Here is a 57,671-nt window from a genome sequence, read left to right as displayed (position 1 = left end):
GTGGCCTGGCAAGGTCATGACCGAGATCGCGCCTGCAGGCCCGTTCTGGGAAGCCGAGCCGGAACACCAGGATTACCTGGAACGCCTCCCGAACGGCTACACCTGCCACTTCGTGCGGCCCGACTGGAAGCTGCCGCAGCGGCCCTGATCCGATTGCATCGCATCCGCGTGGTCAACTGGCGCTTCCCTCCATGCTTCCCATCTTCCACCCTTCATACGATGCGATCGTCGTCGGCAGCGGTCCCGGCGGCGCCAGCACGGCGCGCACGCTGGCCCGCTCCGGCCTGCGCGTGCTGGTGCTGGAACAGGGCGGAGCTGACCCGTTAAAAGGAACCCTGGGCCAGATGGCTGCCATGGCGGCGGTTCCCGGCAAGGGAGCCTACCTGCACCGCGACGCTTCCCTGCTGGTGGCCGGCATCACTGCGGGCGGCAGCTCGGCGATTAACTTTGCGACCGCCGCCGCGCCGCCGCAGGCGCTATTTGCCCGCCATGGCATCGATCTCGAACCGGCCCTGGCCCAATTGCGCGCCGAACTGCCGATGGCGCCCTTGCCCGATAAACTGATCGGCCCGATGGCCGCGCGCATGATGACGGCCGCGCATTCCCTCTCGCTCGACTGGCGCAAACTCGACAAGATGATCCGTCCCGAATCCTGCCGCAGCGGCTGCTGGCGCTGCGTGTACGGCTGCCCTTTTGGCGCCAAGTGGACGGCGCGCGATTTTCTCGATGACGCCTGCCGCCACGGCGCGCAACTGGTCGAGCGCGCCCGCGTGCTGCGCATCGTGGTGGCGGAAGGCCGCGCGGCTGGTGTCGAGGTGGAAGTCGGCGGCACGGTGCGCACCCTGGCGGCGCCGATCGTCGTGCTCGCCGGCGGCGGCCTGGGCAGCCCACGCCTGCTGCACCGCTCGGGTCTGGGACCGCGCGAATCGCCCTTCTTCAGCGATCCGGTGGTGGCGGTGATGGGCAGCGTGGACGACATCGACGGCGGGGCCGAAGTGCCGATGGCCGGTGGCCTGCACCTGCATGACGAGGGCGTGGCACTGGCCGATTTGACCTTGCCGCGACCGATGTACCAGGCTTTTGCGCTGCAGGTCGGCCGCATCGACCGTTTATTTGCGCACCGCCGCACCCTGTCGATGATGGTCAAGATCCGCGACGAGATCGGCGGCCGCATCGGGCCGCGCTGGGCCGACAAGACGCTGCAGGAGGGCGACCGGCGCAAGTTGACACACGGTGTCGGGATGGCGCAGGCGATCTTGCGCGAAGCGGGGGCGCATCACATCTTTACATCATGGCATTTCGCGGCGCACCCGGGCGGCAGCGTGCGCATCGGGGAGGGCGTGGATGCGAATTTGCAGACGAAGACGCCGGGGCTGTTCGTGTGCGATGCGTCGGTGATTCCGGAGCCGTGGGGCTTGCCGCCGACGGTGACCTTGCTGTGCCTGGGCAAACGGCTTGGGGCATTGTTGGCCAGTGACCTGACAAAAGCCCGCGCCACTGCCAGTGGTTGAAGGTGCGTTCGACCTTACTCAAGCACCGTGGTTCAATAATGCGGCGGGCGCTCGTTCACCGGGTTCTGCCGCCCGACCTCGCGCATCGTGCGCAGGTGCTCGGCCAGCTGCTGCACCATGGCTTCGAGCTGGTCGATGCGGCGCGCCTGCTGGTAGACGGTCTGGTTCAGCGAGTCGACCAGGTCTTCCTGGTGCGCCAGCTTGATTTCGATATCGACAAAACGGTCTTCGTGTTCCACGGCGGTTCCTGGCATGTTTTCTGGATTGGGCGGCATTATGACATCAGCTTGCCCGCGTCCGGCTTCGGCGTATTCAACAGCGCCTTTAAACTCGCCAGCCGGTCTTTCGGGCTGATCACCTCGGATTCAAACGGCACCGCAATGCCTTCGTCGAGCGCCATCTCCTTGATGAAGCGCGACGGATCGCAGTGCACCAGTTCGCCCGCGCGCTTTCGCTTCTTGCACCAGGTAAGGTGCAGCGTGCGCTGGGCGCGCGTGATGCCGACATACATCAGGCGCCGCTCTTCCTGGATGCGCGCGGCGATCTTTTCGATCGGGTCGTCCGGGTCGCCCTTGTGCGGCAAGATCCCCTCTTCCACGCCGACCAGGTAGACGTGCGGATACTCCAGGCCCTTCGAGGCGTGCAGGGTCGACATGCGCACCGCGTCCGGTTCCTCGTCCTTACCCTCGAGCATGGACATCAGGGCCACCATTTGCGTCAGTTCCAGTAAATTCTTTTCTTCGCCGGTGCCGTCGCGCCCGCCGTTGCCGCGTTCCTTCAGCCAGTTGGTGAACTCCATCACGTTCTGCCATTTACCTTGCGCCGCGCGGTCGTCGAAATTCTCGTACAGGTAGTGCTCGTAATTGATCTCTTTCATCATATCGTCGAGCACCGCGGCCGCGTTTTCTCCACTGCCCGAAGGCCCCGGACGGCTGGCGCGCGATTCCATCTCATTAATAAAATGGCAGAAATCACGCAGCGGATGCAACTGGCGGTCCGCCAGCTTGCCCTCGATCCCGCCTTTTAATGCCGCTTCAAATAAAGAGCAATTCCACTGCTTTGAAAATTCGCCCAGCACCTCCAGGGTCGCCATGCCGACGCCGCGCTTCGGTGTCGTGATCGCGCGAATAAACGCCGGGTCGTCGCCCTCGTTCGCGATCAGGCGCAGATAGGCGATGATGTCCTTGATCTCGGCTTTGTCGAAAAAGCTCTGGCCGCCGGAAATCGTGTACGGAATGCGTTCCTTGCGCAGCGCCTGCTCGATGATGCGCGCCTGGTGGTTGCCCCGGTACAGGATGGCGAAATCCGTCCACTTGTTCTTGCGCTGAAAATGGTCCGACGAAATCATGATCGCGATCTGGTCGGCTTCCTGCTCGTCGCTTTGCATCCCGAGCACCTTGATCGGCTCGCCCAGGCCGTGTTCGGACCAGAGCGATTTTTCGAAGAGCTTCGGGTTGTTGCCGATCACCGCATTCGCCGCCTGCAGGATGCGCGTGGTCGAGCGGTAGTTCTGTTCGAGTTTAATCACGCGCAGGTCCGGGAAATCGGTCTGCAGCGTCTTGATATTTTCGACCGAGGCGCCGCGCCAGGCGTAAATTGCCTGGTCGTCGTCGCCGACCGCCGTGAACATCGGCTTTTTACCGATGCCCGTCACCAGCAATTTGACCAGCTCGTACTGGCAGGTATTCGTGTCCTGGTACTCGTCCATCAGTAAATAGCGCAGCTTGCGCTGCCAGCGGTCGCGGATCGGGTCGTTGTTCCGGAACAGTTCCACCGGCAGGCGGATCAGGTCGTCGAAGTCGACCGCCTGGTAGGCGGACAGCGTCGCGACATAGCTGCGGTAGATGCGGCCGGCCTGGGCTTCGTCCTCGTCTTTCGCGGCCTCAATTGCCGCGTCCGGATCGATCAGGCCGTTCTTCCATAGCGAAATGGCATTCTGGATGCGCCGGATTTCCTGTTTATCGGTCGTCAGGCCGAGGTCCGAGACGATGGTATAGCAGTCGTCGCTGTCCATGATCGAAAACCGGTCTTTCAAACCGACGCCGGCCGCTTCCTGGCGCAGGATTTTCACGCCCAGCGAGTGGAAGGTCGAGACCGTCAATTGCTTGGCCTGCTTCGGCTGTTTCAACAGCTTGGCGATGCGCTCCTGCATCTCGAGCGCGGCCTTGTTGGTAAAAGTCAGGGCGGCGATCGTGCGCGGATCGTAGCCGCGGTCTTCGATCATGTAGGCGATCTTTTGCGTGATCACCCGCGTCTTGCCCGAGCCGGCGCCGGCCAACACCAGGCAGGGGCCGTCGAGATAAAGCGCGGCTTCGCTTTGCGGCCCGTTCAGGCCGAACTTTGGTGCATTGGACATGGGAACTATTCTTGAAGGCAGCCGAACATTGTAACGAAGCGAAGTCGAAGGGAGATGCGCCCCGCGCTACAATGTTCAGCATGAAAAAATTGCTTATTCTGTTACTGGCATGCGCCCTGGCCGGTCCGGCGCTGGCGCGTCCGCTGCTGGTCGCCGCGGCCAGCGATCTCGGCTATTGTATCGACGAACTCGTTGCCGCGTACCGGAAAACGGCACCCGACGTCGAGCCGAAGGTCTCGCTTGGCGCATCCGGCAACTTTTATGCACAAATTCGCAACGGTGCGCCGTTCGAGGTGTTTTTGTCGGCGGATATGGACTATCCGCGCCAGCTGGGCAAGCTCGGCGTGGCTGACGGGGCGACCTTGATGCCCTACGCCATCGGCCGCATCGCGCTGTGGTCGCTCGACCCGCAGATCGATCCTGCACGCGGCCTGGCCGCCCTGGTCGCCGACGCGCGCGTAAAACGGGTCGCCATCGCCAACCCGGTCACCGCCCCGTATGGCCGCGCGGCCAAGGCGGCATTGGTGCGCGATGGCTTGTGGGACAAGGTTCAACCGAAACTCGTGATTGGCGAAAACATCGCCCAGACGGCGCAATTCGTCCAGACCGGCAATGCGCAAGTCGGCATCGTTTCGTTCGCCACCCTGCACGCGACCAAATTGAAAGGGGTCGGGCGCCATGCGCTCGTGCCCTTGAGCGGCCTGGCGCCGATCGAGCAAGGGGTGATCGTCACCAAAGCCGGCACCGGCAACCCGCATGCGGCCGGCTTCGTGCGCTTCCTGGCATCGAACGAGGCACGGGCGATCCTGGCGCGCAACGGTTTTAGTGTGCCCCCGGGCGCGGCCGAATGACGGAGTGGCACTTCCCCTCCGAGCTGTGGAACGCCATCGGCCTGACGCTGCAGCTTGCCGCCGTCACCTCGGTCGTGCTGCTGGTGCTCGGCATTCCGCTGGCAAATTGGCTCAACAACAGCAAGATGCGCGGCATCATTTTTATCGAGACCCTGGTCAGCCTGCCGATCGTGCTGCCGCCCACCGTGATCGGCTTCTATTTGCTGATGCTGATGGCGCCGCAGCAGCCGGTGGGCGCGGCCTGGATGTCGGTGTTCGGCCATCCCTTGCCGTTTTCCTTCGCCGGCCTGGTGGCGGGTTCCGTCCTGTACAGCCTGCCGTTCGCGGTGCAACCTTTCCAGGCGGCGTTTCGCGGGGTCGGACGCGACCTGGTGCAGTCGGCGCTGGCGCTCGGTTTAACGAAGCGCCAGACCTTCTGGGCGATCGTGCTGCCGCTCTCGAAACATGGAATTCTCACCGGCGTCTCGCTCAGCTTTGCGCACACGATGGGAGAATTCGGCGTCGTGCTGATGTTAGGGGGGAATATCCCGGGGCAGACCCGGGTGGCCTCGATCGCGCTCTACGATGAAGCGCAGAAGTTGAATTATGGGACAGCGCACGCATATGCATCGGTATTGCTGGCGATCTCTTTCGCCATCCTGATTGGCATTGCCTTCCTGCAGCGCCGGCAGAACGCGATTTTGCTGTCGAATTGAGCGCCACCCGCGTCGACACCATATCGGCTACCATCGCCCCCACCCTTATTACGAGCACCACACAATGAAATTTGAACACCTGATTGAAGTAAACGACCCGCTCAACCCGCTGATGGACACGCTGACCCGCGAACAGGTCTGGCGCGGCCTGGTGATCCGCGCCGAGTCGCCGAAGCTGTTTATTCCACACCTCGACGAATGCGACATCAGCGCGCGCGAAGCCGGCAGTTTCAAACGCCGCCTGCGCTATGGCGACCTGGTCGTCGAGGACACGGTCCTGCTCACCCCGCTGCACGAAGTGCGCTATGAAGTCCCGGCCCAGGGCGACATCAGCGCTTCCAGGCTCACCATGACGATCGAAGCGCCCTCGGAACACATGCTGTACGTGCGCTTCAGTTACGACGACGGCATGGGCGAGTCGACCGACGGTGCGACCAAGATGTACGAGGAATTCAAGAAGTCCGCTTACCAGGAAGCCGATATCGACACGATGCGCATCGTGCGCCAGATGGCAGAGCAGGGGAACCTGGACGCGAGTTATCTGAATTGATTCTACCGGCGCAAGTGGATATGTTTGCGCCGGTCATTGCCGACCCTTAGGTCCCCGGCTCCGAATCGGCCGCATCCGTGTGATTCGTCCCCTTCGCCAGCTTCGCCGCCAGGTCGCGCAGCGCGGTGCGCACGCCCTCTTCGATCACGGGGTGATAGAAGGGCATGTCGAGCATCTGCGGCACCGTCATATGCGCCTGCACCGCCCAGGCCAGCAAATGCGCGATGTGTTCGCAGCGCGGCCCGATCATCTCGGCGCCCAAAAAGCGGCACGAGCCATACTCGGCATACACCCGCAGCATCCCCTTGTTCTGCAACATGACGCGGCTGCGGCCCTGGTTCTCGAACGAGACCTGGCCGATCGCGAATTTTGGCCTCCCGCCCTCGCACAGCGCCTTGTAACTTTTACCAAGGGTGGCGATGTTCGGTTCAGTGAATGCGATGCCCAAAGGCGTACGCCGCAGGCCCGGGCGCACGTCCGGATAGCGGCCCGCGTTTTCACCGGCGATCTTGCCGTGGTCGGCCGCTTCCGCCAGCAGCGGCAGCTCGTTATTTGCATCGCCCGCGATAAAAATGTGGCTGGTCCCGCACTGCATGGTGCGGCTGTCGAAGTCGGGGACGCCATGCGGCCCCAGCGTCAACCCCGTCTGTTCCAGCCCCATGCCGTGCACGTTCGGCGTGCGGCCGGTTGCCAGCAGCACGTACTGGAACGATGCGCTCGTTTCCTTCCCGAGCGCGTCGCGCGTGATCAGGAGCACGGTATCTCCCTGCTGTTCGGCGCGCACGACTTCGGTCTGGAAGCGCAGGTCGAGTTCCCCGCTCAGCGTGCGCCGCGCTGCGCCCAGCACCTCCGGGTCGCTGAGCTGGGCGACGCTGCCGCCGCGCGCGAAGAGGCTGACTTTGACACCCAGGCGCGTCAGCGCCTGGCCCAGTTCCAGGCCGATCACGCCGGTGCCGATCACCGCCACCGAGGCGGGTAAATCGTCCCAATAAAACACGTCGTCGCTGGTAACGATGCCCGGCCCCACATCCGTCAGTTGCGGCAGGATCACCGGCGTCGAACCGGTGGCGATCACGATGCGCGCCGCTTCGATCTCGGTATGGTCGTCGACTTGTAAAGTGTGCGGGCTGGTGAAGCGGGCATGGCCGCGGATGCGGTCTTCGATCGGAAAACTCTCGACGCTTTCCAGCACGAAGCCCACAAAACGGTCGCGTTCACCCCGCACGCGTGCCATGACCGCACGTCCATCGATGCGTTTCTCGCCCGGATGCACGCCAAAGCCCGGCGCGACGTCGAACATGTGCGCCGCGTCAGCGGCGGCGATCAACAGTTTGCTCGGCATGCAGCCGACCCGGGCGCAGGTGGTGCCGTAGGGACCGCTTTCGATGACGACCGTGCGCGCGCCCTGGGCAACGGCCGCGCGGTAGGCCGACATGCCGGCCGTGCCGGTGCCGATAATGGCGACGTCGACTTTTCGTTTGTTCATGCTTGTTCTCCGTAATAGCTACTGCGACGATACGCCGTTTCAAACTTAAATGTCGAGCGGGTCCACTTCCAGCGACCAGCGCACCCGGCTTTTCAGCGCGCGCAGCAGGGATAACCATTCCTTCAAAAACGCCTGCAGGGCTGGACGCGAGGGCGACTCGACCAGCAGCTGGGCGCGGTCGACATTGTGGACCCGGGTCATCGTCATCGGGATCGGATCGTTGATGGTCACCGTATCAAACGGCAGGATGTCGCGCGCTTCTTCCAGGAAGGCGATCGCGGTGGCCAGTTCCGGCGCCTCGGCACGCAGCAGCGCCTGGTACATGTAGGGCGGCAGCGCAGCCTGGTGACGTTCCTCGAGCAGGTTCATGGCGAAGCGGTCGTAGTCGTGCCGCACCACGGCCGAATACAGCGGATGCTGGGCGTAGCGGGTCTGGATCAGCACCTCGGAGGGGAGACCGGCACGCCCGGCGCGGCCCGCCACCTGCATCAGCTGCGCGAACAGGCGCTCGCTGGCCCGGTAATCCTGCGAGAACAGGGCCGTGTCCGGGTTCAGGATGCCAACGAGGGTGAGCCTTTTGAAATCGTGGCCCTTGGCGACCATTTGCGTGCCGATCAGGATGTCGACTTCGCCGCGGTGCACGGTATCGAAGGCTTCCTGGGCGCTGCCCTTTTTTCTCGTGGAATCGGCATCGATGCGCAGGATGCGCGCCTCCGGGAACATGGCCGTGAGTCCCTCTTCGAAGCGCTGGGTGCCGCGTCCGAGCGGCTGCAGGTCGACGTTGCCGCAGGTCGGGCAATGGCGCGGGATGCGCAGCTCGAGGCTGCAGTGGTGGCAGCGCAGCCGGTGCTCGGGTTTATGCAGCACCATGAACGAGGTGCAGCGCGTGCAGTTGCTGATCCAGCCGCAGGCCTCGCAGGTGATCACGGGCGCATAGCCACGCCGGTTCAGGAACAGCAGCGACTGTTCGCCGCGCTCCAGGCGCTGACGCAATGCGCCCAACAGGCCGGCGGTGAGGCCGTCCTTCGGCTTGTCGCGTTCCATGTCGAGCAGGCGCACGGTCGGCAGCACGGCGTCGCGTACGGCGCGTTCGCGCAATTCGAGCTTGCGGTAGCGGCCAGTGAAGGCGTGGTGCCAGCTTTCCAGGGAGGGCGTGGCCGAACCGAGCACGATCGGAATGCTTAACTGGCGCGCGCGCCAGACGGCCAGGTCGCGCGCCGAATAGCGCAGGCCTTCCTGCTGCTTGTAGGAGGGGTCGTGCTCTTCGTCGATGACGATCAATTGCAGGTGCGGCAGCGAGGCCAGGATCGCCAGGCGCGTGCCGAGCACGATGCGCGCCTGGCCCTGGTGCGCAGCCAACCAGTGCAGCATGCGCTCGCCTTCGGACAGGCTGCTGTGCAGGGTCGCCAGCATCAGGCCCGGGAAGCGCGCGCGGATATTCCCCTCGAGCTGGGGCGTGAGGTTGATCTCGGGGACCAGGATCAGGATCTGCGCCTGCGGGTCGCGCGCCAATATCTGGGCGCAGGCCTGCAAATACACTTCGGTCTTGCCGCTGCCGGTCACGCCATACAGCAGCAAAGGCGTAAAACCGAGCGCGCCGCCGATGGCATCGGCCGCTTCCTGCTGCTCCGGGTTCAGCGGCGGCATGCCGATTGGCGCCGGATCGCCCGGCGGCGCCAGCTTCGCCATTTTTTTCAGTGCGCGATCGAGCGCCACGGTGGTCGGCACCCTCACATTTTTCGGCACGCCGGGCAGCGCCACTTCGCCCAGCGGACGCTGGTAGTAATCGGCCGCGAAGCCGGCCAGCGCCAGCCATTGCGGCGACAGGGGCGACAGCTGCTCGCGCACGGCGATCGCGTTCTTCAGTTTATCGGGCGGCACCTCGGTCTCGTGCGCGATCTCGACGATCAGCCCGACGACTTCGCGGCGCCCGAAACTGACCAGCGCCAACTGGCCGACCTGGGGCGTGCTGCCCTCCTCATGCGGCCAGCCATAATCGAACACGCTGTTGAGCGGTGTATCGAGTGCAATTCGAAGGATGCAGTGCGCCAATGTCCGACCTTGTATAAAAGCTGTGGAAAACTTTGTGGAGAATGATCCGCTTGACCACTGAAGAAGTTTACGTTAAGGCAAATGATGTACGGATCAGCCGCAAACAAGGCGAAATAAATCGTTTATATTCAATGACTTGCAAATAACGAAGTAGTCCACAGCAACTCGCTTCCCACATTGCAAGGATTGTGTATAACTACGTTTTTTCTTCTCGTAAATGCTCAGGCCGCGTGGATATTTAAACAAGACTCTGCAATGCCGCGCCTAAGTACCCGTAAACAATGAAAATTTTATCGCTGAGCTGGGCAGCCTGTGCATAACTTTGTGAACAAGACTTGGGAAACTGCGGTTTCTATGCTGAAAGCATAAATTCCAGGTATTCATGTATGCCAGGATTCAAAGATAAACCCGAGCAATTTCAAACACTTATGATTTCCCCGGGACCAGTGCACATGTCCACAGGTTCAAATTCCGCTGTTCCGCAACATGTGTACAAGTGTGAGATTGCAAGCACATTTCATGCGTGTGCCCGGCATCAGATATGCGGCGCTGCAACATTTTTAATCAGCGTGTGCGCTGGTCGCGGCTGAAGTTGTGCACCGCTTCCACCATCGCGGTCACCGACTCGGGCGGCGTGAATTGCGAGATCCCGTGGCCGAGGTTGAACACGTGGCCGGAGCCTTCCGACGGCGCGCCGTAGGCAGTGAGCGAGCGTTCGACTTCAACACGGATCTGCTCGGGCGAGGCGAACAGGATCGCCGGATCGAGGTTGCCCTGCAGGGCGACGCGCTCGCCCACCAGCGCACGCGCGCGGCCCAGGTTCACGGTCCAGTCGAGACCGAGCGCATCGGCGCCGCAATTGGCCATCTCGTCGAGCCAGATGCCGCCGCCCTTGGTAAAGACGATGGCCGGGATGCGCACGCCATCCTTCTCGCGCTGGAGCTGTGCCAGCACGCGTTCCATGTAGCGCAGCGAAAATTCCTGGTAGGCGCCGTCGGCCAGTGCCCCGCCCCAGGAATCGAAGATCATGACGGCCTGGGCGCCAGCGTCGATTTGCGCGTTCAGGTACTGGGCGACGGCGGTGGCGTTGATGTCGAGGATGCGGTGCATCAGGTCCGGACGCCCGTACAGCATCTTTTTGATCGTGTGGAACTCGCGCGAGCCCTGGCCCTCGACCATGTAGCAGGCCAGCGTCCACGGGCTGCCGGAAAAGCCGATCAGCGGCACGCGGCCATTGATCTCGGTGCGAATTTGCGTGACCGCCTTGAAGACATAGTCGAGCGATTCCATATCGGGCACGTTCAAGGCCATCACTTGCGCTTCAGTGCGCAGCGGACGCTCGAACTTCGGGCCTTCGCCGTCGGCGAAATACAGGCCCAGGCCCATCGCATCGGGCACCGTCAGGATGTCCGAGAACAGGATCGAGGCATCCAGCGCAAAGCGGTCGAGCGGCTGCAGCGTCACTTCGGTGGCGTAGTCCGGATTCTTTGCCAGGCCCAGGAACGAACCGGCGCGCGCACGCGTGGCGCGGTATTCCGGCAGGTAGCGCCCCGCCTGCCGCATCAGCCATACGGGCGTGTACTCGGTCGGCTGGCGCAGCAGCGCGCGCAGGAAAGTGTCGTTCTTGAGCGGAGCAAATTGTGGCATGGCTGACAATAAAGGACGTCGGAGGACGGCTATTATCGCATTCCTTGCCTTTCCACTGCGGCAGGCCCGCGAACGCCGTCCATCGGCGTGGACTCATATAATGTGGTTCCAACGTTGATAAGCCATACGATGCCACCATGACTGAGTCGCCCCGCAAGCAGGCCGCCGCGAGCGGTACCTGGATTTCCCCGATCAGCGCCGCCGTGGTTGCGGCCGGCGCCGTGCCGCTGTCGCAGATCGCACTCGACGGGCCTGACGTGCTGTGGCTGGCCGGCCGCGCCAGCGAAGCGGGCCGCACCACGCTGCAGCGCCTGCGCGCAGGCGCGGCCGCCGAACTCACGGGGGCCCCGTTCAATGTACGCACCCGCGTGCACGAGTATGGCGGCGGCGCGTATGCCGCCGATGGCGGCACGGTCTGGTTCTCGCATTTCGCCGACAACCATCTTTATCGAGCCGAGGACGGTGGCGCACCCGTCATGCTGACGAAAGAGGCAGCCGTGCGCTATGCCGACTTCGTGCCGGACCGCGCGCGCAGCCGCCTGGTCGCGGTGCGCGAAGATCATTTGGCGGGCGAAGCCTATCCGGTCAATACCATCTGCGCGGTCGGCTTCGACGGCAGCGAGACCGTCCTCGTCGACGGCAACGACTTTTATGCGGCGCCGCGCCTGTCCCCGGATGGGCGCCAGCTGGCCTGGCTGTGCTGGGACCACCCGCGCATGCCGTGGCAGGGCACCGAACTGTGGGTCGCCGATGTCAACCCCGACGGCAGCCTGGTCGACGGACGCCTGATCGCGGGCGGCATGGATGAATCGATCTGCCAGCCGGAATGGTCGCCCGGCGGCCTGCTGCATTTCGTGTCGGACCGCAGCGGCTGGTGGAATTTGTACCGCTTCGAGGCCGGCGTCGTGCATCCTCTGTGCCCGCGCGACGCCGAATTCGGCGGGCCGCAGTGGAACTTCGGCGGCTCTATGTACGGGTTCCGCTCGGACGACGAAATCATCTGCACCTATATCGAGGACGGCATCAGCCGCCTGGGCCGCCTGTCGACGCGCGGCTGCGCCTTGACCCCGATCGAGACGCCGTACCAGGAGATCAAGGAAGTGCGTGTCTCGCCGGAGCTGGTCGCCGTGCTGGCCGGTTCGCCGACCATCGCACTGGAAATCGCCCTGATCGACCCGGAGAATGGAAAACGCACCGTATTGGTGCAATCAATCGACGATTTACCAGGCGAAGGTTATCTGTCGGTCCCGCAGAGCATCCGCTATCCGAGCATGAAGGGACGCACGGCCTACGCGTTTTATTACGCGCCGGCGAATGACGACTTCGAACTTCCCTCCGGCGAGCTGCCGCCCCTCATCGTCATCGGCCACGGCGGCCCGACCAGCATGGCGGCCAGCACCCTGAAACTGGCGACCCAGTTCTGGACCAGCCGCGGCTTCGCCGTGCTCGACGTGAACTATGGCGGCAGTTCGGGCTTCGGGCGCCTCTACCGCGACCTGCTCAAGGGCCAGTGGGGCGTCATCGACGTCGAGGATTGCGTGGCCGGCGCGCGCCACCTGGCCGCGCAGGGGCTGGTCGATGCGGACCGCCTCCTGATCCGCGGCAGCAGCGCCGGCGGCCTGACGACCCTGTGCGCGCTCACTTTCCACGACGTGTTCAAGGCCGGCGCCAGCTATTACGGCGTGTCCGACCTGGCCGGCCTGGACGCCGATTCGCACAAGTTCGAATCGCACTACAACGAATACCTGATCGCGCCAAAGGCGCAAGCCCAGGCCGTGTACCGCGAGCGCTCGCCGATCCACCACACCGATGCCTTGAAACGCCCGATGATTTTCTTCCAGGGCCTGGACGACAAGGTCGTGCCGCCGCAGCAGTCGGAAACGATGGTCGATGCCCTGCGCGCACGCGGCGTTCCGGTGGCCTACCTCACGCTCGAGGGCGAAGGACACGGCTTCAGGAAGGCCGACAGCGTGGTGCGTACTTTGGAAGCGGAGCTGGCGTTTTATTTGCGCGTGTTCGGCATTGCGCTGCCTGAAGGCTTGCCGCAGCTGGAGATCGAGAACCTGGCTGCATGAACGAGGCATCCCTGCTCCACCACTTCGAGCACTGCTCGTCGGTCCCGAAGACCATCCTCGCCGTGCTGGCGCTGGCGGGCGAGCCGCTCGGGCGCACGCGCCTGGGCGAGCAACTCGACGCGCTCAGCGTGCTCGATTCGGACCAGCATCTTGCCGACTGCCTGGCCATCCTGCAACAGCACGGCCTGACCAGCATGGTGACCGGGCGCGGCACCATCATCAAACCGGACATCGCGTGGCCTGCGATGGACTTCCTGCTCCGTAGCGGCCGCTTCGGCGAAATGCGCGAGATCTACGAAGTGTTCAACCCGCTGCGGCGCGACTGGCAGGGCATTCCGGTGCTGCGCAGTTACCGCCAGGGCGTGGCGCTACTGCGCATGGCGCTGATCGGTGGCGACGGTCCGAAATCGATTGCGCCGCTGCTGAATGCCTGCCTGCGCTGCCACGAAGCGGCGTATCTGCACCCGCTGGTCGAGATTTGCGCGCACCCGTTCGAACCAGGCCTGATCGAGCGTATCAACCCGGCACTGCGCGACGAAGTGTTGACGGTGCTGATCAACCACGTCCAGCGCGAGCCGGCCATGGCGCCGGCGGTGCGCGCCTATGCCGAAGCGCAGGTGGCGCAGGGCGGCGCATCGATGGCGTTGCGGATCGCCCTGGCCGAACACCTGATCCTGTGCGGCCGCCTGGACGACGCGGGAACGCTGCTGCAGGACCTCGACGATTCGGCCGCGCTGTTCTACCGCAGCGTGCTGCTGCTCCTGCGCGACCACATCGACGAAGCACTGAGCGGCTTCGACGCGGCCTTGAAGCTGCTGCGGCGCGAGACCGGCAAGCGAAAGGCCGTGTTCGGGGGCATCGGCGGCCACCTGTACGTGGCGGCGCTGCTGCGGCGCGCCGATGCGAAACACGGGAAGGCCGTCGAGAGCTATCTCGACAGCGCCACGCGCGCCGTGCAGAGCCACGACACGGCCGTCTATCAACAATTGAGCATGTTGCGCCAGATCCGCGGCGGCACGGTCGACGCCGAAGTGCTGCCGTCGCGGAACTGGGAAACGGCGCTGCAGCCAGTACTGTTCCGCGCCCTGCTGCACTGGTGGCTCGGGATGCCGCAATTGTCCAGCCAGCGCGCCCGGCTGGAAGAAGCGCTGGCCCAGGCGGAAAGCGCCGGCTTCGATTTCCTGAGCAGCCAGCTGGCAGGCCTGCTCGGCCAGTTGGGCGGCATTCGTCACGAGCAGCGCGCCATCGCCCTGCGCCAGCAGCATCGCTTCACTGACATGACCCACTGGTTCGAGCGCGAGCAGCCCTGGGAGCGTCAATTAAATGCGCTGATCAACCTGCAGCCGGCCGTGAACGTCGAGGTGGTCAAGGAGTCGCGCCTGGTCTGGCTGATCCGCTACGACGAGCACCTGGGCGTGCAGGAGCTCGAACCGCGCGAACAGAAGCGCGACGCGCAGGGCGCCTGGAGCCGCGGCCGTCCGATGGGCTTGAAACGCCTGACGGAAGACGCGGGCACGCTCGACTTCCTGAGCGCGCAGGATGTATTGGCGGTATCCTCCATCGGCGCTTCTCGCCAGTACTACGGCAGCGGCCTGCGCTACGAATTCGATCTCGACAAAGCTTTATCGGCGCTGATCGGCCACCCGCTGCTGTTCTGGTTCGATGCGCCCGGCACCCGGGTCGAACTGCTGCCGGGCGAGCCGGAACTGCTGGTAAAAGCGGCGCGCGAACACGTGACGATCTCGCTGCGTCCGCCCGTGCATGAGAACAGTGGCGACGTGGTCGTGTCGCGCGAGACGCCGACCCGCCTGCGCGTGGTGCGCGTGCGCGACGAGCACCGCCGCATCGGGGCGATCGTCGGCGAAGCCTTGGTCGTGCCGCTCGAGGCCGAGGTGCGCGTGCTGCAAGCGATCGGCGCGATTTCCTCGATCGTCACGGTGCAGTCGGACATCGGCGCCAGCGCCGCCGACATCGAACGAATCGCCGCCGATGCGCGCCTGCACGTGCACCTGCTGCCCTACCAGCACGGCCTGCGCATGCGCATCCTGGTGCGTCCGCTGCCCAATACCGGCGCCTATTACGCGCCCGGCAGCGGCGCCGAGCGCGTGCTCGCCGATTTCAACGGCATTCGCACCGAAGCCAAGCGCGACCTGAACGCCGAGCGCGAAGCCGAGCGCGAGCTGGTCGCCTCCTGCCGCGCGCTCGAGAGCGCCGAAGAGGAGCACGGCGAATGGCTGCTCGGGCAACCGATCGGGTGCCTGGAGCTGGTCAGCGAACTGCAGGAGATCGACCCATCGCGCGTCGTGATCGGCTGGCCGGAGGGCGAGCCTTTCCGCGTCAGCAAAAAGGTGGCGTCGACCTCGGTGCGCATCAACATCAAGCGCGACAAGGACTGGTTTGCCGCGAACGGAGAAGTCGCCATCGACGAGGGCCGCGTGATGGATCTGCGCGCGCTGCTCGACAAAGTGCGCGCCGGCGACGGGCGCTTCGTGGCGCTGGGCGACAACCAGTTCCTCGCGCTGACGAACGAATTGCACCGGCGCCTGCTCGATGTCGCCGCCTTTACCGACGCCGACGGCGAGGTGTTACGGGTGCACCCGCTGGCCAGCTTCGCGCTGGAAGAACTGGCCCTTGGTGCGGGCGCCGTGGAAGCGGACAAGGCATGGCGTGCGCATATTAAGAAAATGGCGGACAACGTGGCCTATGAACCGCAGTTGCCGTCGACCTTGCAGGCCGAGCTGCGCGACTACCAGCGCGAAGGTTTCGAATGGCTCGCGCGCCTGGCGCACTGGGGCGTCGGCGCCTGCCTGGCCGACGACATGGGACTTGGCAAAACCCTGCAGGCGCTGGCCCTGATGCTGCTGCGCGCGCCGAACGGCCCGACCCTGGTCGTCGCGCCGACCTCGGTGTGCACCAACTGGATCGCGGAAACCGAGCGCTTCGCGCCGACCTTGAACATCAAACTGTTCGGGCCGGGCGAGCGCGCCGACATGATCGAGCGGGCGGACAAATTCGACGTCATCGTCGCCAGCTACGGCCTGCTGCAACTGGAAGCGCCGCTGTTCGCAAAAAAGCGCTGGCACACGATCGTGATGGACGAGGCGCAGTCGTTCAAGAATGCGGCGACGCGCCGCTCGCAGGCGGTGATGGCATTGCAGGGCGATTTCCGGATGGTGGCGACCGGCACGCCGCTGGAAAACCACCTGGGAGAACTCTGGAACCTGTTCCGCTTCATCAATCCGGGCCTGCTCGGCAGCGCCGACCAGTTTCAATTGCGCTTTGCCGGCCCGATCGAAAAGGCGCAGGACAAGCGCGCGGCAAGCGCGGCGCGGGCACGCCTGAAACGCCTGACGCAGCCTTTCATCCTGCGCCGTACCAAGAGCCAGGTGCTGACCGAGCTGCCGCCGCGCACCGAGATCGTTCTCCCGGTGGAACTGAGCCCGGAGGAGACGGCGCTGTACGAATCGCTGCGCCGCGAAGCGCTCGATAAACTGGCGTCCCTGGAGGCGCCGCAGAGCCAGAAATCGATCGCGATCCTGGCCGAGATGATGAGATTACGCCGCGCCTGCTGCAATCCCGAGCTGGTCGCGCCTGGCCTGGGTATCCCGAGCAGCAAGCTGGCCACCTTCGCGCACCTGCTCGATGGCCTGCTCGAGAACCGCCACAAGGTGCTCGTGTTCAGCCAGTTCGTCGATCATTTGTCCCTGATCCGCAAGCACCTCGATGCGCGCGGCATCCGCTACCAGTACCTCGACGGCTCGACGCCGATGCAGGAGCGTAAAAAGCGGGTCGACGCCTTCCAGGCCGGAGAAGGCGATTTGTTCCTCATTAGCCTGAAGGCGGGTGGGGTCGGCATCAACCTCACCGCAGCCGATTATGTGATCCACATGGACCCGTGGTGGAACCCGGCAGTCGAAGACCAGGCCTCGGACCGCGCGCACCGCATGGGCCAGCTGCGCCCGGTGACGATCTACCGCCTGGTAGCGCGCCACACGATCGAGGAAGGCATCGTCGACCTGCACCGCCACAAGCGCGACCTGGCCGACAGCCTGCTGGAGGGGGGCGACCTGTCGGCGCGCATGGCGCCAGGCGAGATGCTGGCGATGCTGCAGCAGGGGCTGGGTGGGTAGCGCTGCCGGGCATTCCATGTGATGATTCCGCTTTTGTAACGGAACACCGATATGGACGAACAGAACGCGCTCGCCTCGTCGACAGCCCAGGTCATCGGCGTCAAGTCCTGGCTCGCGTATGCCGGCGTGCTGGCGCTGGCGGTGATCCTGTTCGGCGTGCTGCTGCCGCTGGCCTTCCTGTGGCACGACATGGCGGCGCTCGCGGTGCTGCTGCTGTCGGCCCTGCTGGTGGCCTACGAGTTCCTGCACGTGCGCAGCGTGCAGCTGTACATGGACGAGCTTGGCGTCTGGGTGCATTCGGGCGTGCTGCCATGGAAGCAGGGTATTACCGGCGTGAAGTGGCGCGACATGGACGAAGCGACCTACGTCAACGGCTTTCGTAGCTGGGCCACGCGCTCGTACACGGTGCGCGTCAAGCACCGCTTTACGCAGGACAGTGAGATCGTCCTGACCAACATCGCAGGCGGCAAGGGAGCGGTCGCCATCGTCAATGCGCGCCACCAGGCCCTGATCCGCACCGGCTCCGTCGATTGATGGACTGCCCTGCAAGCTGACCTGATACAAACCCGCGGAAACGCAATCCGCGCGAAAAATGCTAATCTGGCGCGCTGCCGCGTTGGCTTAGCCGCGCCGCCCACCCGACATCTCCATCTTTACGGGCCGAATACGATGATGAAAACGAAACTCCTGCTGGCAGCCATGATCGCCAGCCTCGCGCTGGCGCCGGCCAGCGCCAAGCAAACCAAAACGGCGAAGCCGAAAGCGGCCAAGGTCGTCAAATCGAAAGCGTCCGCCAAGCGCGTCGCCGCCCCGGTCGCCAGGGCGCAAGCCAAGGGCAAGCCAGGCAAGGGCAAGGCGCTGGCCGCCGCTGCCGCCACGGGCACCGTCGTTGCGGCCGTTGCATCACAGCCGGCAGAGGCGCAAAGCCCGGCACCTGCATCGAACGAAAAGCGCCTCGACCGCCGAGTCGACAGCCTCGGCATGCAGTACCTGACGGCGCTGTGGCGCGTCGATCCGGAAGGCGCCATTGCGGTCGGCAAGTTCGAGGCCGCCGCCAACCTGACGCTTCCCGATGCCGCCACGCGCGCGAAAAAACTCGCGTTCGCCAACGAGTGGCTCGAGAAATTCGGCAAGATCGACACGCGCCAGCTGTCGCCGCGCCAGCGCACCGACCTCGCCCTGCTCGTCAACAAGTTGGAAAACGACCGCTGGCGCTTGACGACGCTGCGCGAATTCGAATGGAACCCGGCGCAGTACAACATCGCCCAGCCGCTCGACCTGGTCCTCAATACCGACTACGCCGCGAAACCGCAGCGCCTGCGCACCATCCTGAAACGCCTGGCGACCGTGCCGGCGTATTACCAGGCGGCGCAAGGCTCCATCGTCAACCCGACGCGCGAACACACGCAGCTGGCGATCGCGCAGGCGCCGGGCACATTGGTCGTGCTCGCCGACCTTGGCCAGGCCGCGCAAAGCTCGATCCTGAATGCCCAGGAAAAGGCGCTGTTCGCGCGCCGCATCGCCGCCGCCGGCAGTGCCGTGATCGGGTATGTCGACTTCCTGAGCAACCTGGAAAAGACCCAGTCGGCCAGCGGCAAGGCGCGCCCGTTCAGGCTCGGGAAAGCCTTGTACGAACAAAAATTCGCGCTCGAGATCCAATCGGCCAGCAGCGCCGAGCAGACCTACCGCAAGGCGCTGGCGGCACGCGAAGAACTGCTCACGCGGATGAACACGATTTCGGACGAACTCTGGCCGCGCTACATGGCCGGCACGGACAAGCCGAACGACCGCTTCCAGAAGATCGGCATGCTGATCGACCGTTTATCCGTGCGCCACGTCGCACGCGAAAACTTCTTCCCCGAGATCCGGCGCCAGATCCCGCTGTTGCAGGACTGGGTGATCAAGAACGATCTGCTCACGCTCGATCCGGGCAAACCGCTGGAAGTGCGCGAGACGCCGATGTACCAGCGCGGCGTGGCCGGCGCCAGCATCGATGCGCCCGGACCCTACCGTCCGAAGGACAAGACCTGGTACAACGTGACGCCGCTCGATGGCTTGTCCGCCGAGCAGGCCGAGAGCAGCCTGCGCGAGTACAACGAGTGGATCCTGCAGATCCTGAACATCCATGAGGCGATCCCCGGCCATTACGCCCAGCTGGTGCACGCGAACCGTTCGCCCTCGCTCGTCAAATCCCTGTTCGGGAATGGCGCGATGGTCGAGGGCTGGGCCGTGTACGGCGAGCGCATGATGCTGGAGTCGGGCTACGGCGGCAACGCGCCCGAGATGTGGCTGATGTACTCGAAGTGGAACCTGCGCAGCGTCACCAACACCATCCTCGACTACTCGGTGCACGTAAACGGCATGGGCCGCGAGGCGGCACTCGACCTGTTGACACGCCAGGCCTTCCAGACGCGCCAGGAAGCGACGGAGAAGTGGCGCCGCGTGCAGCTGTCGTCGGTGCAGCTGACCAGCTACTTCAGCGGCTATGCCGAGATCATGGAATTGCGCGAGCAGCGCCGCCAGGCACTGGGGGAACGCTTCAACCAGAAGCAGTTCCACGACCAGTTCCTCAGTTACGGCAATGCGCCGGTGAAGATGATTGCGGAACTGATGCGCGATTGATTTGACAAGCGACCGCAAACGACCGGGGCCATTCGATGTGCCCCGGTTTTTTTATGTCCGTGCGGGTTCGTGGCCCCTCCGCGGCGCTGTGCAAAACCGCACAAACGGCGTGCCTGCGTGCCGCTTGTGCCGTGTTCATTCAAGCCTAGAATACCCTGGCGACTTCCCGTCGCGATAACTATACCGACAGCCGGAGACAAGCCATGCCCACTTTTCCTTCGCCCGCCTCCTAGCGTTCATTCGCAAGCTGCCTGCTTTCCCGTGTCACCCATCCCGGCGCGCCCGTGCGACGCCGTCGCGTCCTCACGCCCGGGTTGATCAACGTGCTTCACGCAACGGAGGCTTTACATGGCATTCAATTTCCAACGGGCGGCCCGCCAGGCTGTTCTTCTCGCTGCATTGTCCCCCTGGGTTGGCGCCCAGGCCCAGGTACAGGCCGGACCCGGCGCCTGGTCCGGCAACCAGACCTGGGCCACCGATACGGTCAACGGCGGCGCCCTCACCGGCTACTACTACTGGCCGGCCACGGCGCCGTCCCTGGCCGGCAAGCGCGCACTGGTGCTGGTGCTGCACGGCTGCTCCCAGAGCGCCGTCGGCGACGTCATCGACGGCACAAGCGACAAGGGCTACAACTGGAAAGGCGTGGCCGACCAGTACGGCGCCGTCATCCTGGCGCCGAACGCCACCGGCAACCTGTATGGCGTGCATTGCTGGGACTGGGCGAAGAGCACCCACAGCCGCAGCACCGGCCACTCGGGCATCCTGCTCGACCTGATCAACCGTTTCGTCAGCAATCCGCAGTATGCGATCGATCCGAAGCAGGTGTATGTCACCGGCCTGTCCTCGGGCGGCGCCCAAACCATGGTGATGGGCTGCCTGGCGCCGGACATTTTCGCGGGCCTGGGCATCAATGCCGGTCCGCCGCCGGGCGTGACGACCACGCAGATCGGCATGGTCCCGTCCGGGTACACGGCCAGCACCGCCGGCAACAACTGTAAAAACCTGGCCGGCACGAATGTCTCCCAGTTCGCGACGCAGGTTGCCGGCGTCATCTGGGGCACGGGCGACTACACGGTGGCGCAGGGGTATGGGCCGCTCGACGCGGCAGCGATGCGCATCGCCTACGGCGGCACGTTCACCAAGGGCGCGGCCGTGAGCGTGCCCACCGGCGGCAGCAACATCCCCTACCTTGATGCCGCCGGCAAGGTGCGCACCTCGGAGATCACGGTCACCGGCATGGGCCACGCCTGGCCCGCCGGCAGCGGCGGCCAGAGCACGAATTATGTCGACGCGACCAAGGTGAACTATCCATCCTTCGTCATGGACTTCTGGTTCAAGAACAACCTGCGCGTGGCGCGCGCGGCGCCGCCATCGATGGCCTCGTGCAGCGCCAGCGTTCTTGGCTCGACCGTGACAATCAACGGCGCTGCGAGCGGACCGATCGGCAGTTACCAGGTCGTGCTGGACGGGCCGACGCCGGTGAACGATGCGGCCGCCGGCAGCGGCGCCAGTTTCAGTAAAGCCTATACCGGCCGCGCCGACGGTTACTACAGCGGCAGCGTGACCGCCACCGACAGCGGCACCGGCCTGACGTCGGCTGCCTGCAACATCGCCCAGTTCCTGGTCGGCAGCGCACCGGCGTTACAGGCGCCGGCCGGCCTTGCAGTCGGTACGCGCACGGCCAGCAGCATCGCCCTGACCTGGAACGCGTCGAACGGCGCCACCGGCTACAACGTCTACCGCAACGGCAGCAAAGTCAATGGCGCGGCGCTGGCATCGACGGGCTACACGGATACGGGCCTGGCGGGGGCGACCAGTTACAGCTACCAGGTCTCGGCGCTCGGCAACGGCGGGGTCGAGAGCGCGCGTTCGGCGACGGTGAGCGGCAGCACGACCTCGGGTTTTGTGTGCACCACGACCAATGCCAGCAACTACGCGCATGTGACGGCAGGCCGTGCCCATGCGAGCGGCGGCTATGCGCTGGCGAATGGCTCGAACCAGAACATGGGCCTGAACAATACCTTCTATACGTCGACGCTGGCGCAGACCTCGGCCGGCTATTACGTCATCGGTAGTTGCCCGTAATTCCATCAAGGCGCAGGACTTTGCCGGGGTCTAAAAACCCCGGTTTTTTTTCGCCTGTTGCAAGCCGGCTTCATCACATCATGCTTCGCTTACATTGTTCTCCAATTAACTCTAGAATTAAACCGCCAAGCGGACTCTAGTTTCGCTGTGCAAAACAATAATTTATGGAGACATTTGATGAAAAAGCAGCTCAGCATGTTCGTGTCACGTCGACTCATTCCGCCACTGCTGGCGACGCTCGCCCTGTCGGCCTGCGGCGGCAGCGACGACGATCCGGTACGGCCACCCCAGGCGACGGTCACCCCGGTTCCCGTTACGGTGGCGCCGGAATCGACGCGCGCCCAGGACACGCGCACCTTCGCCGCAGTCCAGACTGCCACGACCTTCGCGGCCATGACGGGTGCGCCGGCGACGGATCGCTGGTCGGGCGTCCTGAACAACGCCAGCTACCAGGTCGAGGTGCCGGCGAACTGGAACGGCATGCTCGTGATGTATGCGCACGGTTATGCGGGCGAAGGGGCCAACCTGTCGGTGGCGCCGCCGGCGATCCGGCGCCACCTGCTGAGCCAGGGCTATGCCTGGGCAGCCTCGAGCTACAGCAAGAATTACTATGATGTGCGCGCCGGCGTCGAAGACACCAATGCGCTGGCGATCGAGTTCGTCAATATCGCGCAGAAAAACGGCAGGACCTTGAACGCCCCATTCAAAACCTACATCATGGGGGTGTCGATGGGCGGGCACGTCTCGGCCGCCGCCGTCGACGAGGAAAACATCGCCACCGCCGTCAACCGGATCCGCTACAACGGCGCCGTCCCGATGTGCGGCGTGCTCGGCGACACCGAACTGTTCGATTATTTTGCCGCCTACCAGACCGCCGCGCAGGTGGAAGCCGGCATGCCCGCCACCAGCTGGCCAGTGGCGAACTGGGCGACCGTCGGACCGCAAGTGCAGGCGAAATTGTTCTCCAGCTTCCCGGGCGGCACGCCGAATGGCCCGGCCGTGCCGACCGCCCAGGGCATGCGCCTGAAGCAAATCGTCCAGAACCTGACCGGCGGCCCGCGCCCGCTGTTCGACTTCGCCTACGCCGGGGCGCTGCAAAACACCGTCTGGGGCGTGTTTGGACGCGACGGCAAGGTCAACGGCATCCTGGGCGAAGATGGCGTGTCGACCAGGGACATCGTGTTCCAGCTCGATGCCGACCCGGCGCTCAGTACCGAAGAGCAGGCTTATAACGCCTCGATCTTCCGCGTCCAGGGAACGCCCGAGGCAAACCGCTTGCGCCGCGACGGCTTGCGCTGGATTCCGAAGACGAATGCCCAGATCAAGGTTCCGGTGGTCACCATTCACACGCTGGGCGACATGTACGTGCCTTTTAAAATGGAGCAGATCTATAAACGCCGCGCCGACGCCGCCGGCACCTCGGGCCTCTTGGTGCAGCGCGCGATCCGCGGCATCAGCCACTGCGACTTCACGATTGCCGAGCAGGTCGCCGCTTTCGAGGCAATGGTGAAATGGGAACAGCAAGGCGTGAAACCGGAAGGGGATGATGTGCTGACGCCGGCAGTCGTGGCCGATCCGAAGTACGGCTGCAAGTTCACGAACAATACCGCGTCCGAGGGAGACAGCGCGACACTGTTGAACACGCGCAAATCGCTGCCACAGTGCACCGGGTCGTGATGCCATCCGCTTGAACGTGAACGCCGGCTTGTAGAAGCCGGCGTTTTTTTTGGGCGGCGCCGGCGCATGGCCGCTTCCGGTTGGCTCGGAATTTGCATATGTACACGACGAGCTGAACGCGAAAAGGATCGTCGAATGCTGCTTCGAAACGATGTACTCGACTAGCTGGCGCCCCCCCGCGCACGCTGCGCATCCTGTGGATCGACCCTGTGCAGCGCCTGGTTTATACCTACCGGATGGGCCTGGCCGGCGCCAGCCCTTGCGCAGCCTCGCTCGCCCGACTGTGTCGGCCAAAAAAAATCCGCATACCTGAAGGTCTGCGGATAAACAGGTTTTCACAGAAAACTTGGAGAGTCGGATACATCTTAGCGTGGAATTATTGCGCCACGATGACAAGCCAAATCGTCTTGCAGCCGCATATCGGACGCTGCGCAGCGATAAAAAAAGCCGGCCCGATCTGATCGGGCCGGCTTTTTCAATGCAGGCGCAAGATCAGAAATTGACCTTGAACTGCGCTCCAACGGTGCGCGGCTCGTTCAGGATACCGGTCAGGTTGGCGAAGTCGATCGCGCCGACCACTTGCACCTTGTCGGTGATGTTGCGCGCGAATGCGGCGACTTCGTACTTGCCCTCGCCCCACTTGTAGCCGACACGCAGGCCGCCTTCGACCAGCGACTTGGCCTTGTACTCGCGCGCTTCGTACAGGAACATGTTGTAGGTGCTGCGGTAAGCCCAGTCGGTGTAGGCAAAGAAATCGCCCTCGCCCATCGGGATGGTGTAGCGCAGGCTGAAATTACCCTGCCACTTCGGTGCACGCGGCATCGGATTGCCGTCAATGCGCACGGTGCCGGCGAACGGGCCGGCCGGGTCGGTTACCGTGCAGCCAGCGAGACCGCCGGTGTTGGCGAAGTTGCCGCACTGCTGGACGAACAGCGACGCATCCTTGATCTCGGTATCGTTGTAGCTGCCGCCCAGGGTCATGCGCAGCGAATCGCTCAGGACGGCCTGGAAGTCGAGCTCGACGCCCTGGCCAGTGACCTTGTCTGCATTGATCAGCTGGTTCATGTTGATCACGCCGCTGCCGGCGGTGAGCTGCTTGTCTTTGACGCGGTACTGGAACACGCTGGCCGAGACGCGCGCGCGGCGGTCGAACAACTCCTGCTTGATGCCGGCCTCGTACGACAGGGCCTTTTCGGCGTCGGCGAACGACGGCCGGTCGGCCAGGCCGTTCAGGCGGCCCTGCATGCTCGGTGCGCGGTAGCCGGTGGCGACGCGCGCGAACAAATTCGTGTCCTTGTTCAGCGCATACGTGCCGCTCACATCCCAGCTGACATTGTTCGAGTCGTTATTGATGCCGAACGGGCCGGCCGTGGTGGCCTCGACGCGGCGCGCCGAAAAATCTTTCTTGTCGCTCGTATAGCGCAGGCCGGCACGCAATTTGAGCTGTTCCGAGACCGTGTAGTTCAGCGAACCGAAGGCGGCCCACGATTTGGTCGACTGGTCCTGGGTCGCGAAGAACGGATTTTGCGGATTCCCCGGCGCCAGCGAATCGAAGCTGATGCTGTCGATGCGGATGTCTTCCTTGAAGAAGAACAGGCCGCCGATCCATTGCAAGGGACCCGGCACGTTCGACTCGGCGCGGAATTCCTGGCTCAGCTGCTTGTGCTCGGGCAGCAGGTCGGCGGTCTCGACGACGAACGGAATGAAGCCAGGACCCATCGGCTGCGCGTAGACGGCGCCAAAGCCGCCGTCGACGTCGGCGCGGCTGTAGAAATCGGCCGTCTCGTAGCCGGTGATCGAGTGCAGCGTCACGCGGTCGAGGTTCCAGCGCAGGCGCATGTTCGCGCCGTGCGTCTTGAGCCATTGCTTGTTGACGCCGTCAGTCGGGTATTGGTCGTAGTCGAAACCGTCGACCAGTTCATTCGTGCCCTGCTTGATGATGTTCGCGCGGAACAGCGTGGCGTTATTATCCAGGTCGCGCGCGTGGAAATTGAACAGTGCGCTGAACTGTTTATTTGGCTGCACCAGGAGCTGGATGCGCCCGGCGTTGTCGCTATAACCCTCGAATTCGCGGGTGCCGGTCGGACGGTTGTTGTGGACGCGGTTGTTGCGGTTCTGGGTCTGCAGCGACACGCGCGCGGCGACCGTCTCGGTGACCGGCAGGTTATACGCGCCTTCGACATTCATGGCGCCGTCGTTGCCGATGCCGGCGGTGACATAACCCTCGGTTTTGCCAATGACCGGGCGCACCGAATCGAATTTGATGACGCCGGCCGGCGAATTGCGGCCGAACAGGGTACCTTGCGGGCCGCGCAGCACTTCCACCTGCTCGACGTCGAATACAGGAAAACCTTTCAACATCGGGCTTTCCTGCACGATGTCGTCAACCACCAGGCCGACCGGCTGCGACGCGTTCAGGTCGAAGTCGGTATTGCCCTGGCCGCGGATATAAAAGCGCGGGAACGAGCGGCCGTAATCGGATTCGACGTTCAGGCTCGGCGAGCGGCTGGCGAGGAAACGGATGTCCTGGCCACCGGCGCTGACCGCTTCCAGCCTGTCGCCGCTAAGCGTGGTGATCGCCATCGGCACGTCCTTGATGTTCTCGGCGCGGCGCTGGGCCGTCACGATCACGACGTCGAGACGCTGCCCGCCATTCGCGCTTGCCGCGGCGGCAGGCGTTTCCTGCACAGCCGGGGTTTCCTGGGCCAGTGCCGCGTGCACCGGGAAAGTGCTGGCGACGGCCATGAACATGAGGGTGCGGCAACGTGGCAGCGACAGGCGGGATCGTTTCATAGTGTTCCTTAAGTGACGGAGAGATCTGGCGGCAATGTTTGCAGCGCGCGTTTGACCTGTTAACGCTTGCGCAAAATTGTTAAAACGCAATTATATCAATGCCTTAGGGTGCCCTTACAGGGTTTTCTGAACGGTGATGTTTTTTTGCACATTCCGGTATAGTGATCGGATGGACCTGCCTACCCCGACCGACCAGCACGCAGTGCGTGTCAACGATCGCGAACAACTCATTTATTTGCTGACCGAAGCGGCCGAGATCGAGCACGGCCTGATGTGCACTTACCTGTACGCCGGCTGGAGCCTCAAAAGGGCAAGGTCGGAAGACGTGACGCCGGCCCAGCTCGAGGCCATCGATCGCTGGCGCAAGGAAATCCGCAGCGTTGCCATGGAAGAAATGGCCCACCTGGCCACCGTCAACAATCTCCTGATGAGCATTGGCTCGCCGCCGCATTTTCGGCGCCAGAATTTCCCGGTCCCGGCTGGCTACCATCCGGCCAGCCTGGTGGTGCGCCTGGCGCCCCTGACGCGCGATACGCTGGCCCATTTTATCTATCTCGAGCGCCCTGAAGGGGTGACGATGGCGCAGGCGCAGGGCTTCGAATCGTCCACGCAATACCAGCGCCGGCCGCACGTGACCCGGCTCACGCCGACGGCGGAAGATTTTGATACGGTGGGCCACCTGTACCGCGGTATCGGGCAAGGCTTCGAGACGCTGGCCGAACGCCTTGGCGAAAGCGCCCTGTTCGTCGGCGCCCCGGAAGCGCAACTGGGACCCGATATCATGGCGCTGCCCGGCCTGGTGACGGTGCTTGATCTGAAAAGCGCGCTGCAGGCGGTCGATGTGATCGTCGAACAGGGCGAAGGCGGACGCCACGATAACGAAGAGTCGCACTTTGCGCGTTTTGTCGCGATGGCCGACGAATACGATGCCTTCCTGCGCGAGGACCCGCATTTCACGCCGCACCGGTCCGTCGTACCCGACCCGCTCATGTTCGCGCCGATCGGAGATATGCCCGGCGTTCACGTCGACGGCCACGACAGCGCGCGTGTGCTCGATCTCGCGAATGCCGCCTACGGCCTGATGCTGCGTCTGCTGGCGAGCGGCACCGGCACGTCCCAGAGCGTGGCCGCGCGGCGCGCGCAGATCGATGGCGCCGTCGGCCTGATGCATGTGCTGAACGACCTGAGCGTCCTGCTCACGACCCTGCGGGCGAGCAGCGCGCCCACGCCGCACGCGGGCATGAATTTCCATTTGCCGCGAGGCGGACTGGCCCTGCCCCAGGTGGACGCGGGCGCCGCACTGCTGGCCGAACGCGCGCATGAAATCGCGCTGACGCTCGATGTGTTGGCAATATCGATTCCTGGGCTCGACGCGCAGCTGGCCGACAAGCTGCGCGCCGTGGCGGCGGCGCTGGTGACGCCGGCAACGGCCGCAAGCTAATCATTCTTCACACTGGATTGTCATGACGCACGAAGGACCACTCACTCCCGATTCCCTGGCAGCGCTGCGTGAGCGCTTCGGGCAACAATCGCGCAAGGCACAGGCATATTATGCGGTCATGCACGCCGTCACCGGCATTCTCGGCAGCGACGAGGCGGCCAGCAACTGGATGGAGGCGCCTCTGGCCGCATTCGACGGCAACACGCCGGCCGCCCTGGTGGGCGATGGCCGCGAGAATGACCTGTTGGAACACATCCGGTCAATGAAGCCGGGCAAGCCCTAATGCCAGTCACTTAAGCCACAGACTTGCGATCCCCCGTAGTGCCCACCCTACATTACGCTGCTGCCACCGGCTTTATTCATTATTACACGTCACCTACGCCGGCTCTTCCGGCGCCTGCGTCATGCGCACGAACATCGGCGCAACCAAGAGGCCCAGTTCGAACAGCAGGCACATCGGAATGGCCAGCGCCAACTGGCTGACCACGTCCGGCGGCGTGACGATGGCGGCGATGACAAACGCGCCGACGATCAGGTAGGGACGGATTTCCTTGAGCTTTTCGATGCTGACGATCCCCATGCGCACCAGGATCACGACCACCACCGGCACCTCGAAGGTGGCGCCGAAGGCCAGGCACATCGACATGACGAAATCCAGGTAGTTTTCGATGTCGGGCATGACGGCGATCGAAGACGGGGCAAAAGCGGCAATGAAGTGGAACACGCGCCCGAACACGAAGAAATAGCAGAAGGCGACGCCGCCGATGAACAGCAGCGACGACGAAAACACCAGCGGCAGCACCAGGCGTTTTTCGTGGGCGTACAGGCCGGGGGCGACGAAGGCCCACATCTGGTAGAAGACCCAGGGCAGCGCCACGATCAGCGAGAACATCAAGGTGACCTTCATCGGCACCAGGAAAGGCGCGATGACGCCGGTGGCGATCATTTGCGCACCAGGCGGCAACGAGGCGAGCATCGGCGCCGCCAGGTAGTTATAGATTTCCTCCGGTCCCGGCCAGATCATCAGCCCGATGCAGACGATCGCCACGCCGATGATGGCTTTGACGAGGCGGTCGCGCAGTTCGACGAGGTGGGAGATGAAGGTTTCTTCGACTGGCGCTTCTTCGGTCATGTAGTTCTAAAAGAAAGAATTCGTGGATTTCACGCCCGGGCGGAACTTGCGCACGCGCGCGGCGCCCGACAATACCCGGGTCTTGGCGCCATTGCGGTGTTTGTACCAGGCCGGTACGGCGGAGGTGCGCACCAGCTTCTTGCGCCTGAAATCTTTCGCCTTGCGCTCGAGATTGTCCATGCTGGCGACAGGCGGTGGGGCGCTCGGCTGGATGTCGCCGCGCCAGGCGGCTTCGACTTCACCGATGCTGCTCGACATGTGGTGCTCGACGTCGGACGCGAACTCGGCGGCGCTATCGTGCACCTCTTTGTGCAGGTTGCGCAGTTCGTCGAGCTGGATCTCGCGGCTGACCTCGGACTTGACGTCGTGCAGGTAGCGCTGGGCGCGACCGTACAGCGTGCCGGCCATGCGCGCCACCTTCGGCAGCTTTTCAGGGCCGATCACGATCAGCGCCACCACACCGATGATGGCGATCTTCGACAGTCCCAGGTCGATCATAAGGCCGCGACCGAATTACGAACGGTGCTTTTCGCGGGTTTCGACGTCGATCGTCGTCTTGTCCGCTACTTGCTGGGTCGGGTGGACGGTCGTCGTCGTCGTGGTATTCACGGTCGATTTCTCGTCGTCACTCTTGACGCCATCCTTGAAGCCCTTCACGGCCTTGCCGATGTCGGAACCGACGTTGCCCAACTTTTTGGTACCGAACAGCAGCACCACCACGACCAGCACGATTACCCAGTGCCAAATGCTCATTGAACCCATCTTTATCTCCTCAGTGGGCGCATGCGCCCGCAATCATTGAAGCGTACCGCGCCAGTATAAGCCATGCAGGCGCCAGTGGCCGTTTAGAAAAACTTGTCAAGTACCCAGGCCGCGCCATGGGCGCGCGCCGCCGTACACGTGCATGTGCAGGTGATAGACTTCCTGCCCGCCGTTCGGCCCGCTGTTGATCAGGGTTTTATAGCCGCCGCTGGGCTTGCCATTCGCGTCCTTCGTCACCGCCACGCCGTGTTCAGCGGCAAGCTTTGGCACCAGCGCCAGCATCTTGCCCAGCAGTGCCGTATGTTCCTCGGTCACGTCGGACAGGGTGTCGACGTGGCGCTTCGGGATCACCAGCAAATGCACCGGCGCGGCCGGGTTGATGTCCTTGAATGCCAGTAGGTCCTCGTCTTCGAAGACGACTTGCGCCGGAATCTGCTTGGCAGCAATCTTGCAGAAAATGCAGTTATCCATCCGTGTCTCCAGTCTCTGTTGCTGCGGCAATGGAGGCCGCAGGGCAATCCGAACAATCTTATATGAGAACGATGACGACGCAGTGACGCGGCGTCGAATCAATCGGTGCGTGCGGCTTTTTCTTCGAGTCCGGACAAGCCTTCGCGGCGTGCCAGTTCGTCGAGCACCTGCTGCGGCGTGAGGTCGAATTTCGCCAGCAGCACCATCGAATGGAACCACAAGTCGGCCACTTCGTACAGCAGCCCGGAAGCGTCCCCGGAAACGCGCGCGTCTTTTGCCGCCATCACGGTCTCAGTGGCCTCTTCGCCAATCTTTTTCAGGATCGCATCGTCGCCCTTGGCGAACAATTTGGCGACATACGAGGTCGCCGGGTCGCCGCCGTTTTCCAGCTTGCGCGATTCGATGGTGTGCGCCAGGCGCGCCAGGGTGGTGCTCATGGGGTCTTCTTCGTCTGTGCGTAAATCGTTTCCGGGTCTTGCAGCACGGGGTCGACCGCCTGCCAGTCTTCGCCATCGAAGCGTTGATAGAAGCACGAGTGGCGCCCGGTATGGCAGGCGATGCCCCCACGTTGCTCGATTTTCAGCAGCACCACGTCTTCGTCGCAATCGAGGCGCATCTCCAGCACTTTTTGCGTATGCCCGGACTCTTCGCCCTTGTGCCAGAGTTTCTTGCGCGAGCGGCTCCAGTACACGGCTTCGCCCAGTTCCACCGTGCGCGCCAGGGCGTCGCGGTTCATCCAGGCGAACATCAGTATGTCGCCAGTCGCGGCTTCCTGGGCGATCACCGGCACCAGGCCGTTTTCATCCCAGCGCACTTTTTTCAGCCACGCCGCATTGGTCGTCGAATGTGGCATGCCTTACTCCAGGCGCATCGGGATGCCGCGTTCGGCCATGAAGCGTTTCGCCTCGCCGACCGTGTGCTGCCCGTAATGGAAAATCGAGGCGGCCAGCACCGCATCCGCATGCCCTTTTAATACGCCGTCGGCCAGGTCTTGCAGGCCGCCGACGCCGCCCGAGGCGATCACCGGAATGCCGACCGCGTCCGACACGGCGCGCGTCAGGCCGAGGTCGAAGCCGGACTTGGTACCGTCGCGGTCCATGCTGGTGAGCAGCAGTTCACCCGCGCCCAGCCCCTCGAGTTCCATCGCCCATTCGACCGCATCCATGCCGGTGGCATTGCGTCCGCCATGCGTAAACACTTCCCATTTACCGGGCGCGACCTGCTTGGCGTCGATGGCGACGACGATGCACTGGGCGCCGTGCTTTTGCGACGCTTCGAATACCAGCTGCGGATTCTGCACGGCCGAGGTGTTCATGCTGACCTTGTCGGCGCCGGCGTTGAGCAGCCGGCGCACGTCCTCGACCTTGCGCACGCCGCCGCCGACGGTCAGCGGAATGAAGACGGTCGAGGCGACAGCCTCGATGATCGGCAGGATCAGGTCGCGGTTGTCGGAGGACGCGGTGATGTCGAGAAAAGTGATTTCGTCGGCGCCTTGCCCGTCATAGCGGCGTGCGATTTCGACCGGGTCGCCGGCGTCGCGCAACTCGGTGAAATTGACACCCTTGACGACGCGCCCGCCGGTCACGTCGAGGCAGGGGATGATGCGTTTTGCGAGCATAGATATCCGTTCAGGCTCAGGCCTGTTCGCCCTCGGTCAGTTCGTCGGCGCGCGCCTGGGCCGACGCCAGGTCGATCGTGCCTTCATAGATCGAACGGCCGCAAATGACGCCTTCGATACCTTCGTCCTGCACTGCGCACAGTGCCTCGACGTCGGCCAGGTTGTGCAGGCCGCCGGAGGCGATGACCGGAATCCGCACCGCTTGCGCCAGGCGCACGGTCGCTTCAATGTTGATGCCGCCCATCATGCCGTCGCGGCCGATGTCCGTGTAGATGATCGACTCGACGCCATAGCCCTCGAATTTCTGGGCCAGGTCGATGACTTCGTGGCCGCTCATCTTGCTCCAGCCGTCAGTGGCGACTTTGCCGTCCTTGGCATCGAGGCCGACGATGATCGAGCCCGGGAAGGCGCCGCAGGCGTCGTGCAGGAAGCCCGGGTTCTTCACGGCCGCGGTGCCGACGATGATGTACGTGATGCCGTCGTCGAGATAGCGCTCGATGGTGTCGAGGTCGCGAATGCCGCCGCCCAGCTGGACCGGAATCTCGTCGATGCCGTTTTGCTCGGCATATTCCTGCACGATTTTCAGGATCGATTTAATCGCCGGCTCGTTCTTCGGCTTGCCGGCAAACGCCCCGTTCAGGTCGACCAGGTGCAGGCGGCGCGCGCCTTTCTTCAGCCAATGCAGGGCCATTTCGGCGGGGTCTTCGGAGAAGACGGTGGCGAGGTCCATATCGCCCTGTTGAAGGCGAACGCAGTGACCGTCTTTCAGGTCGATGGCGGGGATCAGCAGCATGGTCGTTGTCGGTAAGTGAACGCGCGAGCGTTTAAGGATTCCAGTGGATGAAGTTTTGATACAGGCGCAGCCCTGCGGCCGCGCTTTTTTCGGGGTGGAACTGGGTGGCGACGATATTGTCGCGCGCGACGGCACAGGTATAGGCGCCGCCGTAGTCGGCTTCGCCGATGGTGTCGTCCGCTACTTCGGGTGCGACATAGTAACTGTGCACGAAATAAAAATAGCTGCCGTCCTCGACGCCTTCCCACAGCGGGTGGGATCGCGTCTGGCGTACGCGGTTCCAGCCCATGTGCGGGACCTTGAAGCGCGAGCCGTCGGCCTGCAGTTTTCCATCGAGCTGGAAGCGCACCACCTTGCCCGGCAACAGGCCCAGGCCCGGCGTACCGCCGTTTTCTTCGCTCTCGTCGAACAGCATCTGCTCGCCGACGCACACGCCCATCACCGGACGCGTTTTCATGGCCCGCTGCAGCGCTTCCTGGGCGCCCGATTCGCGCAGGCTGGCCATGCAGTCGCGCATCGCGCCCTGCCCCGGCAGCACGATGCGGTCGGCGGCGTCGATGTCGGCCGCCTTGTGCGAGACCAGGATATCGGCTTGCGGCGCAGCGGCGCGCAAGGCCTGCGCTACCGAGCGCAGGTTGCCCAGCCCATCGACCACTACGATCTTGTTCGTCATGGCGTTACAGGCTGCCTTTGGTCGACGGAATGATGCCGGCGGCGCGCTCGTCGAGCGTGGTGGCCATGCGCAGCGCGCGGCCGAACGCTTTAAAGACGGTTTCGCACTGGTGGTGCGCGTTCACGCCGCGCAGATTGTCGATGTGCAGGGTCACGCCGGCGTGGTTCACGAAGCCGCGGAAGAATTCGCCGGTCAGATCCACGTCGAAGGTGCCGATCATCGCGCGCGTCCACGGGATGTGCATTTCCAGGCCCGGACGGCCCGAGAAATCGATCACCACGCGCGAGAGCGCCTCGTCCAGCGGCACGTACGCATGGCCGTAGCGGGTCATGCCCTTCTTGTCGCCCACCGCTTTGGCGATTGCCATGCCGAGGGTGATGCCGGTGTCCTCGACCGTGTGGTGGGCGTCGATGTGCAAATCACCGACTGCCTCGACTTCCAGGTCGATCATGCCATGGCGCGCGATCTGGTCGAGCATGTGGTCGAGGAAGGGCACGCCGGTGTTCAGCTTCTGGCGGCCGGTACCGTCGAGATTGATCGAGACGCGGATCTGCGTCTCGTTGGTGTTGCGGGTGATGTCTGCGGTGCGGGTCATGAAAGGTGCTCGTCGGGGTCAGGCAGGCGCGAGCGCCGCCTTCAGGGAATTCAGGAATGCGGAATTTTCTTCCGGGGTACTGACCGTGACACGGATGCAATTGGCCAGCGATGGGTGCATTTTACTCAAATTTTTGATCAGCACCTTTTCGGCCAGGAGTTTTGCACAGACATCGGCTGCATCGGGCACGCGCAGCGAAATAAAATTCGCGGCAGATGGAAATACTTCGACTCCCGCCAGCGCTGCCAGTTCAGGAGTCAATCGCTCGCGCTCGGCGTTGATGCTGGCGGCCTGGGCATCGAGCACCTCGACGTGATCCAGCACGAACTCGGCCGCTACCTGGGTCAGCACGTTGACGTTGTACGGCGGACGCACCTTCTCGAACTCGGCCAGCAACTGCGGCGCGGCCGTCATGTAGCCGAGGCGAATGCCGGCCAGTCCCAGTTTCGACACGGTGCGCATCACGACCAGGTTCTCGAACTCGTCCAGGCGGTCCATGAAGGTGTGACGGGCAAACGGCTGGTAGGCCTCGTCGAGCACGGCAATTCCCTTGTCCCCGAGCGCGCGGATGATCGTCTCGATATCCTCGCTCGCGAACAGGTTGCCGGTCGGGTTGTTCGGGTAGGCCAGGAAGACGACGGCCGGCTGGTGCAGGGCGATCGCGGCCAGCATGGCGTCCATGTCGAGCGAAAAGTCCGGCTTTAATTTCACACCGACGAAATCGGCACCCGCGAACTGGGCCGAGCGCGAATACATGACGAAGGCGGGCACCGGCGCGAGTATGGTGGCGCGCCGCTTCTGGTTGGCGACCGTGGTGGCGACAATCTGGATCAGCTCATCCGAGCCATTGCCGAGCAGGACATCGTAGCCGGCCGGGATGCCGAGCGTGGCGCTGACTTTTTCCTTCAGGCTCGCATACGAGGCCATCGGATAGCGGTTCAGCACCGCGTCGGCCAGGCGCCGTGCGAGCTCTTCGCGCAATGCGCGCGGCAGCTCGTACGGGTTTTCCATCGCATCGAGTTTGATGAGACCGCTCGAATCCGGCACCACGTAGGCGCTGTTGGCGCGGACATCGTCGCGGATCACGTTGGCGATCAGGTTGTCGATAAAGCTCATGCTTGTTCCTCGGTGGCGCTGGCGGCGCGCACCACAGCCTTGGCTGCGCGCGCAATGCTCTTGCGTTGTTTGATGGTGGGGCTCGGCTTTGGAGCGGCCAGGCGCGTTTCGATGAGGGCGCAGTACTCGGGATTGAGTTCGAATCCGGTGAACTGGCGGTCCAGGTTGCGCGCCGCGATCGCCGTGGTGCCGCTGCCCATGAACGGGTCGAGCACGACCCCGCCCGGCGGACAGGACGCCTTGATCATGCGTTCGATGATTTCAAGGGGTTTTTGGGTAGGATGGTCGGCGCGCTCCGGATGCTCGCGGTGCAGGCGCGACACGCTCCACAGGTCCTTTGGGTTGTAGCCGACCTCCAACCACTTGGCGCCGACGAAGATCGAGCGCGAGCGCGCCTTTTTGGTCGCCGCATCGTAGGGAATGCGCACCGAGTCCAGATCAAAATAATAATCCTTGCGGTTCACAAAGAAGCCGATCGTGTCGTGCACCGATGAAAAGCTGCGCACGCTGCCGCCCATGGACGGAACGCGCCGGTCCCAGATGATCTCGTTCATCATCGTCATGCGTTTTTTCAGCATCACGAAGATCTCGGGCGCGAAGCGCCAGGTCAGGAAAATGTACAGGCTGCCGTTGGGTTTGAGCTTGGGCAGCGCGGCCTCGATCCACTGCTGCGTCCAGGCCAGATAGGCTTCGACGCTTTGCTGGTCGGAGCCGTTGCCGTAGTCTTTGCCGAGGTTGTAGGGCGGGTCGGTCAGGAGCAGGTCGACGGACCCATCGGGAATGCGCGACAGGCCTGTCAGCGCATCCTCGCAGAATACCTGGTTGACCCAGCCCGTCATGACTGTTTGATACGCAGTTCTGCGCTGCGCGCGTGCGCCTGCAAACCTTCGCCGTAGGCCAGTTCGGCCGCGACTTTACCGAGCGTCTGGGCGCCCGCCTCGCTGACCTGCAGCATCGAGGAGCGCTTCTGGAAATCGTAGACGCCCAGCGGCGACGAGAAGCGCGCCGTGCGCGAGGTCGGCAGCACGTGGTTCGGGCCGCAGCAATAGTCGCCCAGCGCCTCGGACGAGAACTGGCCGAGGAACATGGCGCCGGCGTGGCGGATTTTATCGGCCCACTGCTGCGGGTTCTCGGCCGAGATCTCGAGGTGCTCGGCGGCGATGTCGTTCGCAATCGCGCAGGCTTCGTCCATGTCGCGCACCTTGATCAGGGCGCCACGGTCGCTGAGCGAGGTGATGATGGTTTCCTGGCGCGGCATGGTCGGCAGCAGCTTGTGGATGCTCGCTTCCACCCTGGCGATGTACTCAAGGTCCGGGCACAGCAGGATCGCTTGCGCCAGTTCGTCGTGTTCGGCCTGCGAGAACAAGTCCATCGCGACCCAGTCGGGATCGGTCGTGCCGTCGCACAGCACCAGGATTTCGGACGGGCCCGCGATCATGTCGATGCCGACCGTGCCGAACACGCGGCGCTTGGCGGCAGCGACATACGCGTTGCCGGGGCCGACGATTTTATCAACCGCCGGAATCGTCTCGGTGCCGTAGGCCAGCGCGGCAACCGCCTGGGCGCCGCCGATGGTGATCACGCGCGTCACGCCCGCGATCGCCGCGGCGGCCAGCACCATTTGATTCTTCACGCCGTCCGGGGTCGGTACCACCATGACGATATCTTGAACGCCAGCCACCTGCGCCGGAATCGCATTCATCAGCACCGACGATGGATACGCAGCCTTGCCGCCGGGGACATAGATGCCGACGCGGTCCAGCGGCGTGACGCGCTGGCCGAGCACCGTGCCATCGGGCTCGGTGTAGCTGAAACCCTTGAGTTCCCCCTTCTGGCGCTCGTGGAAGACGCGGATGCGCTCGGCGGCCGTCTGCAGCGCGGCGCGCTGGGCTTGCGGCAGAGAATCGAGTGCCGCTTGCAGCTCTTCCTGCGACAAGTCGAAGGCGGCCATGCTCGTCGCGCTGACGCGATCGAAGCGGTTGGTGTACTCGAGCACCGCGGCATCACCGCGCTTCTTCACATCCGCGAGAATCCCGGTCACGACCGTTTCAATCGCATCGTCGGTCGATGCCTCGAACGCCAGCAGCGCATGCAGCTGCCCTGTAAAACCGTCGTGGGTGGAGTCGAGGGTGCGGATCTGTACAGCCATGGGGTCAGCCTTGTTGAAGTTTTGAAGCCCGTTCAAAGGCTTCGATGATGGGTTGCAGGCGCTCGCGCTTGAGCTTCAATGCAGCCTGGTTCACGACCAGGCGCGAGGAGATCTCCATGATCTTCTCGACTTCGACCAGGTTGTTCGCGCGCAGCGTGTTGCCGGTCGAAACTACGTCGACGATGGCGTCCGACAGGCCGACCAGCGGCGCCAGTTCCATCGAGCCGTACAGTTTGATCAGGTCGACGTGCACGCCTTTCGACGCAAAGTGCTGCCGCGCCGTGTTGACGAACTTGGTCGCTACGCGCAGGCGCGCGCCCTGGCGCACGGCCTTCTCGTAGTCGAAGCCGGCGTTCACCGCCACCGACATGCGGCAGGCGGCGATGTTCAGGTCGACCGGCTGATACAGACCTTCGCCGCCATGCTCGAGCAGCACGTCCTTGCCGGCCACACCGAAGTCGGCCGCGCCATATTGCACATAGGTCGGCACGTCGGTCGCGCGCACGATCAGTACGCGCACGCCCGGGTCGTTGGTGGCCAGGATGAGTTTCCGCGAGGTTTCCGGGTTTTCAAGGACTGTGATGCCGGCCGAGGCCAGCAGCGGCAGCGTGTCTTCGAAAATCCGGCCTTTTGACAAGGCCAGGATCAGGCCCGGCTCGGTCGATTGTGTTGCGATGCTCATATTGCCCCTACTTGATGCGCACGATGTCGGCGCCGACCTTCGACAATTTCACTTCCATGCGGTCGTAGCCGCGGTCGAGGTGATAGATGCGGTCGATCAGGGTGGTTCCCTCGGCCGCCATGGCGGCGATCACCAGAGAAGCCGAGGCGCGCAGGTCGGTCGCCATCACTGGCGCGCCCACCAGCCGTTCGACGCCTTTGATAAACGCCGTATTCCCTTCGGTCGAGATCTGCGCGCCGAGGCGGTTCATCTCTTGCACGTGCATGAAGCGGTTCTCGAAAATCGTCTCGGTCACGCGGCTCGGACCGGTGGCGATGGTGTTCACCGCCATGAACTGGGCCTGCATGTCGGTCGGAAAGCCCGGATACTCGGTGGTGCGGAACGACACCGGCTGCGGGCGCGCATCCATGCGCGCGCGGATCGTGTTGCTTCCGATATCCATCTGCAGGCCGACTTCGCGCAGTTTATCCAGCGCGACGTCGATAATGTCGGTGCGGGTATTGGTCAGCACGATATCGCCGCCGGTGGCCGCTACCGCGCACAGGAAAGTCGCCGCTTCGATGCGATCGGAGATGACGGCGTGCTGCGCGCCATGCAGTTCGGCCACGCCCTGGATCACCAGGCGGTCGGTACCGATGCCCTCGATCTTCGCACCCATGGCAACCAGCAGGTTCGCGAGATCCGTCACTTCCGGTTCGCGCGCGGCGTTTTCCAGCACCGTTTCGCCGTCGGCCAGGGTCGCGGCCATCAGCAGATTCTCGGTGCCGGTGACGGTGATCATGTCGGTCAGGATGCGCGCGCCTTTTAATTTTTTCGCTTTCGCGTAAATATAGCCGCCTTCGATCGTGATCTCGGCGCCCATCGCGCGCAAGCCCTTGATGTGCTGGTCGACCGGACGCGAACCGATCGCGCAGCCGCCCGGCAGCGACACCTTGGCTTCGCCGAAGCGCGCCAGCAAGGGTCCCAATACGAGAATCGACGCGCGCATGGTCTTCACCAGCTCATACGGCGCTTCCAGGCTGGTGATGTTCGCGCCGTTCAGGGTGACGTTCTCATCGTCCTGGGTGACTTTCAAACCGGTCTGCTCAAGCAGTTTGAGGATGGTTTTCACGTCGTGCAGGCGCGGCACGTTCGACAGTGCGACGTCGCCGCTCGTCAAGAGGCCCGCGCACAGGATCGGCAGCGCCGCGTTCTTCGCGCCCGAGACCGAAATTTCGCCATTCAGGCGTTTGCCGCCAACGATTTGCAACTTGTCCATTTAGCCTCCGTATTCTTCAGGCGTCAGGGTTTTCATCGACAGTGCGTGAATCTCTTCGCGCATGCGGTCGCCCAGCGCCGCGTACACCAGCTGGTGGCGCTGGATCGGGCGCTTGCCGGCAAAGGCAGGCGAGACGATCAGGGCCGAGAAGTGACGTCCATCGCCCTCGACCGTCAGATGCGTGCATTGCAGGCCGTTTTCGATATAGCTGTGGATCAGTTCTGGAGTGGTCGACACGTTAATTCCTAAGGTTTCAATGACGCAGTTTATAGCCGCCGCGCAGCAGGTTGATCGCCACTGCCGCGAGTACCGCGAAAAAAGCGGAAACGATGGCAAGGCTGGTCCACGGCGAGATATCGGACTGGCCGAAGAAGCCGTGGCGGAACCCGTCAATCATATAAAAGAACGGGTTGAAATGCGAGACCGCCTGCCAGAACGCGGGCAAGGAGTGGATCGAGTAGAACACACCGGCCAGGAAGGTGGCCGGCATGATCAGGAAATTCTGGAACGCGGCGAGCTGGTCGAATTTATCGGCCCAGATACCGGCGATCACGCCCAGCGTGCCCAGAATGGCCGCGCCCAGCAATGCGAAGACGATGATCCACAGGGGCGCCGCGAATGACAGGTGCGCAAACCAGGCGGTGATGGCGAACACGCCGGCACCGACCACCACGCCGCGCACGACCGAGGCCGCCACATACGCGAGCAGGATTTCCCAGTGCGACAGCGGCGGCAGCAGGATGAACACCAGGTTGCCGGTGATCTTCGACTGGATCAGCGACGAGGACGCATTCGCAAATGCGTTCTGCAACACGCTCATCATCACCAGGCCGGGCACCAGGAAGGCGGTGTACGACACGCCCGGATACACCTCGACCCGGCCCTCCAGCACGTGGCCGAAGATCAGCAAGTACAGCATCGCGGTGAGGATGGGCGCAGCGATGGTTTGCGTCGCGACCTTCCAGAAGCGCAGCATCTCTTTATAGAACAGGGTGCGGAAACCGACAGAAACGACACTCACAGCGCGCCCTTTTCCATGATCTGGATAAAAATGTCTTCGAGGTCGGCCTGCTGCAGCTGCATCTCGTCGATGACCGCGCCACTCTCGCGCAGGCGCGCCAGGATCGGTTCGACTTCGGCGTATTCGTTGACGCGCAGGCTGTATTTGTTGCCGTTGCCATTGCCGTGCTCGTCGTGCGAGACCAGGTGGCGCAGATTCTGCGGCAACGCTCCGCTTTTCAGGTGCACGATCAATTGCGAGCCGGACACGCGGCGCAGCAGCGCGCTCATCGTGTCGAGCGCGACAACTTCGCCGGATTTGAGCATCGCCACGCGCTCGCACATGGCTTGCGCTTCTTCCAGGTAGTGGGTGGTGAGCACGACCGTGTGGCCGCCTTCGCGGTTCAGGCACGAAATAAACTTCCACAGGGTCTGGCGCAGTTCGACGTCGACCCCGGCGGTTGGTTCATCGAGCACGATGACCGGCGGTTTATGGACCAGCGCCTGCGCGACCAGCACGCGCCGCTTCATGCCGCCGGACAGGGCGCGCATGTTGACGTCGGCTTTGTTCGTCAGGTCGAGGTTGTCCATGACCTCGTCGATCCACTTGTCGTTGTTCTTGATGCCAAAATATCCCGACTGCAGGCGCAAGGTTTCGCGCACCGTGAAGAACGGGTCGAACACGAGTTCCTGCGGCACCACGCCGAGTTTTTTTCTCGCTTCGCGGAAATCGGTCACGACGTCGTGGCCGTGAATCTTGACGCTGCCAACATCGGGCCGGATCAGGCCGGCGATGGTGGAAATCAGGGTCGTCTTGCCGGCGCCGTTCGGCCCAAGCAGGCCGAAGAACTCGCCCTGTTCGATCGTCAGGGAAACGCCCTTCAAAGCCTTGAAGGCCTTGTAGCTTTTCTCGACGCTGTTAATCTGGATCGCTGTCATTGTTCTTCGAAGTGGCCGCGGCACAGGCGTGCGCAAACCGGGCGGGGAAACGACCCATTATAGGGGAAATCGGGAATACAAGAGCCTGGCGGCATTGGGAGGGTCAGTGCCCGCGCGCGATGGCGGTGCGCTGATGGCGCTACCGGAAAACGCGGATGGCGGCGTACGATGTGCCGCCGTGACGACCTACGAGCGCGCCAGCACCCCATCGAGCCCGTACAAATGCGCCAACGCATCAATATTCGGCGGCACATTGACGAACGTGAGTTTCTGCCCCGCGTCATGTGCGCGGCGCTGCCAGGCCAACAGCAAGGCGACGCCGGACGAATCGGCGGCGCGTACGCCGCCCAGGTCGAACACGGTCTCGCCGGCCCGGATCGCGGCGCAGCCCTGCTCCAGCGCCGCTTGCGCGGTGTCGAAGGTCAGGGCGTCGAGCGACAGCATCGTATTTGCTTCGGCCATGCTTACTTCGGGGCCTTCAGCGGCTTGCTCGCCAGCTGGCGGTTGCGATCGGCCAGTTTGGTGATCAGGCCGTCGACGCCGGACTTGTTGATCTCGGCGGCGAAGGTGCCTTTATAGGTCTCGACCAGCCACGCGCCCAGCACGTTGATGTCGTAGATCTTCCAGCCGCCGTCACCCTTCGACAGGCGGTAGTTGATGGTGATCGGCTCGCCGCGAGCGACGTTCACCTGCGAACGCACTTCGACGTCGGTGTCGGCGGCTTCAGCGCGCATCGGCTTGAACTCGACCGTTTCGTTCTTGATCTGCGACAGCGCGCCAGAATACGTGTAGACGAGCAGCGTGCGGAATTCTTCCGACAAGCGCTTTTGCTGTTCCGGGGTGGCCTGGCGCCAGAAGCGGCCGGCCGCCAGGGCGGTCATTTTTTCGGCATCGACGTGCGGCAGGATCTTCGAATTGACCAGTTCCATGACGCGGTTGCGGTTGCCGGCCTGGATATCCTTGTCGGCTTTCACGCTGTCGATGACGTCGGCGCTGATGCGTTTCACCAGCACATCCGGCGCTTCATTGGTTGCCGGGGCAGGCGCTGCAATGACGCTGGTGGCGAACACGAGGGTTGCTGCGGTGGCGATGAGTTGGGCGATTGGTTTCATAAGCTCTCTTTTCTGTATTTGAGGACACAGCTTGCAGGACACTCCATGCATCGTGCGAGCTGTTTTACGAACTATTACTTCCGCTGCTTTTCCGCGTCGGCCGAGGCAGGCTCCGGCACCACTTGCGTGTTCGATGCCGGCGCGTTTGGCGTAGCCGATGCTGGCGCGTCCTCGCGCGGCGCTGATTCGCCGTCACGCACGCGGCTTTCACGGCGCTGCATGTAGCCGTCACGGATGAATTCGTAACGGTCGAGCGCGGCATCCTCCATCAGGCTCGATGCTTCCAGGATCGATGCGCGCTGGTCGATCACACGCACCCCAACGCCGATGTTGCGCGTACTTACCGGAGTCACGGTCGTCCAGGCATCGGCCCACATGTCGGCAGGCAATGCAGCGGTGTCACGCAGCGTAGATGGGCCCAACAGTGGCAACATCAAGTAGGGACCCGAAGGAACGCCCCACACGCCTAGCGTCTGACCAAAGTCTTCGTTGTGTTTCTGCAGTCCGGCTTCCGAAGCGATGTCGAGGATACCGACGATACCGAAGGTCGAATTGATGGCGAAACGCATGAAATCGGTCGCGCCCTGTTCGCCCTTGCCTTGCATCAGGTTATTCGCCGAGCTCCAGACATCTGACAAGTTACCAAAGAAATTGCTCACGCCCGTTTGCACGAAGCCCGGCAGCACCTTCTGGTAGGCCGTCGCGGCAGGCTTCAAGGCCACGCGGTCGACCGTGTCGTTCAACACGAAGGTGGCACGGTTAATCTTTTCCAGCGGGTCTTGCGGGTTGCCCGGCGTGGCGCAGCCGGCCAGGGCCGCGCAGGCGGCCAGGGCCAGTGCCAGCCTCATGTTATTACTTTTGCTATTGCTGCTCATTCGCTGCCTTCCTTTCCTTCGGCGGCCTTGCTGTAGATGAACTGATTGATCAGGTCTTCCAGCACGGTGGCCGATTGCGTACGGTTAATTCGATCGCCGTCGACGAGGTTTTTCGTGTCGCCGCCCGGTTCGATGCCAATGTATTGCTCGCCCAGCAGACCCGCGGTGAGGATCTTGAGGGACGAATCTTTCGGGAACTTGTAGTTCGGATCCAGATCAAGGCGAACCATCGCCTGATAGGTCTTGTCGTCGAAACTGATATCGCCTACCCGGCCAACCACGACACCGGCGCTCTTGACCGGCGCCTGTGGCTTCAATCCACCAATGTTGTCGAATTTGCCAGTGACGGCGTAGGTCTCGGCGAACGAGAGCGAACTCATATTGCCTGCCTGCAGTGCGAGGAACAACACAGCGGCAGCGCCCAGCAGGACAAACAGGCCGACCCAGACGTCAATGATTTTACGGTGCATAGTATTTCCTAGTATTCAGGCCGTCTGTGCGCGGCCATACGAAACGGTTTATTGGGCAAACATCAAGGCGGTCATGACGAAATCGAGTCCCAGCACCAGCAGCGAGGCGATCACGACGGTGCGTGTGGTGGCACGTGCCACGTCGGCCGGGGTCGGCTTCACGTGGTAACCCTGGAACACGGCGGTGAAGGTCACCGCGATGCCGAACACGAAACTTTTGATGACGCTGCTGACGACATCGCGGTTGACGTCGACGCCAGCCTGCATCTGCGACCAGAACGCGCCTTCGTCCAGGCTCAGCATTTTAACGGCGACCAGGTAGCTGCCCATGATGCCGACGGCCGAGAACACGGCGGCCAACACCGGCATGGCAATCACGCCACCCCAGAAACGGGGCGCCAGCACGCGCTGCACGGGATTGACGGCCATCATTTCCATGGCCGACAGCTGTTCACCGGCTTTCATCAGGCCGATTTCGGCGGTGAGCGAGGTGCCGGCGCGGCCGGCGAACAGCAAGGCGGTGACGACCGGGCCGAGTTCGCGGATCAAGGACAGGGCGACCAGGGAACCCAGCTTGTCTTCGGCGCCGAACTGGATCAGGTTGACGTAGAACTGTAGCCCCAGCACAAGACCGACGAACAGGCCGGAGACGATCGTGATCAGCAACGAATAGTTGCCAATAAAATGGATCTGCTCGGTAATGAGGGTCGGACGGCGGAACGCACCGGGCGAAAAACGCAGCAAGTTGAAAAAAGCGCGCGTGGCAAAGCCGAGGCTCTCGACCGATTCACGCGCGGTGGCGCCGGCGGACTCCATAAAACGCATGATCATCGCTTCGCTCCCAGACCCAGGTCGTCGGCCAGCGACTTACCCGGATAGTGGAAGGGCACCGGACCGTCCGGCTCGGCATTGACGAACTGTTTTACGTACGGGTCTTGCGAGACGCGCAGCTCGGCTGGCGTGCCTTCGGCGACGATCTTGCCAGCCGACATGAAATACACGTAGTCGGCGATGGCGAAGGTTTCGTTCACATCGTGCGAAACAAGAATCGATGTCGAGCCGAGCGCATCGTTCAGGCTGCGGATCAGGTTGGCGGTCAGGCCCATCGAGATCGGGTCGAGACCGGCGAACGGCTCGTCGTACATGATCAGTTCAGGGTCGAGCGCGATCGCGCGGGCCACAGCGACGCGGCGCGCCATGCCGCCGGAAATCTCGGCCGGTTTCAACTTCGAAGCATTGCGCAGGCCGACGGCGTTCAGCTTCATCATCACCAAGTTGCGGATCAGCTCTTCCGACAAGTCGGTGTGCTCGCGCAGCGGGAAGGCGACGTTATCGAAAATGGTGAGATCGGTGAACAGCGCGCCGAACTGGAACAGCATGCCCATCTTGCGGCGCAGACGGTACAGGCCGTCGGTGCGCAGCTCGTGCACAACCTCGCCGCCGACCCGCACGGCACCGCGCTGCGGACGGATCTGTCCGCCGATCAGGCGCAAGACCGTGGTCTTGCCGCAGCCGGAACCGCCCATCACGGCAATGAGCTTGCCGCGAGGGAAATCCATGCGGAGGTTCGACAGGATCTTGCGATCGCCATAGGCAAACTCGAGATCGCGTATTTCTACAAGGTTAGACACAAGGGGATAGTCGGATTGGGGAATCTCGTATTGTAGTGCAGAAACGGCAAGCTCTGCTTGGGACAGCCCCGTTTCAAACCCGGTTCCGACGCGTGCCTACAACACTACTAACCGAAAAGTCAGCTATTTAGTTCCGCAAGTCATTGTTTTTGTTGATATATGCATATATTCCAACATTGCAATTTGTTGTCTTTTATTAATATTTCCCTAAAGTAGCATGGGCTCAAGAGCGGTTCACCGCCCGGCCCACGCCAGAATAAGCTTACCGCGGCAGGACCGACGCTCCCATCAGGAACTCATCCACCGCCCTGGCACACTGGCGCCCCTCGCGGATTGCCCACACCACCAGCGACTGGCCGCGGCGCATGTCGCCGGCCACGAACACTTTCGGCGCCGAGGTCTGGTAACAAGTCTCGCCGTCGGTCGTGGCGCGCGCGTTGCCGCGCGCATCCTTTTGCACGCCGAAGGCATCGAGCACCTGCTGCACCGGCGAGACAAAGCCCATGGCCAGAAACACGAGATCGGCCTTCATCTCGAATTCGCTGTTCGGCACTTCGATCATCTTGCCGTCTTGCCACTCGACGTGGCAGGCGATCAGCTTTTCGACTTTGCCGTTCCTGCCTTCGAACCGTTTTGTGGCCACGGCAAAATCGCGTTCGCAGCCTTCCTCGTGGGAGGACGAGGTGCGCAACTTGGTCGGCCAATAGGGCCAGACGAGGGGTTTATTCTCGTGCTCGGGCGGCATCGGCATCAGTTCGAACTGGGCGACGCTTGCCGCACCGTGGCGGTTCGAGGTGCCAACGCAGTCGGAACCCGTATCGCCGCCGCCGATCACGACCACGTGCTTCGCCGTCGCCTTGATCTGGTCTTTCAATTTATCTCCGGCATTCACCCGGTTTTGCTGCGGCAGGAAATCCATCGCGAAATGCACGCCTTTTAGTTCCCGCCCCGGCACCGGCAAATCGCGCGGCTGTTCGGCGCCGCCGGCCATGACGACGGCGTCGAACTCGGCGCTTAAATCCTCGGGGAAAATCGTGTCGCGCGCCATGTTGCTGACCGCGGCCGGGAAATCCTTGCCGATCAGGACGCTGGTGCGGAAGGTCACGCCCTCCGCCTGCATCTGCTCGATGCGGCGGTCGATCAGGCCCTTCTCCATTTTAAAATCGGGGATGCCGTAACGCAGCAGGCCGCCGATGCGGTCGCTCTTCTCGAACACCGTCACAGCGTGGCCGGCGCGCGCCAGTTGCTGGGCGGCGGCCAGGCCTGCGGGGCCGGAACCGACCACCGCCACCTTCTTGCCGGTTTTCACCAACGCCGGCTGCGGCACGACATAGCCGTGTTCCCAACCGGCGTCGGCAATCTTGCGCTCGATCGACTTGATGCCGACCGGCTCGCTGTTGATGCCGAGCGTGCAGGCCGCTTCGCAGGGCGCCGGGCAGATGCGGCCGGTGACTTCGGGGAAGTTATTGGTGGAATGCAGGTTGTCGATCGCTGCGCGGTAATTATTGTGATACACCAGGTCGTTCCAGTCGGGGATCTGGTTGTTCACCGGGCAGCCCGTGTTGCAGAACGGAATGCCGCAATCCATGCAGCGCGCGCCCTGCACTTTTGCCTGGCCATCGCTCAGGGTGACGACGAATTCCTTGTAGTTCTTGACGCGTACGGCAGGGTCGACGTGACCTTCTTCCTGCCGTTCGAATTCCATGAAACCGGTGATTTTGCCCACGTTTTATTCCTTTTGCTTTCGGTGCCGGACACCGGTCGTTTTCTTAACGCAGCGCGGCTGCGCGATGGCTGCTTGAACCCGTGGACGGCAGCGCCGTCCACCCTACGAGCGGGTACGCCGCCCGGTGCTCGTTACGCAGCCAGCTCGATCTTGTCGTTCGCTTCTTCCATGCTGCTGTTGTGCATCTCTTCCAGCGCGCGCTTGTACTCGGTCGGGAAGACCTTGACGAACTTGCCGCGGCTGTTGGCCCAGTCATCGAGCAGGTTGCGCGCACGGGTGCTGCCGGTGTATTTGAAGTGGCGTTCGATCAGGCGGCGCAGGATGACTTCGTCCGATTCACGATCGGTCTCGCGGCTTTGGCTGTGCCAGCCGGAGATATCTCCCTGCTCCTTGGTCGACACCACGCGCTCGAGATTGACCATGGTCGTGTTGCAGCGCGCCTCGAACTCGTTTTTCGGATCGTAGACATAGGCCACGCCGCCCGACATGCCGGCCGCAAAATTGCGCCCGGTATCCCCGAGCACCACGACCGTGCCGCCAGTCATGTATTCGCAGCCGTGGTCGCCACAGCCTTCGACCACCGTCGTCGCACCGGAATTGCGCACCGCGAAGCGTTCGCCGGCCACGCCATTGAAAAAGGCTTCACCGGAAATCGCGCCATACAGCACGGTGTTGCCGACGATGATGTTGTCCACCGCCCAGCCGCGAAATTCCGTGTTCGGACGCACGATCACGCGGCCACCGGACAGGCCCTTGCCGACGTAGTCGTTGCCTTCTCCCACCAGGTCGAGCGTGATGCCCGCAGCCAGGAAGGCGGCCGCCGATTGCCCGGCCGTGCCCTGCAGCTGGATGTGGATGGTGTCGTCCGGCAGGCCGGCGTGGCCGTAGCGCTTGGCGACTTCGCCCGAGAGCATGGTGCCGACCGTGCGATTCACGTTGCGCACCGGAGAAATGAAGGACACGCGTTCGCCCTTTTCCAATGCCGCTTTCGCCTGCGCGATCAGTTTATGGTCGAGCGCGCGGTCGAGGCCGTGATCCTGCGCATCGGTGTGGAACAGGTTGCGCAGCGAGTCGGTCTTCGGCTGATAGAAGATGTTCGAGAAGTCGAGTCCCTGCGCCTTCCAATGGGTAATTGCGCTCGATTTATCCAGCAAATCTGCGCGGCCGATCAGTTCGTCATAGGTGCGGATGCCGAGCTGGGCCATCAATTGGCGCGCTTCTTCGGCGACAAAGAAGAAGTAATTCACGACGTGTTCCGGTTTGCCCTGGAACTTCGCCCGCAAGACCGGGTCTTGCGTCGCCACACCGACTGGACAGGTGTTCAGGTGGCATTTGCGCATCATGATGCAACCTTCGACCACCAGCGGCGCGGTCGCGAAACCGATCTCGTCCGCACCCAGCATGGCGGCGATCACGACATCGCGGCCGGTCTTCATTTGGCCGTCGGCTTGTACGCGGATGCGGCTGCGCAGTCCGTTCAGCACCAGCGTCTGCTGGGTTTCAGCCAGGCCCAGCTCCCACGGCGTGCCCGCATGTTTTACCGAGGACAAGGGAGAAGCACCGGTACCGCCATCGTGGCCGGCAACGACCACGTGGTCGGCCTTGGCTTTCGAGACGCCGGCGGCGACCGTGCCAATGCCCACTTCCGACACCAGTTTGACCGAGATCGACGCACGCGGATTCGCATTTTTCAGATCGTGGATCAGCTGCGCCAGGTCTTCGATCGAATAGATGTCGTGGTGCGGTGGCGGCGAAATCAAACCGACACCCGGCACCGAAAAGCGCAGGCTGGCAATGTATTCCGACACCTTGTGGCCCGGCAGCTGACCACCTTCTCCCGGTTTTGCGCCCTGCGCCATCTTGATCTGGATCTGGTCGGCCGAATTCAGGTACTCCGCGGTGACGCCGAAGCGGCCCGACGCGACCTGCTTGATTTTCGAGCGCAGCGAGTCGCCCTCTTCCAGCGGCAGGTCGACCGCCACCCGATCGGAACCGAGCACCGAAGCGAGCGTCTCGCCCTTGCTGATCTTGATGCCCTTGAATTCGTTCAGGTAACGGCGTGGATCTTCGCCGCCCTCGCCCGTATTGCTCTTGCCGCCGATGCGGTTCATGGCGATCGCCAGGGTGGCGTGCGCTTCCGTCGAGATCGAGCCGAGCGACATCGCGCCGGTGGCGAAACGCTTGACGATCTCTTGCGCAGGCTCGACTTCGGCGAGCGGAATCGCTTTACTCGGATCGATCTTGAACTCGAACAGGCCGCGCAGCGTCAGGTGACGGCGGCTCTGGTCGTTGATGATCTGTGCGTACTCTTTATAGGTGCTGAAATTGTTCGCACGGGTCGAGTGCTGCAGCTTGGCGATCGCATCCGGCGTCCACATATGGTCTTCGCCGCGCACGCGGAACGCGTATTCGCCACCGGTGTCCAGCGCATTGGCCAGCAGCGGGTCCGCACCGAAGGCCAGGCTGTGCAGGCGCAGCGCTTCCTCGGCCACTTCGAACAGGCCAATCCCGCCGACGGTCGACGAGGTGCCGCGGAAGTATTTATCCACCAGCGTTTTATTCAGGCCGACGGCTTCGAAGATCTGGGCGCCGCAATACGACATGTAGGTCGAGATGCCCATCTTCGACATCACCTTCATGAGGCCCTTGCCGATCGCCTTGGTGTAGTTATAGCAGGCCACATCCGGCGCCATTTCGTGTGGCAGGTGCTGGGCCAGGTCGGCCAGGGTTTCCAGCGCGAGATACGGGTGCACGGCTTCTGCGCCAAAACCTGCGAGCAGGGCAAAGTGGTGGGTTTCGCGGGCCGAGCCGGTTTCCACGACCAGGCCGGTCGAAGCACGCAGGCCGCGCATCACCAGGTGCTGGTGGATGGTCGAGGTTGCGAGCAGTGCGGGAATCGCGACGACGTCGCTCGAGATCGCGCGGTCCGAGACGACCAGGATGTTGTGGCCGGATTTCACCGCATCGACCGCTTCCGCGCACAGCGATGCCAAGGACGCTTCGATACCCTCTTTGCCCCAGGCGACCGGATAGCAGATGTTCAGTTCATACGATTTGAATTTGCCGCCGGTATGCAGGCTGATGTTGCGCAGGCGCGCCATGTCATCAAAGCCGAGCACCGGTTGCGACACTTCCAGACGCATCGGCGGATTGACGTTGTTCGTATCGAGCAGGTTCGGCTTGGGGCCGATGAAGGACACCAGCGACATCACCATGCTCTCGCGGATCGGGTCGATCGGCGGGTTCGTCACCTGGGCAAACAATTGTTTGAAATAATTATACAAAGGTTTGAGCTTGTTCGACATCACCGCCAGTGGCGAGTCGTTGCCCATCGAACCGGTCGCCTCTTCACCCAATACGGCCATCGGCGCCATCAGGAATTTCAGGTCTTCCTGGGTGTAACCAAAGGCTTGCTGGCGATCCAGCAGAGAAATAGCCGCTTTCTCGCCTTGCGCCGGAGTGTCTTTCATCCGGTTTTGCGCGAGCTGCGACTCCGACAGCTTGATTTCGTTGAGCTTGATGCGCACCGACTTGATCCACGCTTTATAGGGCTTGGCGTTCGAATAGGTGTCTTTGAGCTCCTTGTCGTCGATGATGCGGCCCGCTTCCAGGTCGATCAGGAACATCTTGCCGGGCTGCAGACGCCATTTCTTGACGATGCGCGATTCGGGAATCGGCAGCACGCCCGATTCGGAGGCCATGACGACCAGGTCGTCTTCGGTGACGACATAACGCGCCGGACGCAAGCCGTTGCGGTCCAGCGTACCGCCGATGTGGCGCCCGTCGGTGAATGCCATCGCCGCCGGGCCATCCCATGGCTCCATCATCGCCGCATGGTATTCATAGAAGGCCTTGCGGTTCTCGTCCATCGACGTATGGTTTTCCCAGGCTTCGGGAATCATCATCATCATCGCCTGGGCGATCGGATAACCGGCCATCACCAAGAGTTCCAAGGCATTGTCGAAGCAGGCGGTGTCGGACTGGCCTTCATAAATCAACGGGAACAGTTTATGAAGGTCGTCGCCCAGCACGGCCGATTTCATCATCCCTTCACGGGCGCGGGTCCAGTTGAAATTGCCTTTGACCGTGTTGATCTCGCCGTTGTGGGCGATCAGGCGGTAGGGGTGCGCCAGCGGCCACTCGGGGAAGGTATTCGTCGAGAAGCGCTGGTGCACCAGCGCCAGGGCCGAGACGCAGCGCGCATCTTGCAGGTCCTTGTAGTAGACGCCGACCTGGTCCGCCATGAGCAGGCCCTTGTAGACGATCGTGCGCGCCGACATCGACGGCACGAAGAATTCTTTGCCATGCAACAGTTTCAGGGCCTGGATCGCGTGGCCCGAAGATTTGCGGATGACGTACAGTTTGCGCTCGAGGGCGTCGGTGACCATGATGTCCGGACCGCGGCCAATAAAGATCTGGCGGATCACGGGCTCCTTGGCTTTCACGGTCGGCGACATCGGCATGGCATCGTCGACCGGTACATTGCGCCAGCCGAGTACCACCTGGCCTTCGATGCGCACGGCGCGCTCGATTTCCTGTTCACAGGCGATGCGCGAAGCGTGTTCCTTCGGCAGGAAGACCATGCCGACGCCGTATTCGCCGGGCGGCGGCAGCTCGACGCCCTGCTTTGCCATCTCGTCGCGGAAATATTGGTCGGGGATCTGGATCAGGATGCCGGCACCATCGCCCATCAAGGCATCGGCGCCGACGGCGCCCCGGTGATCCAGGTTCTTCAGGATTAACAGCCCCTGATCGATGATGGAATGGCTTTTGTTGCCTTTGATGTGGGCAATAAAACCGACGCCGCAGGCATCGTGTTCATTGGCGGGATCGTATAAACCTTGGGCAATCATGCAGGACTCTCCACAGCTTTTTCAGGGGTGAAGGTCGAGAATAGTGCAATGCAACAAAGACGGCAAGGGAAACAATAAGGGTCAGAGTCCAATTAAATTGGCCCTCCAGTACAGCCAAAATAAATAGGGACAGGTTAAATCGGTGGCGTCTTGAATGGCCGGCCGCGCTTGGCGGGCAGGATCCGACGCCCGCTCTTTTGTTCAAGCGCGCGCTTGAACGCCTGGCTGCCGAGCGGCTGGCCTTTCTGCACGGCGCCGGCGATCTGCGCCAGTTCATCCGTGCCAATGCCCTGCCCCACCAGCTCGATATACGCCGCCTCGCGCTGGAATGGCGTATTGCCCAGTCCCCAGAACAGGGCGTGGTCGGTGATCACGGCATCGGCGTGCGCGCCGGCATGGTGCCGGTAACTCGACCAGGGATAGGCAGCCGGCTCGCCCGCTTCGCCTTCGCGCACCGGCGCCAGCTCGATGAAACGGCTGCACATCATGAAGTGGCCATCGGTATCGACCACGGCCGTGCGAAAACGCCCTTCGAACAGGCCGCCGGCACGCGCGTATTTGCCGTTGTACCAGGGAACGTAGAAGCGGCCGAGCTTTTGCATCATCGCCGCCAGGCCTTCTTCCGTCTCCGGCGTGGCCAGCAGGTGCAGATGAGTGGCCAACAGTGCGTAGGCGTGGATCGCGACGCGGTAAAAGCGCGCCGATTCGCCGAGCCAGCCGAGGAAGCGTTCGTAGTCTTCCCGTTCACGGAAGATCAGCTGGCGATCGTTGCCGCGCTGGAGGATGTGGTGCGGTTGCTTGGGGAGGATGAGGCGGGGTTGGCGGGCCATGGTCGCGGGTCATGAATGCGGATGGCCTTGATTCTAGCGCAGCAGTGGGACCGTGTCCCCGGTTTCTTCGACAGCGCAAGATGTTCATTGCGACCCTGTCCCGATTTTCTTTGGCTCATTGAGGCCACTGGCCTCAATGAGCCCTGACATCCGTTACGCCAGCGTGAACCCGGCTGACAGACTATATCCCTCGCCATACGCGCTGCGCAGCGGCAATTCCTGCCCCAGCGCCGTTCTCGTCTTCTTGCGCAGGCGATAGACCAGCATGTCGACGCGCCGGCTCGCATCCGGGTCGTCGCCGCCCATGCCGGCCACGATCGTCGCGCGCGGGACGGGACGGGTGTTGATCGTCAGCAGGTGCAGGAAATTGAATTCCTTCTCGGTCAAATCGATCACCTTGCCCGCCAGCTCGAGCTGGCGCGCGCTCACGCGCAGCGTCCATTTCATCGGCGCCGGCGCCGGTTCGCTCGGCCGCACGCGCCGTCCCAGCGCTTCGATGTGGGCAGCCAGTTCCGGGAACTTGATCGGCTTCGTCAAATAATGGTCGGCGCCGAGCTGCAGGCCGAGGATGCGGTTGTCGAACGCAACGCGCCCGGTCAGCACCAGGAGGCCGATCTCGGGATACAGCTGGCGCATGCGCGGGATAACCGTAAAACCGTCTTCGTCGGGCAAGCCAAGGTCGAGCACCACGACCGCGGCGGGGGTGCGCGTCAGCGCAGCCCACATTTCGCCGGCGGAGGTGGCGATCGTGACGTCATGCTCGAGTTCACGCAGGAAATCGGCCATGTCGCCGGCGTAATCGCCGTTGTCTTCCACAATCAGTATCTGCGTCATGGGGGTGCCATCTTGTTGTTCAGGTGTTGCCAGATGGTGGCAGGGCCATTACCGGCGCCGTTGTCCCGGCCGGCGCCGGATTATCAGGGCTGGCCGCCCGGCGCGCAAGGTGCTTCGCCGCACCAGCCACCGGCAGCCAGATGCGGAACTCGGCGCCGCCGCCGGCCGGCGTCACCAGGCTCAGCACGCCGCCATGCACTTCGACGATCGAACGCGCCATGTACAGGCCCAGGCCGCTGCCCGGCATGCCGTCGGCATTGCGGCCGCGATAAAACTTGTCGAACACGCGCAGGTGCTCGTCCTGCGGCACGCCGGGGCCGTGGTCGCGCACCGCCAGTTCGATGCCGCTGGCCGCCAGGCGCCCCTGCAACACGACCGGTGAAGTTGGTGGCGAATAGGCGATCGCATTGTCGATCAATACCTTCAGCGCCAGGCGCAGGCCTTCCGGCTCGCAGCGCAAGCTTGCGGGCAGCTCGTGCGACTTGATGCTGGCCACGCGTCCCGCTGCGCGCAGTTGATCTTGGCCCTCCTCCAGCAGCACGCGCGGCGCCAGCGAGGTCGGCTGGCGTTCGCTGCCGATACCGGCCATGCGCTCGGGCGACAGGTAGTCGTCGAGCATGCCGATCAGGCGGTCGGTCGCCAGCGCGATCTTGCGGTAGCGGGCACGTGTCGGCTCGTCGGCCTGGACGCAGGTCGCCTCCAGGCGCTGGATGGCGCCGTCGATGGTCGACAAGGGTGTACGGAATTCATGGTTCAGCATGCTCGCGAAGCGCTTCTGCTCGGCTTCGCGCAGGCGCCGCGGCGACAGGTCGCGCACCAGGCCGACCAGCGCCTGCGGCTGGCCATCTTCGCCGCACAGCAAGGAAGAGATGATCTCGACCGGCACCGGATAGCCGTAGGCGCCGTAAAATTCGGCTTCGCGCACCAGGCGCAGACGGCTGCGGTCACCCGCGCGCAGGCGCCGCATACGCTCCGGCAATCCCAGGCACAGCGCCGCCAGCGGGCCATTCGCCCCGGGACCAATCCCGGCTGCCACTTCGGCCGCGGTATACCCGACCAGTTGTTCGATGGAAGGGCTGACATAGCGCAGCTGGCCGCTGGCGCAGTCGATGCTGAAGGCGATGTCGCCGCCGATTTCGGCGATGACACGGAACTGCTCGGCCAACGCCAGGCTGGCGCTAGCCGAGCAGTCGTTGCTGGCGCTGCGGTTCATCGGAACACCTTCCAATCATAGGGGAAGCTCATCGGGCCGGAACGCAAGCCACAGAAGAGTATATCGCCGCCAGTGCCACTCTGTACAGGTAGCCTTGTCGCTAATACCTGATTGAATATCTTGTATTTACAATATTGTTCAATATCTTCCACAGCGATGCCGGTTTTTTCCGAATGTTGTTCGCCGTACATGACAACTGCGGATAAACGCGAAAAAAATGCCCGCGTGAAGCGGGCATGGGGGGGCCTGCACAACATCTTACTGCTCTTCGAGCGGCGCGAAGATCGCCTGTAAATCTTCCTGCGTCAGCGCCATCTTCTGCGACTCGCCCTCCGCCAGGATCGAGTTCGCCAGTTCCGACTTTTTCTGTTGCAGCAGCTGGATCTTTTCTTCCAGCGTGCCTTTCGCAATGAGTTTGTACACGAATACCGGCTTGTCCTGCCCGATGCGCCAAGCGCGGTCGGTGGCCTGGTTTTCCGCCGCCGGGTTCCACCACGGATCGTAGTGAATGACGGTGTCGGCCGCGGTCAGGTTCAGGCCGACGCCGCCGGCCTTCAAACTGATCAGGAAGATCGGCACCGCGCCCTGCTGGAACGCGGCCACCTGCGCCGAACGGTCGCGCGTCTCGCCGGTGAGAATCGCATAGCGGATGCCGCGCGCCGTCAGTTCCTCTTCGATCAGCGCCAGCATGCTGGTGAACTGCGAGAACACGAGGATCTTGCGGCCTTCTTCCAACAAATCGTCGACCATCTGCATCAGGTCGATCAGCTTGGCGGAGATCGCCGCCGTGTTTTTCTTCGACGGCATGGTTTTCACCAGGCGCGGATCGCAGCAGACCTGGCGCAGTTTCAACAAGGCTTCCAGGATCACGATCTGGCTGCGCGCCACGCCCTTGCGGTCGATTTCCTCGCGCACTTTCTTGTCCATCGCCAGGCGCACGGTCTCGTACAAATCGCGCTGGGGGCCGGTCAGTTCGACGCGGCGCACCATCTCCGTCTTTTGCGGCAGTTCCTTGGCGACGTTGTCTTTCGTGCGGCGCAGCAGGAAGGGTCGGATGCGGCGATTTAATAACATCCGCCGCACCGGATCGTCCTGGCGCTCGATCGGATGGCGGAACTGGGTATTGAAAGCTTTTTCCTCGCCCAGCAGGCCGGGCAGCAGGAAGTGGAACTGCGACCACAATTCTCCCAGGTGGTTTTCCAGGGGCGTGCCGGTCAGGCACAGGCGGTGCTTCGCGTCCAGCGAACCGGCTGTCTGCGCCGCCTTCGAGCGGGTGTTCTTGATGTAGTGCGATTCGTCGAGGATTACCAGGTGATAGTGGTGCTCGCGCAGCTTTTCCTCGTCGCGCGGCAGCAAGGCGTAGGTGGTCAGCACGATGTCGGCCTGTTCGATCTGGTCGAACAAGTCCATGCGCTCTTTGCCCTGCAGCAGCAGCACGCGCAGGCTCGGGGTGAAGCGCGCGGCTTCTTCCTGCCAGTTGGTCATCAGGCTGGTTGGCGCAATGACGAGTGCCGGACTGGTCAGGCGGCCGGCCTCTTTCTCGGTCAGGATGTGCGCCAGCGTCTGCACCGTCTTGCCGAGACCCATGTCGTCGGCCAGGATGCCGGCCAGGTCGTATTCGCGCAGGAACTGCATCCACGACAAGCCATCGAGCTGGTAGTCGCGCAGCGTCGCTTGCAGGCCGGCGGGGGCCGCCACCTTTTTGACGGAACCGAACTGGCTGAGTTTACGGCCGGTCTCGCGCAGCTGTTCGCCGCCGAACCAGCGCATCTCGAGGCCGCGCGCGAGTTCTTCCAGCCGGCTCGCGTCGAGCGTCGACAGGCGCACGCGGTGCTTGATCTTGTCGTTGAAATACAGCTCGCCCAGCGTCGCCAGGATCGGTTTTACGCGCGACCATGGGAGGGCGACGCGCAGGCCTTCCGGCAAGGTCGCCAGCATCTGGTCGGTTTCGCCATGGGCGGCCAGCACGGCCGGATCGAAATCCATCGGCGCGTTGCGGATCATCTGCACCAGCACCGGCAGCAGCGGCACGCGCTTGCGGTTCACGACGATGCCCAGTTCCAGCTCGAACCAGGCTTTACCGGCTTCTTCCGGCTCGTCGATCTCGGCATACCAGTCCTCCACAGGCACCACGTCGTAGCGGTACTTGTTTGACTTCTGCAGGTGCCAACCGGCGTCCGACAGTGCGTCGAGGTCGCTTTCGGCAAAGCGCAGCCAGTGCGCCTGGCTCTCCAGCTGCACTGCGCCGGCCACGGCCGACAGGGGCGTGGTCGCCGGCTTTTTAAAACCCAGTTCGGCGAGTGTGTCGAGCGCCTGGCTTTCCGCCACGGTGTCGCGTTCGATGATTTCGGTGACGTCGCCGATCTGGCGCACCACGCGCTGCGACGGGTCGAACGAGACGCGCTGGCCGTCGTAATCGAACGACAGCACGGCGAAATCATGCCAGCGCTGGGTACCGGTGTCGGCCAGCGTCGCCGCGTCGAGCAGCAGGAACGGTTGCGGCTTGACATCGCTGCGCAGGCGCTGGGTGAGCGGCTGCGGTAGCGGCATCAGTTCCTGCAAGCCATGCGCCAGCAGCAGTTGCGAAACGCGTTTCTTGTCGTTGCCGGTGAGTACGGGGGCTTGTGCCACCAGCGCCTGCAATTCGGCCAGCGAGATGTCGACGCCGCCGCGGTTCAGGCTCAAAGGGCCGCAGGACAGATTATCGATATACCAGGGTGGATCGGTCGGCAGCATGTAGTCGATCAGGTCGGCGCCGGGGTGATTCGCGCCGTTCGTCGGTTCCACCGACCAGCCGAGTTTCGCCGCGCGGCCTTCGTCGCGCCAGGCGAGATTGGCTTGCCGGGTCGGCCCGCCCTGCAGCGGATAGACCAGGCCATTCGCCATGTCGGCCCAGGAATTTGCCCACAACAGTTTGCCCTGGCGCAGCAATAAATCGAGCAGGATGGCGCCCACTTTGCCCTTGGGCT

The 57,671-nt window shown here is 63.2% G+C and carries 50 protein-coding genes (2 of these 50 running past the window's edge); 13 read left to right on the top strand and 37 right to left on the bottom strand.

Annotation, left to right across the window (positions count from 1 at the left end; genetic code table 11):
• Positions 1-148, top strand: partial view of a peptide-methionine (S)-S-oxide reductase MsrA gene (gene msrA, locus ACHAC9_RS16095; protein WP_435761151.1) — the 3' portion only. The gene continues 359 nt to the left of window position 1, outside the view; the window shows 148 of its 507 coding nt (coding positions 360-507); its start codon lies beyond the left edge, outside the window; its stop codon occupies positions 146-148.
• Positions 149-191: 43 nt separating this feature from the next.
• Positions 192-1,511 carry an FAD-dependent oxidoreductase gene (locus ACHAC9_RS16090; protein WP_435761149.1) on the top strand — a complete coding sequence of 440 codons (1,320 nt, stop codon included), beginning with the start codon at positions 192-194 and terminating at the stop codon, positions 1,509-1,511.
• 32 nt (positions 1,512-1,543) lie between these two features.
• Here the strand turns inward: ACHAC9_RS16090 and ACHAC9_RS16085 are convergent, their stop codons facing one another.
• Together ACHAC9_RS16085 and ACHAC9_RS16080 are read right to left on the bottom strand one after the other, a co-directional pair.
• Positions 1,544-1,750: a SlyX family protein gene (locus ACHAC9_RS16085; protein ID WP_435761147.1), complete on the bottom strand. Its 207-nt coding sequence runs from the start codon at positions 1,748-1,750 to the stop codon at positions 1,544-1,546.
• 35 nt (positions 1,751-1,785) lie between these two features.
• Positions 1,786-3,867 carry a UvrD-helicase domain-containing protein gene (locus ACHAC9_RS16080; protein ID WP_435761145.1) on the bottom strand — a complete coding sequence of 694 codons (2,082 nt, stop codon included), beginning with the start codon at positions 3,865-3,867 and terminating at the stop codon, positions 1,786-1,788.
• An 80-nt stretch (positions 3,868-3,947) separates the two neighbouring features.
• Here ACHAC9_RS16080 and modA point away from each other — a divergent pair, with 80 nt between their 5' ends.
• The 3 genes from modA to ACHAC9_RS16065 all read left to right on the top strand — a co-directional run bounded on the left by modA (position 3,948) and on the right by ACHAC9_RS16065 (position 5,963).
• Positions 3,948-4,718, top strand: coding sequence for a molybdate ABC transporter substrate-binding protein (gene modA, locus ACHAC9_RS16075; RefSeq protein ID WP_435761143.1), 771 nt, complete (start codon positions 3,948-3,950; stop codon positions 4,716-4,718).
• Entirely contained in the window at positions 4,715-5,413 is a 699-nt protein-coding gene (gene modB, locus ACHAC9_RS16070; RefSeq protein WP_435761141.1) for a molybdate ABC transporter permease subunit, read from the top strand. The genes modA and modB overlap by 4 nt, the downstream gene beginning before the upstream one ends.
• A 64-nt stretch (positions 5,414-5,477) precedes the next feature.
• Entirely contained in the window at positions 5,478-5,963 is a 486-nt protein-coding gene (locus ACHAC9_RS16065) for an SRPBCC family protein (RefSeq protein WP_435761139.1), read from the top strand.
• Positions 5,964-6,009: 46 nt separating this feature from the next.
• Here the strand turns inward: ACHAC9_RS16065 and ACHAC9_RS16060 are convergent, their stop codons facing one another.
• From ACHAC9_RS16060 to hemE, 3 genes are all read right to left on the bottom strand, one after another.
• The gene (locus tag ACHAC9_RS16060) at positions 6,010-7,449 is read right to left on the bottom strand and encodes a dihydrolipoyl dehydrogenase (protein WP_435761137.1); all 1,440 of its coding nucleotides are present in this window, start codon (positions 7,447-7,449) and stop codon (positions 6,010-6,012) included.
• A gap of 45 nt (positions 7,450-7,494) precedes the next feature.
• Complete coding sequence (locus ACHAC9_RS16055; RefSeq protein ID WP_435761135.1) at positions 7,495-9,501, bottom strand: primosomal protein N'; 2,007 nt, start codon at positions 9,499-9,501, stop codon at positions 7,495-7,497.
• A gap of 564 nt (positions 9,502-10,065) precedes the next feature.
• Positions 10,066-11,148, bottom strand: coding sequence for a uroporphyrinogen decarboxylase (hemE, locus tag ACHAC9_RS16050; RefSeq protein WP_435761133.1), 1,083 nt, complete (start codon positions 11,146-11,148; stop codon positions 10,066-10,068).
• 137 nt (positions 11,149-11,285) lie between these two features.
• Between hemE and ACHAC9_RS16045 the strand changes: the two genes are divergently transcribed.
• The 6 genes from ACHAC9_RS16045 (at position 11,286) to ACHAC9_RS16020 (ending at position 23,737) form a co-directional block, all read left to right on the top strand.
• Positions 11,286-13,223 carry a prolyl oligopeptidase family serine peptidase gene (locus tag ACHAC9_RS16045; RefSeq protein WP_435761131.1) on the top strand — a complete coding sequence of 646 codons (1,938 nt, stop codon included), beginning with the start codon at positions 11,286-11,288 and terminating at the stop codon, positions 13,221-13,223.
• Positions 13,220-17,353 carry a DEAD/DEAH box helicase gene (locus ACHAC9_RS16040; protein WP_435761129.1) on the top strand — a complete coding sequence of 1,378 codons (4,134 nt, stop codon included), beginning with the start codon at positions 13,220-13,222 and terminating at the stop codon, positions 17,351-17,353. Before ACHAC9_RS16045 ends, ACHAC9_RS16040 begins: the two co-directional genes overlap by 4 nt.
• A gap of 51 nt (positions 17,354-17,404) precedes the next feature.
• Positions 17,405-17,887, top strand: a complete 483-nt coding sequence (locus ACHAC9_RS16035; protein ID WP_435761127.1) for a hypothetical protein — start codon at positions 17,405-17,407, stop codon at positions 17,885-17,887.
• A 135-nt stretch (positions 17,888-18,022) separates the two neighbouring features.
• Positions 18,023-19,975, top strand: coding sequence for a DUF885 domain-containing protein (locus ACHAC9_RS16030; RefSeq protein WP_435761125.1), 1,953 nt, complete (start codon positions 18,023-18,025; stop codon positions 19,973-19,975).
• 348 nt (positions 19,976-20,323) lie between these two features.
• Complete coding sequence (locus ACHAC9_RS16025; RefSeq protein ID WP_435761123.1) at positions 20,324-22,060, top strand: extracellular catalytic domain type 1 short-chain-length polyhydroxyalkanoate depolymerase; 1,737 nt, start codon at positions 20,324-20,326, stop codon at positions 22,058-22,060.
• A gap of 177 nt (positions 22,061-22,237) precedes the next feature.
• The gene (locus tag ACHAC9_RS16020) at positions 22,238-23,737 is read left to right on the top strand and encodes an alpha/beta hydrolase (RefSeq protein ID WP_435761121.1); all 1,500 of its coding nucleotides are present in this window, start codon (positions 22,238-22,240) and stop codon (positions 23,735-23,737) included.
• A 492-nt stretch (positions 23,738-24,229) separates the two neighbouring features.
• On the opposite strand, the gene ACHAC9_RS16015 is transcribed toward ACHAC9_RS16020, so the two are convergent.
• Positions 24,230-26,530 (bottom strand): TonB-dependent receptor, encoded by a 2,301-nt coding sequence (locus ACHAC9_RS16015; RefSeq protein ID WP_435761119.1) that lies wholly within the window; start codon positions 26,528-26,530, stop codon positions 24,230-24,232.
• A gap of 169 nt (positions 26,531-26,699) precedes the next feature.
• Here ACHAC9_RS16015 and ACHAC9_RS16010 point away from each other — a divergent pair, with 169 nt between their 5' ends.
• Complete coding sequence (locus tag ACHAC9_RS16010; RefSeq protein WP_435761117.1) at positions 26,700-27,971, top strand: ferritin-like domain-containing protein; 1,272 nt, start codon at positions 26,700-26,702, stop codon at positions 27,969-27,971.
• A 22-nt stretch (positions 27,972-27,993) separates the two neighbouring features.
• Entirely contained in the window at positions 27,994-28,254 is a 261-nt protein-coding gene (locus tag ACHAC9_RS16005; RefSeq protein ID WP_435761115.1) for an antitoxin Xre/MbcA/ParS toxin-binding domain-containing protein, read from the top strand.
• A 93-nt stretch (positions 28,255-28,347) separates the two neighbouring features.
• Here the strand turns inward: ACHAC9_RS16005 and tatC are convergent, their stop codons facing one another.
• The 31 genes from tatC to ACHAC9_RS15850 form a co-directional block, all read right to left on the bottom strand.
• Complete coding sequence (gene tatC, locus ACHAC9_RS16000; protein WP_435761113.1) at positions 28,348-29,103, bottom strand: twin-arginine translocase subunit TatC; 756 nt, start codon at positions 29,101-29,103, stop codon at positions 28,348-28,350.
• A gap of 6 nt (positions 29,104-29,109) precedes the next feature.
• Positions 29,110-29,601, bottom strand: a complete 492-nt coding sequence (gene tatB, locus ACHAC9_RS15995) for a Sec-independent protein translocase protein TatB (protein ID WP_435761111.1) — start codon at positions 29,599-29,601, stop codon at positions 29,110-29,112.
• A gap of 15 nt (positions 29,602-29,616) precedes the next feature.
• Positions 29,617-29,865, bottom strand: coding sequence for a Sec-independent protein translocase subunit TatA (gene tatA / locus ACHAC9_RS15990; protein WP_435761109.1), 249 nt, complete (start codon positions 29,863-29,865; stop codon positions 29,617-29,619).
• A 96-nt stretch (positions 29,866-29,961) separates the two neighbouring features.
• Entirely contained in the window at positions 29,962-30,336 is a 375-nt protein-coding gene (locus ACHAC9_RS15985) for a histidine triad nucleotide-binding protein (protein WP_435761107.1), read from the bottom strand.
• 98 nt (positions 30,337-30,434) lie between these two features.
• Positions 30,435-30,773 (bottom strand): phosphoribosyl-ATP diphosphatase, encoded by a 339-nt coding sequence (locus ACHAC9_RS15980; RefSeq protein WP_435761105.1) that lies wholly within the window; start codon positions 30,771-30,773, stop codon positions 30,435-30,437.
• Positions 30,770-31,189: a phosphoribosyl-AMP cyclohydrolase gene (hisI, locus tag ACHAC9_RS15975; RefSeq protein ID WP_435761103.1), complete on the bottom strand. Its 420-nt coding sequence runs from the start codon at positions 31,187-31,189 to the stop codon at positions 30,770-30,772. Before hisI ends, ACHAC9_RS15980 begins: the two co-directional genes overlap by 4 nt.
• A 3-nt stretch (positions 31,190-31,192) precedes the next feature.
• Positions 31,193-31,954, bottom strand: a complete 762-nt coding sequence (gene hisF, locus ACHAC9_RS15970; RefSeq protein ID WP_435761101.1) for an imidazole glycerol phosphate synthase subunit HisF — start codon at positions 31,952-31,954, stop codon at positions 31,193-31,195.
• Between the two features lie 16 nt (positions 31,955-31,970).
• Positions 31,971-32,747, bottom strand: coding sequence for a 1-(5-phosphoribosyl)-5-[(5-phosphoribosylamino)methylideneamino]imidazole-4-carboxamide isomerase (hisA, locus tag ACHAC9_RS15965; RefSeq protein ID WP_435761099.1), 777 nt, complete (start codon positions 32,745-32,747; stop codon positions 31,971-31,973).
• A gap of 31 nt (positions 32,748-32,778) precedes the next feature.
• On the bottom strand, positions 32,779-33,420 hold the full coding sequence (hisH, locus tag ACHAC9_RS15960) for an imidazole glycerol phosphate synthase subunit HisH (protein ID WP_435761097.1): 642 nt from the start codon (positions 33,418-33,420) through the stop codon (positions 32,779-32,781).
• Between the two features lie 4 nt (positions 33,421-33,424).
• A complete protein-coding gene (gene hisB, locus ACHAC9_RS15955; RefSeq protein WP_435761095.1) occupies positions 33,425-34,015 on the bottom strand; it encodes an imidazoleglycerol-phosphate dehydratase HisB in 591 nt (196 codons plus the stop codon).
• An 18-nt stretch (positions 34,016-34,033) separates the two neighbouring features.
• Positions 34,034-35,131 (bottom strand): histidinol-phosphate transaminase, encoded by a 1,098-nt coding sequence (gene hisC, locus ACHAC9_RS15950; RefSeq protein WP_435761093.1) that lies wholly within the window; start codon positions 35,129-35,131, stop codon positions 34,034-34,036.
• The gene (locus ACHAC9_RS15945; protein WP_435761091.1) at positions 35,128-35,970 is read right to left on the bottom strand and encodes a DNA-methyltransferase; all 843 of its coding nucleotides are present in this window, start codon (positions 35,968-35,970) and stop codon (positions 35,128-35,130) included. Before ACHAC9_RS15945 ends, hisC begins: the two co-directional genes overlap by 4 nt.
• Positions 35,967-37,280 carry a histidinol dehydrogenase gene (hisD, locus tag ACHAC9_RS15940; protein WP_435761089.1) on the bottom strand — a complete coding sequence of 438 codons (1,314 nt, stop codon included), beginning with the start codon at positions 37,278-37,280 and terminating at the stop codon, positions 35,967-35,969. Before hisD ends, ACHAC9_RS15945 begins: the two co-directional genes overlap by 4 nt.
• A gap of 4 nt (positions 37,281-37,284) precedes the next feature.
• Positions 37,285-37,962: an ATP phosphoribosyltransferase gene (gene hisG / locus ACHAC9_RS15935; protein ID WP_435761087.1), complete on the bottom strand. Its 678-nt coding sequence runs from the start codon at positions 37,960-37,962 to the stop codon at positions 37,285-37,287.
• 7 nt (positions 37,963-37,969) lie between these two features.
• The gene (murA, locus tag ACHAC9_RS15930; protein ID WP_435761085.1) at positions 37,970-39,220 is read right to left on the bottom strand and encodes a UDP-N-acetylglucosamine 1-carboxyvinyltransferase; all 1,251 of its coding nucleotides are present in this window, start codon (positions 39,218-39,220) and stop codon (positions 37,970-37,972) included.
• Positions 39,221-39,457 (bottom strand): BolA family protein, encoded by a 237-nt coding sequence (locus tag ACHAC9_RS15925; RefSeq protein ID WP_193687696.1) that lies wholly within the window; start codon positions 39,455-39,457, stop codon positions 39,221-39,223.
• 16 nt (positions 39,458-39,473) lie between these two features.
• Positions 39,474-40,241, bottom strand: coding sequence for an ABC transporter permease (locus ACHAC9_RS15920; protein ID WP_435761082.1), 768 nt, complete (start codon positions 40,239-40,241; stop codon positions 39,474-39,476).
• Complete coding sequence (locus ACHAC9_RS15915) at positions 40,238-41,158, bottom strand: ABC transporter ATP-binding protein (protein ID WP_435761080.1); 921 nt, start codon at positions 41,156-41,158, stop codon at positions 40,238-40,240. Before ACHAC9_RS15915 ends, ACHAC9_RS15920 begins: the two co-directional genes overlap by 4 nt.
• 186 nt (positions 41,159-41,344) lie before the next feature.
• Positions 41,345-41,620: an STAS domain-containing protein gene (locus tag ACHAC9_RS15910; RefSeq protein WP_435761078.1), complete on the bottom strand. Its 276-nt coding sequence runs from the start codon at positions 41,618-41,620 to the stop codon at positions 41,345-41,347.
• 2 nt (positions 41,621-41,622) lie between these two features.
• Positions 41,623-42,270 (bottom strand): MlaC/ttg2D family ABC transporter substrate-binding protein, encoded by a 648-nt coding sequence (locus ACHAC9_RS15905; protein WP_435761076.1) that lies wholly within the window; start codon positions 42,268-42,270, stop codon positions 41,623-41,625.
• A gap of 74 nt (positions 42,271-42,344) precedes the next feature.
• Positions 42,345-43,145, bottom strand: a complete 801-nt coding sequence (locus ACHAC9_RS15900) for an MlaA family lipoprotein (RefSeq protein WP_435761074.1) — start codon at positions 43,143-43,145, stop codon at positions 42,345-42,347.
• Positions 43,142-43,615 (bottom strand): outer membrane lipid asymmetry maintenance protein MlaD, encoded by a 474-nt coding sequence (gene mlaD / locus ACHAC9_RS15895; protein ID WP_435761072.1) that lies wholly within the window; start codon positions 43,613-43,615, stop codon positions 43,142-43,144. The genes ACHAC9_RS15900 and mlaD overlap by 4 nt, the downstream gene beginning before the upstream one ends.
• Positions 43,616-43,663: 48 nt before the next feature.
• Complete coding sequence (gene mlaE / locus ACHAC9_RS15890; protein ID WP_435761070.1) at positions 43,664-44,446, bottom strand: lipid asymmetry maintenance ABC transporter permease subunit MlaE; 783 nt, start codon at positions 44,444-44,446, stop codon at positions 43,664-43,666.
• A complete protein-coding gene (locus ACHAC9_RS15885) occupies positions 44,443-45,246 on the bottom strand; it encodes an ABC transporter ATP-binding protein (RefSeq protein WP_435761068.1) in 804 nt (267 codons plus the stop codon). Before ACHAC9_RS15885 ends, mlaE begins: the two co-directional genes overlap by 4 nt.
• 262 nt (positions 45,247-45,508) lie before the next feature.
• Positions 45,509-46,972: a glutamate synthase subunit beta gene (locus tag ACHAC9_RS15880; RefSeq protein ID WP_435761066.1), complete on the bottom strand. Its 1,464-nt coding sequence runs from the start codon at positions 46,970-46,972 to the stop codon at positions 45,509-45,511.
• Positions 46,973-47,103: 131 nt separating this feature from the next.
• Positions 47,104-51,825 (bottom strand): glutamate synthase-related protein, encoded by a 4,722-nt coding sequence (locus tag ACHAC9_RS15875; protein ID WP_435761064.1) that lies wholly within the window; start codon positions 51,823-51,825, stop codon positions 47,104-47,106.
• A 134-nt stretch (positions 51,826-51,959) separates the two neighbouring features.
• The gene (locus ACHAC9_RS15870; RefSeq protein WP_435761062.1) at positions 51,960-52,655 is read right to left on the bottom strand and encodes a transposase; all 696 of its coding nucleotides are present in this window, start codon (positions 52,653-52,655) and stop codon (positions 51,960-51,962) included.
• A 153-nt stretch (positions 52,656-52,808) separates the two neighbouring features.
• Positions 52,809-53,489, bottom strand: a complete 681-nt coding sequence (locus ACHAC9_RS15865; protein WP_435761060.1) for a response regulator transcription factor — start codon at positions 53,487-53,489, stop codon at positions 52,809-52,811.
• 19 nt (positions 53,490-53,508) lie between these two features.
• Positions 53,509-54,702 carry an ATP-binding protein gene (locus tag ACHAC9_RS15860; protein WP_435761058.1) on the bottom strand — a complete coding sequence of 398 codons (1,194 nt, stop codon included), beginning with the start codon at positions 54,700-54,702 and terminating at the stop codon, positions 53,509-53,511.
• Positions 54,699-54,893 carry a hypothetical protein gene (locus tag ACHAC9_RS15855; protein WP_435761056.1) on the bottom strand — a complete coding sequence of 65 codons (195 nt, stop codon included), beginning with the start codon at positions 54,891-54,893 and terminating at the stop codon, positions 54,699-54,701. Before ACHAC9_RS15855 ends, ACHAC9_RS15860 begins: the two co-directional genes overlap by 4 nt.
• A 67-nt stretch (positions 54,894-54,960) precedes the next feature.
• On the bottom strand, positions 54,961-57,671 hold the 3' portion of the coding sequence (locus tag ACHAC9_RS15850) for a DEAD/DEAH box helicase (protein ID WP_435761054.1). It continues 406 nt past the right edge of the window; 2,711 of the gene's 3,117 nt are visible here — the last part of the coding sequence; its start codon lies off the right edge, out of view; the stop codon is at positions 54,961-54,963.

The sequence above is a fragment of the Massilia sp. CMS3.1 genome, assembly GCF_051262535.1.
GTDB lineage: Bacteria > Pseudomonadota > Gammaproteobacteria > Burkholderiales > Burkholderiaceae_D > Telluria.
This window is presented reverse-complemented; position numbering and strand designations above follow the sequence as displayed.

What these genes read in the sequence shown, in the direction of transcription:
- ACHAC9_RS15945 (WP_435761091.1), bottom strand. Translation starts at nt 35,970, where the DNA reads ATGACGGGCTGGGTCAACCAGGTATTCTGCGAGGATGCGCTGACAGGC.
- hisI (WP_435761103.1), bottom strand. Translation starts at nt 31,189, where the DNA reads ATGCCACATTCGACGACCAATGCGGCGTGGCTGAAAAAAGTGCGCTGG.
- ACHAC9_RS15855 (WP_435761056.1), bottom strand. Translation starts at nt 54,893, where the DNA reads ATGTACGGCGAACAACATTCGGAAAAAACCGGCATCGCTGTGGAAGAT.
- mlaD (WP_435761072.1), bottom strand. Translation starts at nt 43,615, where the DNA reads ATGCACCGTAAAATCATTGACGTCTGGGTCGGCCTGTTTGTCCTGCTG.
- ACHAC9_RS16045 (WP_435761131.1), top strand. Translation starts at nt 11,286, where the DNA reads ATGACTGAGTCGCCCCGCAAGCAGGCCGCCGCGAGCGGTACCTGGATT.
- ACHAC9_RS16005 (WP_435761115.1), top strand. Translation starts at nt 27,994, where the DNA reads ATGACGCACGAAGGACCACTCACTCCCGATTCCCTGGCAGCGCTGCGT.
- ACHAC9_RS15875 (WP_435761064.1), bottom strand. Translation starts at nt 51,825, where the DNA reads ATGATTGCCCAAGGTTTATACGATCCCGCCAATGAACACGATGCCTGC.
- ACHAC9_RS15860 (WP_435761058.1), bottom strand. Translation starts at nt 54,702, where the DNA reads ATGAACCGCAGCGCCAGCAACGACTGCTCGGCTAGCGCCAGCCTGGCG.
- mlaE (WP_435761070.1), bottom strand. Translation starts at nt 44,446, where the DNA reads ATGATCATGCGTTTTATGGAGTCCGCCGGCGCCACCGCGCGTGAATCG.
- hisD (WP_435761089.1), bottom strand. Translation starts at nt 37,280, where the DNA reads ATGGCTGTACAGATCCGCACCCTCGACTCCACCCACGACGGTTTTACA.
- hisB (WP_435761095.1), bottom strand. Translation starts at nt 34,015, where the DNA reads ATGACCCGCACCGCAGACATCACCCGCAACACCAACGAGACGCAGATC.
- ACHAC9_RS15985 (WP_435761107.1), bottom strand. Translation starts at nt 30,336, where the DNA reads ATGGATAACTGCATTTTCTGCAAGATTGCTGCCAAGCAGATTCCGGCG.
- tatA (WP_435761109.1), bottom strand. Translation starts at nt 29,865, where the DNA reads ATGGGTTCAATGAGCATTTGGCACTGGGTAATCGTGCTGGTCGTGGTG.
- modB (WP_435761141.1), top strand. Translation starts at nt 4,715, where the DNA reads ATGACGGAGTGGCACTTCCCCTCCGAGCTGTGGAACGCCATCGGCCTG.
- ACHAC9_RS16030 (WP_435761125.1), top strand. Translation starts at nt 18,023, where the DNA reads ATGATGAAAACGAAACTCCTGCTGGCAGCCATGATCGCCAGCCTCGCG.
- ACHAC9_RS16040 (WP_435761129.1), top strand. Translation starts at nt 13,220, where the DNA reads ATGAACGAGGCATCCCTGCTCCACCACTTCGAGCACTGCTCGTCGGTC.
- modA (WP_435761143.1), top strand. Translation starts at nt 3,948, where the DNA reads ATGAAAAAATTGCTTATTCTGTTACTGGCATGCGCCCTGGCCGGTCCG.
- ACHAC9_RS16015 (WP_435761119.1), bottom strand. Translation starts at nt 26,530, where the DNA reads ATGAAACGATCCCGCCTGTCGCTGCCACGTTGCCGCACCCTCATGTTC.
- hisH (WP_435761097.1), bottom strand. Translation starts at nt 33,420, where the DNA reads ATGACGAACAAGATCGTAGTGGTCGATGGGCTGGGCAACCTGCGCTCG.
- ACHAC9_RS16035 (WP_435761127.1), top strand. Translation starts at nt 17,405, where the DNA reads ATGGACGAACAGAACGCGCTCGCCTCGTCGACAGCCCAGGTCATCGGC.
- ACHAC9_RS15865 (WP_435761060.1), bottom strand. Translation starts at nt 53,489, where the DNA reads ATGACGCAGATACTGATTGTGGAAGACAACGGCGATTACGCCGGCGAC.
- ACHAC9_RS15870 (WP_435761062.1), bottom strand. Translation starts at nt 52,655, where the DNA reads ATGGCCCGCCAACCCCGCCTCATCCTCCCCAAGCAACCGCACCACATC.
- hemE (WP_435761133.1), bottom strand. Translation starts at nt 11,148, where the DNA reads ATGCCACAATTTGCTCCGCTCAAGAACGACACTTTCCTGCGCGCGCTG.
- ACHAC9_RS16020 (WP_435761121.1), top strand. Translation starts at nt 22,238, where the DNA reads ATGAAAAAGCAGCTCAGCATGTTCGTGTCACGTCGACTCATTCCGCCA.
- ACHAC9_RS15910 (WP_435761078.1), bottom strand. Translation starts at nt 41,620, where the DNA reads ATGGCCGAAGCAAATACGATGCTGTCGCTCGACGCCCTGACCTTCGAC.
- hisF (WP_435761101.1), bottom strand. Translation starts at nt 31,954, where the DNA reads ATGCTCGCAAAACGCATCATCCCCTGCCTCGACGTGACCGGCGGGCGC.
- hisG (WP_435761087.1), bottom strand. Translation starts at nt 37,962, where the DNA reads ATGAGCATCGCAACACAATCGACCGAGCCGGGCCTGATCCTGGCCTTG.
- hisA (WP_435761099.1), bottom strand. Translation starts at nt 32,747, where the DNA reads ATGCTGCTGATCCCCGCCATCGACCTGAAAGACGGTCACTGCGTTCGC.
- ACHAC9_RS16010 (WP_435761117.1), top strand. Translation starts at nt 26,700, where the DNA reads ATGGACCTGCCTACCCCGACCGACCAGCACGCAGTGCGTGTCAACGAT.
- ACHAC9_RS16065 (WP_435761139.1), top strand. Translation starts at nt 5,478, where the DNA reads ATGAAATTTGAACACCTGATTGAAGTAAACGACCCGCTCAACCCGCTG.
- ACHAC9_RS16060 (WP_435761137.1), bottom strand. Translation starts at nt 7,449, where the DNA reads ATGAACAAACGAAAAGTCGACGTCGCCATTATCGGCACCGGCACGGCC.
- ACHAC9_RS16080 (WP_435761145.1), bottom strand. Translation starts at nt 3,867, where the DNA reads ATGTCCAATGCACCAAAGTTCGGCCTGAACGGGCCGCAAAGCGAAGCC.
- hisC (WP_435761093.1), bottom strand. Translation starts at nt 35,131, where the DNA reads ATGAGCTTTATCGACAACCTGATCGCCAACGTGATCCGCGACGATGTC.
- ACHAC9_RS15980 (WP_435761105.1), bottom strand. Translation starts at nt 30,773, where the DNA reads ATGAGCACCACCCTGGCGCGCCTGGCGCACACCATCGAATCGCGCAAG.
- tatB (WP_435761111.1), bottom strand. Translation starts at nt 29,601, where the DNA reads ATGATCGACCTGGGACTGTCGAAGATCGCCATCATCGGTGTGGTGGCG.
- ACHAC9_RS16090 (WP_435761149.1), top strand. Translation starts at nt 192, where the DNA reads ATGCTTCCCATCTTCCACCCTTCATACGATGCGATCGTCGTCGGCAGC.
- ACHAC9_RS15915 (WP_435761080.1), bottom strand. Translation starts at nt 41,158, where the DNA reads ATGACAGCGATCCAGATTAACAGCGTCGAGAAAAGCTACAAGGCCTTC.
- murA (WP_435761085.1), bottom strand. Translation starts at nt 39,220, where the DNA reads ATGGACAAGTTGCAAATCGTTGGCGGCAAACGCCTGAATGGCGAAATT.
- ACHAC9_RS16025 (WP_435761123.1), top strand. Translation starts at nt 20,324, where the DNA reads ATGGCATTCAATTTCCAACGGGCGGCCCGCCAGGCTGTTCTTCTCGCT.
- ACHAC9_RS15905 (WP_435761076.1), bottom strand. Translation starts at nt 42,270, where the DNA reads ATGAAACCAATCGCCCAACTCATCGCCACCGCAGCAACCCTCGTGTTC.
- ACHAC9_RS15900 (WP_435761074.1), bottom strand. Translation starts at nt 43,145, where the DNA reads ATGAGCAGCAATAGCAAAAGTAATAACATGAGGCTGGCACTGGCCCTG.
- tatC (WP_435761113.1), bottom strand. Translation starts at nt 29,103, where the DNA reads ATGACCGAAGAAGCGCCAGTCGAAGAAACCTTCATCTCCCACCTCGTC.